This window comes from Nonomuraea sp. NPDC049725, assembly GCF_040674795.1.
Lineage (GTDB): Bacteria > Actinomycetota > Actinomycetes > Streptosporangiales > Streptosporangiaceae > Nonomuraea > Nonomuraea ceibae.
On the sequence record NZ_JBFANJ010000005.1, the window covers coordinates 282246 to 338817 of the forward strand.

55 protein-coding genes and 1 riboswitch (1 of these 56 running past the window's edge) are annotated in these 56572 nt (G+C 73.4%); of the genes, 16 read left to right on the plus strand and 39 right to left on the minus strand.

Going from position 1 to position 56572, the window contains the following annotated elements:
* The 16 genes from AB0J53_RS15525 to pyrR all read right to left on the minus strand — a co-directional run.
* Positions 1 to 716, minus strand: partial view of a hypothetical protein gene (locus AB0J53_RS15525; protein ID WP_364172338.1) — the 5' portion only. It extends 778 nt beyond the left edge of the window; only the first 716 of its 1494 coding nucleotides appear in the window; its start codon is at positions 714 to 716; the stop codon falls past the left edge of the window.
* 50 nt (positions 717 to 766) lie between these two features.
* Positions 767 to 3496, minus strand: a complete 2730-nt coding sequence (locus AB0J53_RS15530) for a primosomal protein N' (protein ID WP_364172340.1) — start codon at positions 3494 to 3496, stop codon at positions 767 to 769.
* Positions 3497 to 3745: 249 nt separating this feature from the next.
* On the minus strand, positions 3746 to 4933 hold the full coding sequence (gene metK / locus AB0J53_RS15535) for a methionine adenosyltransferase (RefSeq protein ID WP_219507240.1): 1188 nt from the start codon (positions 4931 to 4933) through the stop codon (positions 3746 to 3748).
* A gap of 158 nt (positions 4934 to 5091) precedes the next feature.
* Positions 5092 to 5460 carry a hypothetical protein gene (locus AB0J53_RS15540; RefSeq protein WP_219507239.1) on the minus strand — a complete coding sequence of 123 codons (369 nt, stop codon included), beginning with the start codon at positions 5458 to 5460 and terminating at the stop codon, positions 5092 to 5094.
* Positions 5461 to 5555: 95 nt separating this feature from the next.
* Entirely contained in the window at positions 5556 to 6740 is a 1185-nt protein-coding gene (gene coaBC, locus AB0J53_RS15545) for a bifunctional phosphopantothenoylcysteine decarboxylase/phosphopantothenate--cysteine ligase CoaBC (protein WP_364172343.1), read from the minus strand.
* Positions 6741 to 6747: 7 nt separating this feature from the next.
* A complete protein-coding gene (gene rpoZ / locus AB0J53_RS15550; protein ID WP_219507237.1) occupies positions 6748 to 7017 on the minus strand; it encodes a DNA-directed RNA polymerase subunit omega in 270 nt (89 codons plus the stop codon).
* Between the two features lie 6 nt (positions 7018 to 7023).
* A complete protein-coding gene (gene gmk, locus AB0J53_RS15555) occupies positions 7024 to 7596 on the minus strand; it encodes a guanylate kinase (protein WP_246645243.1) in 573 nt (190 codons plus the stop codon).
* A 139-nt stretch (positions 7597 to 7735) separates the two neighbouring features.
* Positions 7736 to 8059, minus strand: a complete 324-nt coding sequence (gene mihF / locus AB0J53_RS15560) for an integration host factor, actinobacterial type (RefSeq protein WP_020541698.1) — start codon at positions 8057 to 8059, stop codon at positions 7736 to 7738.
* Positions 8060 to 8460: 401 nt separating this feature from the next.
* The gene (gene pyrF / locus AB0J53_RS15565) at positions 8461 to 9159 is read right to left on the minus strand and encodes an orotidine-5'-phosphate decarboxylase (protein ID WP_219507235.1); all 699 of its coding nucleotides are present in this window, start codon (positions 9157 to 9159) and stop codon (positions 8461 to 8463) included.
* Positions 9156 to 10133: a dihydroorotate dehydrogenase gene (locus AB0J53_RS15570; protein ID WP_219507234.1), complete on the minus strand. Its 978-nt coding sequence runs from the start codon at positions 10131 to 10133 to the stop codon at positions 9156 to 9158. The genes pyrF and AB0J53_RS15570 overlap by 4 nt, the downstream gene beginning before the upstream one ends.
* Before the next feature lie 11 nt (positions 10134 to 10144).
* Entirely contained in the window at positions 10145 to 10996 is an 852-nt protein-coding gene (locus tag AB0J53_RS15575; protein ID WP_219507233.1) for a dihydroorotate dehydrogenase electron transfer subunit, read from the minus strand.
* Positions 10997 to 11033: 37 nt separating this feature from the next.
* Positions 11034 to 14321: a carbamoyl-phosphate synthase large subunit gene (carB, locus tag AB0J53_RS15580; protein ID WP_364172347.1), complete on the minus strand. Its 3288-nt coding sequence runs from the start codon at positions 14319 to 14321 to the stop codon at positions 11034 to 11036.
* Positions 14308 to 15414 (minus strand): glutamine-hydrolyzing carbamoyl-phosphate synthase small subunit, encoded by a 1107-nt coding sequence (gene carA / locus AB0J53_RS15585; protein ID WP_219507230.1) that lies wholly within the window; start codon positions 15412 to 15414, stop codon positions 14308 to 14310. Before carA ends, carB begins: the two co-directional genes overlap by 14 nt.
* The gene (locus tag AB0J53_RS15590) at positions 15411 to 16697 is read right to left on the minus strand and encodes a dihydroorotase (RefSeq protein WP_364172349.1); all 1287 of its coding nucleotides are present in this window, start codon (positions 16695 to 16697) and stop codon (positions 15411 to 15413) included. Before AB0J53_RS15590 ends, carA begins: the two co-directional genes overlap by 4 nt.
* Entirely contained in the window at positions 16694 to 17611 is a 918-nt protein-coding gene (locus AB0J53_RS15595; protein ID WP_219507227.1) for an aspartate carbamoyltransferase catalytic subunit, read from the minus strand. Before AB0J53_RS15595 ends, AB0J53_RS15590 begins: the two co-directional genes overlap by 4 nt.
* Positions 17608 to 18153, minus strand: coding sequence for a bifunctional pyr operon transcriptional regulator/uracil phosphoribosyltransferase PyrR (pyrR, locus tag AB0J53_RS15600; RefSeq protein ID WP_219507225.1), 546 nt, complete (start codon positions 18151 to 18153; stop codon positions 17608 to 17610). Before pyrR ends, AB0J53_RS15595 begins: the two co-directional genes overlap by 4 nt.
* Before the next feature lie 146 nt (positions 18154 to 18299).
* Here pyrR and AB0J53_RS15605 point away from each other — a divergent pair, with 146 nt between their 5' ends.
* The 4 genes from AB0J53_RS15605 to AB0J53_RS15620 all read left to right on the plus strand — a co-directional run bounded on the left by AB0J53_RS15605 (position 18300) and on the right by AB0J53_RS15620 (position 22687).
* A complete protein-coding gene (locus AB0J53_RS15605) occupies positions 18300 to 19544 on the plus strand; it encodes an arginine deiminase (protein WP_219507223.1) in 1245 nt (414 codons plus the stop codon).
* 9 nt (positions 19545 to 19553) lie between these two features.
* Positions 19554 to 20975 carry an amino acid permease gene (locus AB0J53_RS15610; protein WP_364172352.1) on the plus strand — a complete coding sequence of 474 codons (1422 nt, stop codon included), beginning with the start codon at positions 19554 to 19556 and terminating at the stop codon, positions 20973 to 20975.
* Positions 20975 to 21865, plus strand: coding sequence for a universal stress protein (locus AB0J53_RS15615; RefSeq protein WP_364172354.1), 891 nt, complete (start codon positions 20975 to 20977; stop codon positions 21863 to 21865). Before AB0J53_RS15610 ends, AB0J53_RS15615 begins: the two co-directional genes overlap by 1 nt.
* 327 nt (positions 21866 to 22192) lie before the next feature.
* Entirely contained in the window at positions 22193 to 22687 is a 495-nt protein-coding gene (locus tag AB0J53_RS15620; protein WP_026214021.1) for a transcriptional regulator, read from the plus strand.
* A 961-nt stretch (positions 22688 to 23648) separates the two neighbouring features.
* On the opposite strand, the gene AB0J53_RS15625 is transcribed toward AB0J53_RS15620, so the two are convergent.
* A complete protein-coding gene (locus tag AB0J53_RS15625) occupies positions 23649 to 24095 on the minus strand; it encodes an SAV_6107 family HEPN domain-containing protein (RefSeq protein ID WP_364172356.1) in 447 nt (148 codons plus the stop codon).
* Between the two features lie 399 nt (positions 24096 to 24494).
* Here AB0J53_RS15625 and AB0J53_RS15630 point away from each other — a divergent pair, with 399 nt between their 5' ends.
* Both AB0J53_RS15630 and AB0J53_RS15635 read left to right on the plus strand, forming a co-directional pair.
* Complete coding sequence (locus AB0J53_RS15630; RefSeq protein ID WP_364172358.1) at positions 24495 to 24875, plus strand: SdpI family protein; 381 nt, start codon at positions 24495 to 24497, stop codon at positions 24873 to 24875.
* Between the two features lie 69 nt (positions 24876 to 24944).
* Positions 24945 to 25817: a class I SAM-dependent methyltransferase gene (locus tag AB0J53_RS15635; protein WP_364172360.1), complete on the plus strand. Its 873-nt coding sequence runs from the start codon at positions 24945 to 24947 to the stop codon at positions 25815 to 25817.
* On the opposite strand, the gene AB0J53_RS15640 is transcribed toward AB0J53_RS15635, so the two are convergent.
* Entirely contained in the window at positions 25794 to 25985 is a 192-nt protein-coding gene (locus AB0J53_RS15640) for a ferredoxin (RefSeq protein WP_219507217.1), read from the minus strand. The two genes, AB0J53_RS15635 and AB0J53_RS15640, sit on opposite strands and share 24 nt — an antisense overlap.
* Positions 25986 to 25994: 9 nt before the next feature.
* Positions 25995 to 27188 (minus strand): cytochrome P450, encoded by a 1194-nt coding sequence (locus tag AB0J53_RS15645; RefSeq protein WP_364172362.1) that lies wholly within the window; start codon positions 27186 to 27188, stop codon positions 25995 to 25997.
* A 95-nt stretch (positions 27189 to 27283) separates the two neighbouring features.
* Here AB0J53_RS15645 and AB0J53_RS15650 point away from each other — a divergent pair, with 95 nt between their 5' ends.
* On the plus strand, positions 27284 to 27931 hold the full coding sequence (locus AB0J53_RS15650) for a TetR/AcrR family transcriptional regulator (RefSeq protein WP_219507214.1): 648 nt from the start codon (positions 27284 to 27286) through the stop codon (positions 27929 to 27931).
* 1 nt (position 27932) lies between these two features.
* On the opposite strand, the gene AB0J53_RS15655 is transcribed toward AB0J53_RS15650, so the two are convergent.
* Entirely contained in the window at positions 27933 to 29672 is a 1740-nt protein-coding gene (locus tag AB0J53_RS15655; protein ID WP_364172365.1) for a hypothetical protein, read from the minus strand.
* A 127-nt stretch (positions 29673 to 29799) separates the two neighbouring features.
* Positions 29800 to 30495, minus strand: a complete 696-nt coding sequence (locus AB0J53_RS15660; protein WP_364172367.1) for a L,D-transpeptidase family protein — start codon at positions 30493 to 30495, stop codon at positions 29800 to 29802.
* 231 nt (positions 30496 to 30726) lie between these two features.
* On the opposite strand from AB0J53_RS15660, the gene AB0J53_RS15665 reads away from it, so the two are divergent.
* Positions 30727 to 31203 (plus strand): YbaK/EbsC family protein, encoded by a 477-nt coding sequence (locus AB0J53_RS15665; protein WP_364172369.1) that lies wholly within the window; start codon positions 30727 to 30729, stop codon positions 31201 to 31203.
* A 51-nt stretch (positions 31204 to 31254) separates the two neighbouring features.
* On the plus strand, positions 31255 to 31830 hold the full coding sequence (locus AB0J53_RS15670) for a GNAT family N-acetyltransferase (RefSeq protein WP_364172371.1): 576 nt from the start codon (positions 31255 to 31257) through the stop codon (positions 31828 to 31830).
* Positions 31831 to 32053: 223 nt separating this feature from the next.
* On the opposite strand, the gene AB0J53_RS15675 is transcribed toward AB0J53_RS15670, so the two are convergent.
* Positions 32054 to 32659: a disulfide bond formation protein DsbA gene (locus AB0J53_RS15675; RefSeq protein ID WP_364172373.1), complete on the minus strand. Its 606-nt coding sequence runs from the start codon at positions 32657 to 32659 to the stop codon at positions 32054 to 32056.
* A 19-nt stretch (positions 32660 to 32678) separates the two neighbouring features.
* Positions 32679 to 33599, minus strand: a complete 921-nt coding sequence (metF, locus tag AB0J53_RS15680; protein WP_219507204.1) for a methylenetetrahydrofolate reductase [NAD(P)H] — start codon at positions 33597 to 33599, stop codon at positions 32679 to 32681.
* Between the two features lie 85 nt (positions 33600 to 33684).
* On the opposite strand from metF, the gene AB0J53_RS15685 reads away from it, so the two are divergent.
* On the plus strand, positions 33685 to 34752 hold the full coding sequence (locus AB0J53_RS15685) for a polyprenyl synthetase family protein (protein ID WP_364172375.1): 1068 nt from the start codon (positions 33685 to 33687) through the stop codon (positions 34750 to 34752).
* Here the strand turns inward: AB0J53_RS15685 and thiE are convergent.
* The 3 genes from thiE to AB0J53_RS15700 are packed head-to-tail and all read right to left on the minus strand — an operon-like array spanning position 34733 to position 36929.
* Positions 34733 to 35377, minus strand: a complete 645-nt coding sequence (thiE, locus tag AB0J53_RS15690; protein ID WP_364172377.1) for a thiamine phosphate synthase — start codon at positions 35375 to 35377, stop codon at positions 34733 to 34735. The two genes, AB0J53_RS15685 and thiE, sit on opposite strands and share 20 nt — an antisense overlap.
* Complete coding sequence (locus tag AB0J53_RS15695; protein ID WP_219507199.1) at positions 35355 to 35729, minus strand: Rv2175c family DNA-binding protein; 375 nt, start codon at positions 35727 to 35729, stop codon at positions 35355 to 35357. Before AB0J53_RS15695 ends, thiE begins: the two co-directional genes overlap by 23 nt.
* 30 nt (positions 35730 to 35759) lie before the next feature.
* Entirely contained in the window at positions 35760 to 36929 is a 1170-nt protein-coding gene (locus AB0J53_RS15700) for an FAD-dependent oxidoreductase (protein WP_364172380.1), read from the minus strand.
* 53 nt (positions 36930 to 36982) lie between these two features.
* Positions 36983 to 37099: riboswitch (TPP riboswitch) on the plus strand.
* Here AB0J53_RS15700 and AB0J53_RS15705 point away from each other — a divergent pair.
* The 4 genes from AB0J53_RS15705 (at position 37089) to pknB (ending at position 41447) form a co-directional block, all read left to right on the plus strand.
* Entirely contained in the window at positions 37089 to 38414 is a 1326-nt protein-coding gene (locus AB0J53_RS15705; protein WP_364172382.1) for an FAD-dependent oxidoreductase, read from the plus strand. (Overlaps the previous riboswitch by 11 nt.)
* Before the next feature lie 41 nt (positions 38415 to 38455).
* Positions 38456 to 38611: a sulfur carrier protein ThiS gene (gene thiS / locus AB0J53_RS15710; RefSeq protein ID WP_364172384.1), complete on the plus strand. Its 156-nt coding sequence runs from the start codon at positions 38456 to 38458 to the stop codon at positions 38609 to 38611.
* On the plus strand, positions 38604 to 39359 hold the full coding sequence (locus AB0J53_RS15715; RefSeq protein ID WP_219507194.1) for a thiazole synthase: 756 nt from the start codon (positions 38604 to 38606) through the stop codon (positions 39357 to 39359). The genes thiS and AB0J53_RS15715 overlap by 8 nt, the downstream gene beginning before the upstream one ends.
* Before the next feature lie 165 nt (positions 39360 to 39524).
* The gene (pknB, locus tag AB0J53_RS15720; RefSeq protein WP_364172387.1) at positions 39525 to 41447 is read left to right on the plus strand and encodes a Stk1 family PASTA domain-containing Ser/Thr kinase; all 1923 of its coding nucleotides are present in this window, start codon (positions 39525 to 39527) and stop codon (positions 41445 to 41447) included.
* An 18-nt stretch (positions 41448 to 41465) separates the two neighbouring features.
* On the opposite strand, the gene alc is transcribed toward pknB, so the two are convergent.
* From alc to uraD, 9 genes are all read right to left on the minus strand, one after another.
* Complete coding sequence (gene alc, locus AB0J53_RS15725) at positions 41466 to 42410, minus strand: allantoicase (protein WP_364172390.1); 945 nt, start codon at positions 42408 to 42410, stop codon at positions 41466 to 41468.
* Positions 42411 to 43703 (minus strand): allantoinase AllB, encoded by a 1293-nt coding sequence (gene allB / locus AB0J53_RS15730; RefSeq protein WP_364172928.1) that lies wholly within the window; start codon positions 43701 to 43703, stop codon positions 42411 to 42413. It abuts the gene before it with no gap.
* Positions 43704 to 44059: 356 nt separating this feature from the next.
* Positions 44060 to 45190 carry a glycerate kinase gene (locus AB0J53_RS15735; RefSeq protein ID WP_364172393.1) on the minus strand — a complete coding sequence of 377 codons (1131 nt, stop codon included), beginning with the start codon at positions 45188 to 45190 and terminating at the stop codon, positions 44060 to 44062.
* Between the two features lie 237 nt (positions 45191 to 45427).
* A complete protein-coding gene (locus AB0J53_RS15740) occupies positions 45428 to 46789 on the minus strand; it encodes an 8-oxoguanine deaminase (protein WP_364172396.1) in 1362 nt (453 codons plus the stop codon).
* A complete protein-coding gene (locus AB0J53_RS15745; protein WP_364172399.1) occupies positions 46786 to 47256 on the minus strand; it encodes a (2Fe-2S)-binding protein in 471 nt (156 codons plus the stop codon). Before AB0J53_RS15745 ends, AB0J53_RS15740 begins: the two co-directional genes overlap by 4 nt.
* Positions 47256 to 48116, minus strand: coding sequence for a xanthine dehydrogenase family protein subunit M (locus tag AB0J53_RS15750; RefSeq protein ID WP_364172402.1), 861 nt, complete (start codon positions 48114 to 48116; stop codon positions 47256 to 47258). Before AB0J53_RS15750 ends, AB0J53_RS15745 begins: the two co-directional genes overlap by 1 nt.
* A gap of 5 nt (positions 48117 to 48121) precedes the next feature.
* Entirely contained in the window at positions 48122 to 48970 is an 849-nt protein-coding gene (gene pucL, locus AB0J53_RS15755) for a factor-independent urate hydroxylase (protein ID WP_364172404.1), read from the minus strand.
* Positions 48971 to 49258, minus strand: coding sequence for a hydroxyisourate hydrolase (gene uraH / locus AB0J53_RS15760; protein WP_364172407.1), 288 nt, complete (start codon positions 49256 to 49258; stop codon positions 48971 to 48973).
* The gene (gene uraD, locus AB0J53_RS15765; RefSeq protein WP_219514229.1) at positions 49255 to 49743 is read right to left on the minus strand and encodes a 2-oxo-4-hydroxy-4-carboxy-5-ureidoimidazoline decarboxylase; all 489 of its coding nucleotides are present in this window, start codon (positions 49741 to 49743) and stop codon (positions 49255 to 49257) included. Before uraD ends, uraH begins: the two co-directional genes overlap by 4 nt.
* A 141-nt stretch (positions 49744 to 49884) precedes the next feature.
* Between uraD and AB0J53_RS15770 the strand changes: the two genes are divergently transcribed.
* Positions 49885 to 50724, plus strand: coding sequence for a deoxyribonuclease IV (locus tag AB0J53_RS15770; RefSeq protein ID WP_219514227.1), 840 nt, complete (start codon positions 49885 to 49887; stop codon positions 50722 to 50724).
* 584 nt (positions 50725 to 51308) lie between these two features.
* On the opposite strand, the gene AB0J53_RS15775 is transcribed toward AB0J53_RS15770, so the two are convergent.
* The 3 genes from AB0J53_RS15775 to AB0J53_RS15785 all read right to left on the minus strand — a co-directional run bounded on the left by AB0J53_RS15775 (position 51309) and on the right by AB0J53_RS15785 (position 53912).
* Positions 51309 to 52055 (minus strand): LytTR family DNA-binding domain-containing protein, encoded by a 747-nt coding sequence (locus tag AB0J53_RS15775; protein WP_357586540.1) that lies wholly within the window; start codon positions 52053 to 52055, stop codon positions 51309 to 51311.
* Between the two features lie 83 nt (positions 52056 to 52138).
* Positions 52139 to 53272: a histidine kinase gene (locus AB0J53_RS15780; RefSeq protein WP_364172411.1), complete on the minus strand. Its 1134-nt coding sequence runs from the start codon at positions 53270 to 53272 to the stop codon at positions 52139 to 52141.
* A 43-nt stretch (positions 53273 to 53315) separates the two neighbouring features.
* Positions 53316 to 53912 carry a molybdopterin-dependent oxidoreductase gene (locus AB0J53_RS15785; protein WP_308126112.1) on the minus strand — a complete coding sequence of 199 codons (597 nt, stop codon included), beginning with the start codon at positions 53910 to 53912 and terminating at the stop codon, positions 53316 to 53318.
* A 242-nt stretch (positions 53913 to 54154) separates the two neighbouring features.
* On the opposite strand from AB0J53_RS15785, the gene aroF reads away from it, so the two are divergent.
* A complete protein-coding gene (gene aroF / locus AB0J53_RS15790; RefSeq protein WP_219514213.1) occupies positions 54155 to 55186 on the plus strand; it encodes a 3-deoxy-7-phosphoheptulonate synthase in 1032 nt (343 codons plus the stop codon).
* Positions 55187 to 55191: 5 nt separating this feature from the next.
* On the opposite strand, the gene thiI is transcribed toward aroF, so the two are convergent.
* The gene (thiI, locus tag AB0J53_RS15795; RefSeq protein WP_219514211.1) at positions 55192 to 56388 is read right to left on the minus strand and encodes a tRNA uracil 4-sulfurtransferase ThiI; all 1197 of its coding nucleotides are present in this window, start codon (positions 56386 to 56388) and stop codon (positions 55192 to 55194) included.
* Positions 56389 to 56572: the final 184 nt, after the last annotated feature.

Genomic DNA, 56572 nt, shown 5'->3' on the forward strand with positions numbered 1-56572 from the left:
ATGTCGAGCAGGTCGTAGAGCTCCTCGTCGACCTGCGGGTGGCCGGTGACCTGGCCGCCGGTGTCACGCTCGACGAGGTGGGCGACGACCGCCGCCCAGCGCGGAAGCGGCTCCCCCTCGGCCACCTCGCTCAGGTAGGGCGCCTCGCCCCGGTCGAGCGCGGCCAGCAGCGGGACGTCGCGCAGCTCCGCCTCCAGCGCCTCGGGCGAGGGCAGCCGGACGGCCGGCCTGGGCGTGCAGCCGGGACAGTCGCAGGGCGCCTCCCCCAGGTCGGGCACCTCGCCCGACGGGATGGCGATCGACTGCTCCAGCGACTCGGGCCCGATCGAGCTGAACAGGCTCTTGGCCATGCCGAAGTTGGCGGTGTCGGCCAGCGCCCCCGGCATCCGGGTGGCGATGTCGCTCAGCCGCTCACGCATCAGCGCAGCCGTCTCACCGCTGACCGCACCCGACTCCTGCAGGTAGTCGACCAGCGTGCGGGCGGCGGCCACCGTCTCCGGCGCGCTCTCCGGAGGCGCGATCACCTTGCGCGGGTAGATGGACAGCAACAGCTCGTCGAACGTGGCGGGGACGAAGTCGCCCAGCTCGTTGACGTTCAGGTAGTCGCTGGCGTAATCGCAGAGCAGGCGGATCTCGTCCGCGTCCACCTCGACGCCCCGCCCGCGCCCCCAAGCACGCAGATCGTCGATGGCCAGGTTCACCCATTCGATCGACACAGAGGGCACGCTAACGGCTGGCTTACAGATGAGCGAATCGGGGAAACGGCCTAAATCAGGTCGAGCGGGTCGACACTTACCCTCACGACATCTGGTGTCTTTCTGGCCGCGCGCACCCCACTGGCCCCTTTGAGCGCCGCGGCCAGCGCCGCACCGCTCCCGCGCGGCACCCGGATCATGGCGCGTTCCTGGCCCGAGTCGTCGATCGGCACCGGCCCGAGCACCTGCGCGTCGGCGGGCAGGCGCGCCTCGGCCACCATCTGCCGCACCGCCGCCGCCGTGCCCGTGAGCGTCGCCATCCGCACCGCAGGAGGGAACCCGAGCTCCACCCGCTCGGCCAGCTCCCGCTCGGCGTGCGTGACCGCGTCCCAGCGCAGCAGCGCCTGCACCGCCGGCAGCCCTGCGTCGGCCAGCACCACCAGCTCACCGCGCGGGCGCAGCAGCGCGGCGGCGTTCATCCACCGGCGCACCGCCTCCTCCCCCGCCCGCAGGTCCGCCCGGCCCAGCAGCGCCCACCCGTCGAGCAGCACCACCGCCGCGTAGCCGCCCTCGGCCACCGGCTCGGCCCCCGGCGTCGCCACGACCAGCGCCCGGCTCCCCGGCACGCTCGCCAGCACCCCGTCACGCCCCGACGTGCGCACCGGCACCGACGGGAAGGCCCGGCCCAGCTCCTCCGCCGTCCGCCGCGCGCCCACGACCACCGCCCGCAGCCTCGGGCTCCCGCAGTGCTCGCACTTCCACGCCGCGTCCACCCGTCCGCACCAGCGGCAGTACGGGGCCGCGTGCCCGCCCCTGAGCGCCAGCGGCCCCCGGCACAGCCCGTCCCCCGCGCCCGCACGCCCCTCACCCTCGTACGCCGCGCCCGTACGCCCCTCGCCCACGTACGCCGCGTCCCCGGGCACGGCGAGCCGCATCGCCTCCCCCACGCCGGCCGCCCCTTCCGCGGCGTCGTGGACCGAGGAGCCGGCTGTCCCGGACCCACCGGGCCCGCCCAGAACCCCCTGGCCCTGCGACACGAACCCTCCGGGAGCGCCCGCGTACGCCGCCGCGCCCGCGTGAGCCGCCGGCCCCGTCGAGGCCGGGAAGCCCGTGCGGGTCGGCGGGTGCGAACAGCGGGCCGGGGCGCGGCAGTGCCGGCAGGCCAGCGCCGGCAGGTAGCCGCGCCTGGGCACCTGCACGAGGACGGGCCCGCTCTCCAGCCCCTGGCGCAGCGCCCGCCAGGCCACGCTGGGCAGCCGGGCCGCGCGCGCCGCCTGGTCCTTGGCCAGCTCGGCGTCCTCCCCCGCCGGGCGGACGTGCGGGGCGAGGCTCCTGATCGTCTGACGGTCGGCCACGATCGGCCGGGCCCAGCGGGAGGCGAGCAGCTGGGTGGCCTCGGCGGTGCGCGCGTAGGCGCCGATCAGCATGGCCGCGCCGGTCCGGTGCGCCCTCAGCCCCAGCACCTCCCGCGCGTGCGGGTACGGCGCGAGCCGCTCGGCGTGCAGGTCGTCGCCGTCGTCCCAGATCGCCACCAGCCCCAGCCGCTCCACGGGCGCGAACATCGCCGCCCGCGTCCCCACGACCGCCCGCACCTGCCCGCGCAGCACCGCCAGCCACCGCCGGTAGCGCTCGGCCGGGCCGAGGTCGGCGGTCAGCGCGACATGCCGCCCGGCGCCCAGCATCCGGCCCAGCTCGGCGTCGAGCAGTGCCACGTCCTTCCCGTCGGGCACGACCACGAGCGCGCCCCGGCCGCCGTCCAGCGTCGCCCGCACCGCCTCAGCGACGGGCCCCGCCCACCCCCGCGCCCCGGGCAGCGCCGACCACACCGCCCTGGGCGCCCTCCCGTGCCGCAACGCGTCGAGGAACGACGCCCCCATCGGGTACGCCCCCCACGCCCCACCGGGGCCCCGGACCGCGCCTTCCCTCAGGCCACCGTCCTGAACCCCACCGACGCCCCCCGCGCCGTCCCCCTGAGGCACGCCCTCACCAACCCGAGCCGCAACCGTCTCGCCCGGGGACCCGCCGTCCTGAAGGGAGGCACCGAGGTCGGGCCCGCCGACCTGGCGCGAGGCATTCGAGAGAGGCGGACCGCCCTGCTGAGCGGCCCCGGAGGTCGCCCCCCGCGGCTCCTCGGGCGTGGCGCTCTCGGACTCCGGGGCCGGGAACGCCGGGGCCTCGGGGGTCGGCGTCTCGGGGGTTGCCGCCTCGGGGCTTGGAGGCTCGGAGGTCGGGGTCTCCGTCGGCAGGGCCGCTGTCGCGGTCGGTGGCTGCCGTACGCGGTCCGCCGGGACGGAGGGGAGGTCAGGGGACGTAAAGCGCTCCGCCGGGCCGGAGGGGGCCTTGGGGGGCTCCGCAGAGGCCGCGGCGGCCCGGGTGGCCGTCTCCGTCCTGGCGTGGCGGGGCGGGACGGCCAGGCGCAGCACGTCGGCCAGGGTGCCCGCGTAGCGGTCGGCCACGGCCCTGGCGAGCCCGGCCACCTCGGGGGTGAGCACCCGCTCGGGCGAGACGACGCGTTCGAGGGGCGTCAGCCGCCCGGCGTGCTCGCTCTCGTCGGCCCGTTCCAGCAGGAACCCGTCGACGAGCTTGCCGGCGAACCGCACCCGCACCCGCACCCCCGGCTGGGCGCTCTCGTGCATCGAGGCGGGCACCAGGTAGTCGAACGGCCGGTCGAGGTGGGGCAGCGGGTTGTCCACGGCCACCCTGGCCACGGGCAGCTCCGGGGCGGGCACGACGGCGCCCTTCGCCGACGCCGCGGGCCGCACGGCGTCGAGCGGCAGGAGGGCGTCGTCGGAGGTCGTCACCCACTACGTCTACCAGACTCGGGCCCCGCCCCACGCCCGCCCGCGGACGCCCCCGCCACCGGCCGCGGGGAACGCCGCGGAAGGGCGTCCACCACCGCAGGACACCCCGACCACGAGGACCCGAGCAGCCGCGTACGGACGCCGCCCAGGTCCTGAGAGGCGCCCGGTCCTGAAAGCGCGACGACGCCGCCCCGGGACACGCGAAGATGCCGCACCCCCTCCTGGGGGCGCGGCATCGGCGGCGTCAGGTCAGAGGCCCGCGGCGGTGCGGAGCGCCTCGGCGCGGTCGGTGGACTCCCAGGAGAAGCCCTCGCGTCCGAAGTGCCCGTAGGCGGCGGTCTCGGAGTAGATAGGACGCAGCAGGTCGAGGTCGCGGATGATCGCGGCCGGGCGGAGGTCGAAGACCTCGAGCACGGCGGCCTGGATCTTCTCGACCGGCAGCTTCTCGGTGCCGAAGCACTCGACGAACAGGCCGACCGGCTGGGCCTTGCCGATGGCGTAGGCGACCTGGACCTCGCAGCGGTCGGCGAGGCCGGCCGCGACGACGTTCTTGGCGACCCAGCGCATGGCGTAGGCGGCCGAGCGGTCGACCTTGGACGGGTCCTTGCCCGAGAAGGCGCCGCCGCCGTGGCGGGCCATGCCGCCGTAGGTGTCGATGATGATCTTGCGGCCGGTGAGGCCGGCGTCGCCCATGGGGCCGCCGATCTCGAAGCGCCCGGTCGGGTTGACGAGCAGGCGGTAGCCCTCGGTCTCGATCTCGAGGCCGGCGAGCACGGGGTCGACCACGTGCTCCTTGATGTCGGGGGTCAGCATCTCCTTGAGGTCGATCTCGGCGGCGTGCTGCGTGGAGACGACCACGGTGTCGAGGCGGACCGGGCGGTCGCCGTCGTACTCGATGGTGACCTGGGTCTTGCCGTCGGGGCGCAGGTAGGGCACGGTGCCGGACTTGCGGACCTCGGACAGGCGCTGGGCGAGGCGGTGGGCGAGCGTGATGGGCAGCGGCATCAGCTCGGGGGTCTCGCGGCAGGCGTAGCCGAACATGAGGCCCTGGTCGCCGGCGCCCTGGCGGTCGAGCTCGTCGGCGTCGCCGCCGACGCGGTGCTCGTAGGCGTCGTCGACGCCCTGGGCGATGTCGGGCGACTGCGCGCCGATGGACACCGACACGCCGCACGAGGCGCCGTCGAAGCCCTTGTGGGAGGCGTCGTAGCCGATCTCCAGGATCTTCTCCCGGATGACGCCGGGGATGTCGACGTAGGTCTCGGTCGTGACCTCGCCTGCGACGTGAACCTGGCCGGTAGTGATCATCGTCTCGACGGCGACCCGGCTCCGCGGGTCGTCCTTGAGCATGGTGTCGAGAATCGCGTCACTGATCTGGTCGGCGATCTTGTCCGGGTGGCCCTCGGTGACCGACTCGGAGGTGAACAGGCGACGTGACAACTCAGTGGCTCCTCATGCAGCGGCTGCTGACGGCTGGGGACTCGGGGTGCTGGGCACACCTGAGCCTCGCCGAAGTCTAGCCCTACCTGGCGCCAGGTAGCGAAACCCGCCCCGCGATCCGGCACTCTGAAAGGAGGGCGGGGCCGATCGGGGCACGTTCAGAGATGGGGCAGAGGGTCGAGCGGCAGCGTCTCGGGCGCGAACACCTCGGCGTCGGCGGCGGCGACCACGGCCGCGTACTCGTCGTCGAACTCGAAGAGCATGTCGCCGAGCTCGATGACCGGTGACGGGCCGTGACGGATGGGCCCGAGCCGCGTGTTGCGCGGGAACGTGGCGTGCACCGAGACCGGGCGGTCGCTCCTGAGCATCCGGGTGGCGAGCACCGAGACGGCCAGGTCGGTGACGACGACGAGGAAGTTGGCGGCCCCCGGCGGCCCGACGGACAGCGCCGGGAAGACGTAGCGGATCGCGCCACGATGGCCGAGAACCGTCCTGCATCGGTCCCTGACAGCAGCACTTATTGGCATCCCGTCCCCCTTTGGCCCAGTATCCGTAGCTATAGGGAGATCCCGCAACAGGTGATCAGGTAATCCATCCGAGCGGTTAGCTGCCCGTACGGGATTCAGGACAGGCGGGCGGCGACGGCGTCCCAGACGGCGTCGGCCACGTCCTCCTTGGGCCCCCGGGGCACCTCGACGGGGTCGCCGCCGGCGACGAGCACGGTGGCGGCGTTGTCAGGGGTGCCGAAGGCCAGGTGCTCGCCGACCTGGTTGACGACCAGCAGGTCGCAGCCCTTGCGGGCGAGCTTGGCCTGCCCGTTGGCGAGCACGTCGTGGGTCTCGGCCGCGAAGCCGACGATCACCTTCGGGTACGCGCCGCGCTCGCGGCCCAGCTCGGCCAGGATGTCGGGGTTCTTCACCAGCCGGATCGGGTCGGGCTCGCCGTCGGTCTTCTTGATCTTCACGTCCTGCCGGTCGGCGGGCCGGAAGTCGGCGACGGCGGCGGCCATGACGACCACGTCGGCGGAGGCGGCGGCGGCCAGGACGGCCTCCCGCAGCTCGGCGGTGGTCTCCACCCGCACCACGGCGGCTCCGGCCGGGTCGGGCAGCGCGACGTTGGCGGCCACCACGGTCACCTCGGCGCCCCGGGCGGCGGCGGTGCGGGCCAGCGCGTAGCCCTGGAGGCCGGAGGAGCGGTTGCCGATGAAGCGGACCGGGTCGAGGGCCTCGCGGGTGCCGCCGGCGGAGACGACGACCTTGCGCCCGGCCAGGTCGCGCGGCGCGCCGCGCAGCACGCGCAGGCACACCTGGAAGATCTCGGCGGGGTCGGGCAGGCGGCCGGGCCCGGTGTCGGCCCCGGTGAGCCGGCCGACGGCCGGGTCGATCACGATCGCGCCCCGCTCGCGCAGGGTGGCGACGTTGGCGCGGGTGGCCGGGTGCTGCCACATCTCGGTGTGCATCGCGGGCGCGAACACCACCGGGCAGCGCGCGGTCAGCAGCGTGTTGGTGAGCAGGTCGCCGGCCAGCCCGTGGGCGGCCTTGGCGAGCAGGTCGGCCGTGGCGGGGGCGACCACGACGAGGTCGGCCGCCTGGCCGATGCGCACGTGGGGCACCTCGTGGACGCTCTCCCACACGTCGGTCGTCACCGGGTTGCCCGACAGGGCGGCCCAGGTGGGCTCGCCCACGAACCGCAGGGCGTCACGGGTGGGGACCACCCGGACCTCGTGCCCCGACTCGGTGAACAGGCGCAGCAGCTCGCACGCCTTGTACGCGGCAATGCCGCCGGCGACGCCCAGGACGACCTTCATCGAGCGGTCAGGCCGCGCCTTCGATGGGCTCGGCGTTGAGCAGGCCCTCGGAGACCTCGCGCAGCGCGATGGACAGCGGCTTCTCCTGGGCGTGCGTCTCGACGAGCGGGCCGACGTACTCCAGCAGGCCCTCGCCGAGCTGGGAGTAGTAGGCGTTGATCTGGCGGGCCCGCTTGGCGCCCATGATCACCAGAGAGTATTTGCTGTCGACGATGTCGAGCAGCGCGTCGATCGGAGGGTTGGTGATGCCCTCGGCGACCGGGGCGACTCCTGCCACGATTTGTCAGACCTCTCGCTTGGTGGTTGTGATGACCCCCTGAGGGTCGGTCATCAAGGCTATCAGCCGGTGGCACACGTCTTTGACATCCGTGTTCACCAGCGTGAGGTCGAACTCCTCCTCGGCCGCCATCTCGACCCGGCCGGCCGCCAGCCGCCTGGCGATGACGTCCTCGGGCTCGGTGCCCCGGCCGCGCAGCCGCTTCTCCAGCTCCTCCCAGGTGGGCGGGGCCAGGAAGACCAGCAGCGACTCCGGCATGCTGCGCCGCACCTGCCGGGCGCCCTCCAGGTCGATCTCCAGCAGCGTGGGCACGCCCGCCGCCAGCCTTTCGAGCACGGCCTGGCGCGGCGTGCCGTAGCGGTTGCCCGCGAACTCCGCCCACTCCAGCAGCTCACCGGCCGCGACGAGCCGGTCGAACTCCTCGCCGTCGACGAAGAAGTAGTGCACCCCGTGCACCTCGCCGGGCCGGGGGCTTCTGGTGGTCACCGAGACCGACAGCCACACCTCGGGGTGTGCCCGCCGGAGCTCGGCGACGACCGTGGACTTGCCGACGCCTGACGGCCCCGACAGGACCGTCAGCCGCCTTTCGCGCGAGGGGAGGAAGCCGCCGACTCTTGCGCCCGCTCCGACTGCCTCGTGGGCCCTTACACTGCCGGACCAGGACCTGTCGGTCACTTCCTACCCCCCGTTGAACCAGCGTTTTCGTGTGGAACCGAGATTAGCTCTCGTTGCCACCGAACTCGCGCTCGAGGGAGGCCCTCTGGTTCGCGCCGAGACCCCGCACGCGGCGGGACTCGGCGATGGCGAGCCGCTCCATGAGCTGCTTGGCGCGGACCTTGCCCACGCCGGGGAGCGATTCCAACAGTGCCGACACCTTCATCTTGCCGATGACGTCGTCGGTCTGCCCATCCTTGAGCACCTCAGCCAGAGAAACCGCGCCATGCTTGAGCCGGTTCTTGACCTCGGCACGCTCTTTACGGGCCTTGGCAGCCTTCTCCAGGGCTGCGGCGCGCTGCTCAGGGGTCAGGGGAGGAAGAGCCACGCCGGGTCACCTCGAATTTCTGTCGATGTACTCGGACGGGAAGGGAAACTAGCTGGTCATCGCCCCCTAAGCAACGTCAAGAGCGGTTTCTCTCGCCACAAAGTCGACTTCATCACTTTGGGTGATGGTAAAATCACTTTCTGCTGATCAAATCGCCCTCACTTCCCGCTTCTCGGCCGTGCGCGCGGTGCTGCCCGGGGGCGCTACGATGATCACAACAGGGCGGGCGCACTGTGTCCGAAAGCCGGGTTGACCTGTGTCCGAAACCCGTGGGGGACCTTTCGGGATCTTCCTCCGGCGTGCCCTCGCACGGGCGTCACGGCGACGCCTGGCGAGCCGTCCCGCGGAGGGTCCGGAGCCGGGCACTGACACGCGCCCGGCCCCCGGAGCGTCCGCGGCTGTCAGGAAGGGCCGGAGCGGCGCAGGGAGGCGGCGATGGCGGCGGCCGCCGCGCCCGGGTCCGGGGAGCCGGTGATCGGTCGGCCGATGACCAGTAGGTCGGCCCCGTCGGCGAGCGCCTGCTCGGGTGTCGCCACCCGGACCTGGTCCTGGGTGGCCGAGCCCGCGGGCCGGACGCCGGGGGTGATGAGCGTGACGCCCTCCCCCACCTCGGCGCGGACGGCGGCGACCTCGTGCGGGGAGCAGACCAGCGCGGTGGCGCCGGCCTCGACGGAGAGCGCGGCCAGGCGGCGGACGGCGTCGTCGGCGGGCCCGGCCAGCCCGATGCGGGCCAGGTCGTCCTCCGACAGGGAGGTCAGCACGGTGACGGCGGCGATCTGCGTGTGGGGGGCGGCCTCGACGGCGGCCCTGATCATGGCGGGCCCGCCGGCGGCGTGCACGGTGAGGATGGCGGGCCGCAGCCGGGAGACGGCCCTGGCGGCGCCCGAGACGGTGTTGGGGATGTCGTGGAGCTTGAGGTCGAGGAAGACCCGCACCCCGCTGGCCCCGCGCACGGAGGCGATCACGTCGGGCCCGTAGCGCATGTAGAGCTCCAGGCCCACCTTGACGGTGCTGACGTGCGGGGTCACCAGCCCGGCCCACCTGGCGGCGGTCTCCAGGTCGGGGGCGTCGAGGGCGACGGCTATGGGAGCGGGAGTCAAGGCGTGCTCTCCTCGGAGTCGACGAGCAGGTGCCGGGGCGCGCTGCCCGGCGGACGGTGGGCCAGGCCGACGGCGTCGGCCAGCCGCTGGAAGCCGCGCGCCCGGAGCAGGTCCTCGAGCTCGCGCTCGATGCGCAGGCACGCGTACGGGTCGTGGAACAGGGCGGTGCCGACGCCCACGGCGCAGGCGCCCGCCAGGATGAGCTGGAAGGCGTCCTGGCCCGTCATGACGCCCCCGACGCCCACGATGGGGACGCCGGGCAGGGCGGCGTGCACCTGCCACACGCAGCGCACGGCCAGGGGCAGGACGGCGGGGCCGGACAGGCCGCCGGTGACGGCGGCCAGCGAGGGCCGCAGCGTCTCGGTGTCGATGGCCATGCCCAGCGGGTTGTTGATCATGGAAAGGGCGTCGGCCCCGGCGTCGACGCTGGCGCGGGCGACGGCGACGATGTCGGCCACGTCGGGGGCCAGCTTGGCCACCACGGGCACGTCGTAGCGCATGATGGACCGGACCGAGGCGATCACCTCGGCGGCGGCGCTGCCCTCGCGGGCGAAGACGCGGCCCCGGTCCTCCATGTTGGGGCACGACAGGTTGACCTCCAGGGCGGTGACGCCGGGCGCGTCGGCCAGCCTGCGGGCCAGCTCCGAATACTCCGCCACGGTGCCGCCGCCGATGGAGACGATGGTCTTGATGCCGCGCTGGGCCAGCCAGGGCAGCTCGCGTTCGAGGAAGGCGTCGATGCCGGGCCCCTGGAGGCCGACGGCGTTGAGCATGCCGGAGGGCGTCTCGGCCATCCGGGGCGTGGGGCGGCCGGCGCGCGGCGCCATCGTGATCGAGCGCGTGGTGAGCGCGCCCAGCCGGTGCAGGTCGAAGAACTGGGCCAGCTCGCGCCCGGAGGCGGCGCAGCCGGCGGCCGTGGTGACGGGGTTCGCCAGCTCCACATGCGCCAGGAACGTACGCATATCAACCGACATATCGTTACCCCTCAGCCGGCATGGCGAGCACCGCCCCCCGGGGCGCCGAGAGCGTCGAACGGGATCGTTCCCACGTCCTCGAAGCGCACCCGTTCCCCCCGGAACACCGGCCCCTCCGCACACGCCCGGACCATCCGGGTGACGCCGTCGTCGCCGATGACCGGCAGCACGCACGTCATGCAGACGCCGATGCCGCACGCCATCGCCTCCTCCACCGCCACCTGCACCGGGATGTCGAACTCCATCGCCACCGCGGTCACCGCCCGCAGCGACTCCATCGGCCCGCACGCGTAGACGGCGTCGGCGTGCGTGTCGGCGATCACCGACGGCAGCGCGTCGGTGACCCGGCCGCGCACGCCGAGCGAGCCGTCCTCGGTCGTCAGCGTGGTCGTCTCGGCCATCCGCCGGGCCCGCATCGCGCCGAACACCCGGTCCGCGCTGGCCGCGCCGAGCACGAAGTCGACCCGGCAGCCGCGCTCCAGCAGCGCGTCGGCCAGCGGGAACAGCACGGCCGAGCCGTACTCGGCGCCGACCAGCACGCAGTGCACCGGATCGCGCGGCAGCGGGAACGGCCTGCCCAGCGGGCCGACCAGGTCCAGCGTGTCGCGGGCGCGCCGCTCGGCCAGCCACGCCGTGCCGGGACCGCGCACGGTGAAGACCAGCTCCACCGTGCCACCGTAATCAGACTTGACGTCGTGGATGGACAGGGCGCGCCGCGTCACCATGGACGTGCCGGCGCCCCCGGCCGCGACGGAGACGAAGTGGCCGGGGCGGTAGCGCTCGGCGATGCCGGGCGCCACCACGGTCAGCGCATGGTAGGCGTCGACCCGGCGCGTCGTCAGCACCGTGCCCGTCACCTGCACCGGAGTGCCGGCCAGTCTGCTTCACCTCCTGGGGGAGCTAGCCCCGTAGTGCCTGCGCGTGCTCCTGGAGGGACCGTACGCCGACGTCGCCCCGCACGATCGCCTGGATGCCCGCCGCGGCGGCGGCGAGCCCGGAGACGGTGGTGATGCACGGCACGCCGCGCAGCACCGCCGCGGTGCGGATCTCGTAGCCGTCGAGACGCGGCCCGGACTGGCCGGGGCTGCCGAACGGCGTGTTGACGATCAGGTCGATCTCGCCGTCCAGGATGCACTGCACGATCGTGGGCTCACCTCCGGGACCGGTCCCCTCGCTGTGCTTTCGCACGATCTTGGCATGGACGCCGTTGCGGCGCAGCACCTCGGCCGTGCCCTCGGTGGCGAGGATCTCGAACCCGAGGTCGGCGAGCGCCTTCACCGGGAAGATCATCGCACGCTTGTCGCGGTTGGCGACGGATACGAACGCGCGTCCCTTCGTCGGAAGCTCACCGTACGCCGCGGCCTGCGACTTGGCGAAAGCCGTGCCGAAGAACGCGTCGATGCCCATGACCTCGCCCGTCGAGCGCATCTCCGGCCCGAGCACGATGTCGACGCCGCGGAAGCGGTTGAACGGCAGCACCGCCTCCTTGACCGCGATCGAGGCGTCCAGCGGCAGCGTGCCGCCGTCGCCGCCGGTCGGCAGCATGCCCTCGGCGCGCAGCTCGGCGAGCGTGGCGCCGAGCATGACCCGGGCCGCCGCCTTGGCCAGCGGCACCGCGGTCGCCTTGGACACGAACGGCACCGTACGGCTGGCGCGCGGGTTGGCCTCCAGGACGTACAGGACGCCGGCCGACATCGCGTACTGGACGTTGAGCAGGCCGCGCACGCCCACCCCGGCGGCGATGGCCTCGGTGGCGGCGCGGATGCGCTTGATGTCGTGGCTGCCGAGCGTGATGGGCGGCAGCGCGCACGCCGAGTCGCCGGAGTGGATGCCGGCCTCCTCGATGTGCTCCATGACGCCGCCCAGGTAGAGCTCGGTGCCGTCGTAGAGGGCGTCGACGTCGATCTCGATGGCCTCGTCGAGGAACTTGTCGACCAGCACCGGGTGGCCGCCCTCCTGGGCCGCCATGTAGGTGGTGAGCGTCTCGTCGTCGTAGACGATGGCCATGCCGGCGCCGCCGAGCACGTACGAGGGCCGCACGAGCACCGGGTAGCCGATCTCCTCGGCGACGGCCAGCGCCTCGGCGACCGTGGTGGCGGTGCCGTGCTTGGGCGCCGGCAGCCCGGCCTCGGCCAGCACCCGGCCGAACGCGCCGCGCTCCTCGGCCAGGTGGATCGACTCCGGCGAGGTGCCGACGACGGGCACGCCCGCGTCCTTGAGCGCCTGCGCGAGGCCGAGCGGCGTCTGGCCGCCGAGCTGCACGATGACGCCGGCGACGGGGCCGGTCTGCTGCTCGGCGTGCACGACCTCCAGGACGTCCTCCAGCGTGAGCGGCTCGAAGTAGAGCCGGTCGGAGGTGTCGTAGTCGGTCGAGACGGTCTCCGGGTTGCAGTTGACCATGACGGTCTCGAACCCGGCCCTGGCCAGCTCGAACGAGGCGTGCACGCACGCGTAGTCGAACTCGATGCCCTGCCCGATGCGGTTGGGCCCGGAGCCGAGGATGATCACCTTCTCGCGCTCGCCGTAGGGGACCTCGCTCTCCTCGTCGTAGGCCGAGTAGAGGTAGGGCGTGCGGGCGGCGAACTCGGCGGCGCAGGTGTCGACGGTGTTGTAGACGGGCCGCAGGCCGAGCGCGTGACGCAGGTCGCGGACCCGGGCCTCGTCGATGCCGCGGATCTCGCCGATCTGCGCGTCGCTGAAGCCGTGGCGCTTGGCCCGCTGGAGCGTCTCGGCGGTCAGGTCGTCGGCCGCGGCGAGCTCGCGGGCCTCCTCGTCCAGCAGGAAGAGCTGGTCGAGGAACCACGGGTCGACGCTGGTCGCCTCGAACAGCTCCTCGGGCGTGGCGCCCGCCCTGATCGCCTGCTGCATGGTGCGCAGCCGGCCGTCGTGCGGGACGCGGCACTCCTCCAGCAGCTCGTCCTTGGGACGCACCTCGCCGGCCCAGGTGAAGGACGAGTCCTTCTTCTCCAGCGACCGCAGCGCCTTCTGCAGCGCCTCGGGGAAGGAGCGGCCGATGGCCATCGCCTCGCCCACGGACTTCATGTGCGTGGTGAGCGTGCGGTCGGCGCCGGCGAACTTCTCGAAGGCGAAGCGCGGCACCTTGACCACGATGTAGTCGAGGGTCGGCTCGAAGGAGGCCGGGGTCTCCTTGGTGATGTCGTTGGGGATCTCGTCGAGCGTGTAGCCGATGGCCAGCTTGGCGGCGATCTTGGCGATCGGGAAGCCGGTGGCCTTCGAGGCGAGCGCCGACGAGCGCGACACGCGCGGGTTCATCTCGATGACGATCATGCGGCCGGAGCGCGGGTCGACCGCGAACTGGATGTTGCAGCCGCCGGTGTCGACGCCGACCTCGCGGATGACCGCGATGGCCACGTCGCGCATGTTCTGGTATTCGCGGTCGGTCAGGGTGAGCGCGGGCGCGACGGTGACGCTGTCGCCGGTGTGGACGCCCATCGGGTCGATGTTCTCGATCGAGCAGACGATGACGACGTTGTCGGCCTTGTCGCGCATCACCTCCAGCTCGTACTCCTTCCAGCCGAGGATGGACTCCTCCAGGAGTACCTCGGTGGTCGGCGAGGCGTCGAGCCCGGCCCCGGCGATGCGCCGCAGGCCCTCCTCGTCGTAGGCGAAGCCGGAGCCGACGCCGCCCATCGTGAACGACGGCCGCACCACCAGCGGGTAGCCGAGCTCGCCGGCGGCGGCCAGCACCTCGTCCATCGTGTGGCAGATGAGCGAGCGGGCCGACTCGGCGTTGAGGCCGTGCTCGCGGGCGACCTTGGCGACGATCTCCTTGAACTTCTCGCGGTTCTCGCCGGCCTGGATGGCGTCGAAGTCGGCGCCGATCAGCTCGACGTCGTAGCGCTCCAGCACGCCCGCCTCGTGCAGCGCGACCGCGGTGTTGAGCGCGGTCTGGCCGCCGAGCGTGGGCAGCAGCGCGTCGGGCCGCTCCTTGGCGATGATCTTCTCGACGAACTCGGGGGTGATGGGCTCGACGTAGGTGGCATCGGCGAACTCCGGGTCCGTCATGATCGTCGCCGGGTTGCTGTTGACCAGGATGACCCGGAAGCCCTCGGCCCGCAGCACGCGGCACGCCTGGGTGCCGGAGTAGTCGAACTCGCACGCCTGCCCGATGACGATCGGACCGGAGCCGATCACCAGGACGGAGCTGATGTCCTCACGCTTGGGCACGACGCATGACCTCACAGAACTCGTCGAACAGGTAGGCCGCGTCGTGCGGCCCGGCGGCGGCCTCGGGGTGGTACTGCACGCTGAAGGCGCGCCCGTCGAGCAGGCGCAGCCCCTCCACGCAGCGGTCGTTGAGGTTGACGTGGCTGACCTCGGCCGGCCCGTACGGGGTGTCGAACGGGCCGTCGAGCGGCGCCTCGACGGCGAAGCCGTGGTTGTGGGCGGAGATCTCCACCTTGCCGGTGCGCACGTCCTGGACGGGCTGGTTGACGCCCCGGTGGCCGTAGCGCAGCTTGTAGGTGGAAAGGCCCAGGGCGCGGCCGAAGATCTGGTTGCCGAAGCAGATGCCGAAGAACGGCACCCGGGCCTCCAGGACCTGCCGCAGCGCGGTGACGTCGACGGTGGCGGGGTCGCCCGGCCCGTTGGACAGGAACACCCCGTCGGGCTCGACGGCCATGATCTGCTCGAACGTGGCTCCGGCGGGCAGCACGTGCACCTCGCAGCCGCGCTCGGCCATCCGCTGCGGCGTCATGCCCTTGATGCCCAGGTCGACGGCGGCGACGGTGAACCGCTTCGCGCCGACGGCCGGCACCACGTACGGCTCGGCCGTGGTGACCTCGCCGGACAGGTCGGCGCCCTGCATGCGGGGCGACTGCCGGACGCGCTCGACGAGCTCCTCGACCGGCTCCGACGGGGCGGAGAAGATGCCGGCCCGCATGGCGCCGCGCTCGCGCAGGTGGCGGGTGAGCGCCCGGGTGCCGGGGATGGCGATGCCGACGACGCCCTGGTCCTTGAGGTAGTCGCCGAGCGAGCGGGTGGCCCGCCAGTTGGAGACCACCCGGGACGGCTCGCGCACCACGTAGCCGGCGACCCAGGCGCGGCCCGACTCGGGGTCCTCGTCGTTGACGCCGGTGTTGCCGATGTGCGGGGCCGTCATCGCGACGATCTGACGGTGGTAGGAGGGGTCGGTCAGGGTCTCCTGGTAGCCGGTCATGCCGGTGTTGAAGACCATCTCGCCGAAGGTCTCGCCTTCGGCGCCGTAGGGAGTTCCGTGGAAGACTCGGCCGTCTTCCAGGACGAGAACCGCGTTGGTCACGCCAGCTTCCCTTCGAGAACGGTGGGCTTGCCCCTCAGGAACGTCGCCACGACCCGGCCGGGCAGGGTCATGCCCGCGTACGGGGTGTTGCGGCTCTTGGACGCGAACGCTGAGGGGTCCACCTCGGTGCGGACGGACGGGTCGTACAGGGTGATGTTGGCCGGTGAGCCGGGCTCGATCGGGCGGCCCTGGCCCGCCAGGCGGCCGATGCGCGCGGGCGCGGCCGACATGCGGTCGGCGACGCCCGCCCAGTCGAGCAGGCCGGTGTCGATCATGGCCTCCTGCACCACGCTGAGCGCCGTCTCCAGGCCGACCATGCCCATGGCGGCGGCCGACCACTCGGTCTCCTTGTCCTCCACCGGGTGGGGGGCGTGGTCGGTGGCCACGACGTCGATGGTGCCGTCGGCCAGCGCCGCGCGCAGCGCCTCGACGTCGGCGCGGGTGCGCAGCGGCGGGTTGACCTTGTAGATGGGGTTGTAGGCGCCGGCCGGCGACTCCTCGACGAGGTCGTCGGTCAGCAGCAGGTGGTGCGGGGTCACCTCGGCGGTGATGTTCCAGCCCTTGGACTTGGCCCAGCGCAGGATCTCGACCGAGCCGGCGGTGGAGACGTGGCAGACGTGCAGGCGGGAGCCGACGTGCGCGGCCAGCAGGCAGTCACGCGCGATGATCGCCTCCTCGGCGACCGCCGGCCAGCCGGTCAGGCCGAGCCTGCCCGAGATGACGCCCTCGTTCATCTGGGCGCCCTCGGTGAGCCGGGGCTCCTGGGCGTGCTGGGCCACGACGCCGTCGAACGCCTTGACGTACTCCAGCGCGCGGCGCATGAGCACGGCGTCGCTGACGCACTTGCCGTCGTCGGAGAAGACGCGGACGCGGGCGGCGGAGTCGGCCATCGCGCCGAGCTCGGCGAGCTGGCGGCCGTCGAGGCCGACCGTGACGGCGCCGACCGGGTGCACGTCGCACAGGCCGTACTCGCGGCCGAGCCGCCAGACCTGCTCCACGACGCCGGCGGTGTCGGCGACGGGCGAGGTGTTGGCCATCGCGTGCACGGCGGTGTAGCCGCCGCGGGCCGCCGACTGGGTGCCGGTGAGCACGGTCTCGGCGTCCTCGCGGCCCGGCTCGCGCAGGTGGGTGTGCAGGTCGACGAGGCCGGGCAGCGCGACGGCGCCCTGTCCGTCGATCACCTCGCCGCCGGTCAGGCCGGTGCCGACCTCGGCCACGACGCCGTCGGCGACGCGGATGTCGACCGGCTCGCCGCCGAGAATCCGGACGTTGTGAATGATCACGCGATCTCCCCCCCGAGGAGCAGGTACAGCACGGCCATGCGGATGGTCACCCCGTTGGCGACCTGCTCGACGATCGTCGAGCGGGGCGAGTCGGCCACCTCGGCGGCGATCTCCATGCCCCGGTTCATCGGACCCGGGTGCATGACGATGGCCTCCTCCGGCAGCTTGGCGAACCGGTCACGGTCGAGGCCGTAGCGCCGGGAGTATTCGCGCTCGCTGGGGAAGTAGGCGGCGTTCATCCGCTCCTTCTGCACGCGCAGCATCATCACCGCGTCGGACTTGGGCAGCACGCCGTCGAGGTCGTAGGAGACCGCGCACGGCCAGGTGTCGACCGAGACCGGCAGCAGCGTCGGCGGGGCCACCAGCGTGACCTCGGCGCCGAGCGTGTGCAGCAGCAGCACGTTGGAGCGGGCGACCCGGCTGTGCAGCACGTCGCCGACGATCGTGATGCGGCGCCCGTCGAGCGAGCCGAGGCGGCGGCGCATCGAGAAGGCGTCGAGCAGCGCCTGGGTGGGGTGCTCGTGGGTGCCGTCGCCGGCGTTGACCACGCTGCCGTGCACCCAGTTGGCCAGCCGGTGCGGCGCGCCGGACGAGCCGTGCCGGATGACGACGGCGTCGGCGCCCATCGCCTCCAGCGTCAGCGCGGTGTCCTTGAGCGACTCGCCCTTGGAGACGCTCGACCCCTTCGCCGAGAAGTTGATCACGTCCGCGGACAGCCGCTTGGCCGCCGCCTCGAACGAGATCCTGGTGCGGGTGGAGTCCTCGAAGAACAGGTTGACCACCGTGCGCCCGCGCAGCGTGGGCAGCTTCTTGATGGAACGTTCCGAGACTCTCGCCAGCTCCTCGGCGGTGTCGAGGATGAGCAGCGCGTCGTCGCGGGTGAGGTCGCCGGCGGAGATGAGATGACGGTTCATCTGGCGTCCTCCTTCATGAGCAGGACCGCGTCGCGCCCGTCGATCTCCTGCAGGAAGACCTTGACCTTCTCGCTCTTGGCCGTGGGCAGGTTCTTGCCGACGTAGTCGGCGCGGATCGGCAGCTCGCGGTGGCCGCGGTCGACGAGCGTGGCGAGCTGGACGGCGGTCGGCCGGCCCAGGTCGTTGAGCGCGTCGAGGGCGGCACGGACGGTGCGGCCGGAGTAGAGGACGTCGTCGACGAGGACGACGGTCCGGCCGTCGATGCCGTCGGCGGGCACCTCGGTGCGGCCGAGCGGGCGGACGGGGCCGCGGCGCAGGTCGTCGCGGTACATGGTGATGTCGATCGAGCCGACGGGGATCTTCAGCCCCTCGAACTGCTCGATGCGGTCACCGAGCCGGCGGGCCAGCGTGGCGCCGCGGGTCGGGATGCCGAGGAGGACGACTTCGTCGGCGCCCTTGGTTCGTTCGAGGATCTCGTGCGCGATGCGCGTGAGCGCCCGATGGATGTCCGGGCCTTCGAGCACGGCCCTGGATTCGGACATGAGGGATTCACCACCTTTCCCGCCTCACAGGACGGGTCTTAAAGGATGCTGGTCGGCACACACAGTACCAGGCGGCTACCAGCGGCAACGGCGGGGTAGGCGTCAGGTGATGGGTCACACAGGGGGTTTCCGGGGATAGAGGGAAAATGACATTTCACGTCGATTCGGAGGTGGGCCGGCTCCACCAGGTCCTGTTGCACCGGCCGGAGCTGTCGCTGAAGAGGCTGACGCCGTCCAACAAGGACGCCTTCCTCTTCGACGACGTGCTGTGGGTGCAGCGGGCGGTCGAGGAGCACCGCGAGTTCGAGCAGGTGCTGCGCGGCCGGGGCGTCGTCGTGCACCTGCTGTCGGACCTGCTCGGCGAGACGGTGGAGATCCCCGAGGCGCGCAAGCACATCCTGGACGCGGTCGTGGACGAGCGGTGGCTGGGCCCCGTGGCGGTCGACGACATCCGCAACGCGCTCGACGCCATGGACGCCGGCACGCTGTCCACGTACCTGACCGGCGGCATCACCCGCGGCGAGCTGGCCGCGCTGGGCTGCGAGCCGCGGTCGGTGGCCTTCCACACGCTCGGCCGCGACGACTTCATCCTGCCGCCGCTGCCCAACCACCTGTTCACCCGCGACACCTCCTGCTGGGTGTACGACGGCGTGTCCATCAACGCCATGAAGAAAAAGGCGCGGATGCGCGAGACGGTGAACATGGAGGCGATCTACCAGTTCCACCCGATGTTCGCCGGCGGCTTCGACCGGCCGGGGCCGGGCGGCTACCACGTGTGGATGCCGGGGCACGCGGTGGCGCCGGCCACGCTGGAGGGCGGCGACGTGCTCGTCATCGGGCGCGGCGCGGTGCTCGTCGGGATGAGCGAGCGCACCCAGCCGCAGGCCGTGGAGATGCTGGCCCGCAACCTCTTCAGGGCCGGCTCGGCGCGCCGCATCGTGGCGCTCAACATGCCGAAGGCCCGCGCGTTCATGCACCTCGACACCGTCATGACGATGCTGGACGAGGGCGTGTTCACCAAGTACGCCGGGCTCGGCATGCTGCCCGCCTACACGATCGAGCCCGGCCGCAACGACAAGGAGCTGCTGGTCACCGACCATCCGCCGCAGGACATGCACGCCGCCATCGCGCACGCGCTGGACCTGCCGGAGATCACCGTGCTGACACCGACGCAGGACGTCTCCGCCGCCGAGCGCGAGCAGTGGGACGACGGCTGCAACGGCCTGGCCGTCGAGCCGGGCGTCGTCATCGCCTACGAGCGCAACACCACGACCAACAACTACCTGCGCGACAACGGCATCGAGGTCATCACCATCCGGGGCAGCGAGCTCGGCCGGGGCCGGGGCGGGCCGCGCTGCATGAGCTGCCCGCTCGAACGCGACGGCATCTGAGGGCCCGCCGTGTCACTGATCCGCGGCCTGCTGCGCACCAAGCCGGCCGAGCGCATCGTCGCCGAGGGCGGCCGGGGCGAGGGCGGCGAGCTGCGCCGCACCATGTCGCTGTGGCAGCTCACGCTCTTCAGCGTGGGCGCCACCCTGGGCACCGGCATCTTCGTCATCCTCGGCCAGGCCGTGCCCAAGGCCGGACCGGCGGTGGTGCTGGCGTTCGTGCTGGCGGCGATCACCGCCCTGTTCTCCGCGCTGTCGTACGCCGAGCTCGCCGGGACCATCCCGGTGTCCGGCTCGTCCTACTCCTACGCGTACGCGACCATGGGCGAGCTCGTGGCCTGGGTGTGCGGCTGGTGCCTCATGCTGGAGTACGCCGTCTCCGTCGCCGCCGTCGCCGTCGGCTGGGGCGAGTACCTCAACGCGTTCCTGTACGGCCTGACCGGCTGGACTCTGCCCGACGCCGTCACCCGCTCGCCCGGCCAGGACGGCGGCGTGGTCAACGTCACCGCGATCCTCATCGTGCTGCTGGCCACCTGGGTGCTGCTGCGCGGCTCCTCCGAGAGCGCCACGGCCAACAGCGTGTTCGTGCTCATCAAGATCGCCGTACTGGTGTTCTTCTGCGTGGTGGCGTTCACCGGCTTCCAGGCGGGCAACTTCGCCCCGTTCGCGCCGATGGGCGTCGCCGGGGTGACGGCCGCCGCGTCGCAGGTGTTCTTCTCCTACATCGGCTTCGACGCCGCCTCCACCGCGGGCGAGGAGGCCAAGAACCCCAAACGCGACCTGCCGCTGGCCATCGTGCTGTCACTGGCCGTCGTCACCCTGCTGTACGTGCTCGTCGCGCTGGCCGCCATCGGCGCCATGCCGTGGACGGACTTCGACCCCGAGAGCACCGAGGCCAGCCTGGCGCTCATCGCCGACCTGGCCACCGGCTCCACGTGGGCGGGGCTCGTCGTCTCGTTCGGCGCGGTGATCGCGATCGCCAGCGTCGTCCTGACCGTCATGTACGGCCAGACGCGCATCCTGTTCGCCATGTCCCGCGACGGGCTCGTGCCGCGGATCTTCCAGCGGGTCAACCCGCGCCGCCAGGTGCCGGTCGCCAACACGCTCATCGTCACGCTGTTCATCGCGGTGCTGGCCGGGCTCGTCCCGCTCGGCCAGCTCGCCGAGGCCACCAGCATCGGCACGCTGTTCGCCTTCGCCATCGTCAACGCCGGTGTGCTCGTGCTCCGCTACCGGCGCCCCGACCTGCCGCGCAGCTTCCGCGCCCCGCTGTTCCCCCTCACGCCGGTGCTCGGCGTCATCCTGTGCGTCCTGGTGATGGCCGGCCTGGCCGGGGTCACCTGGGCGGCGTTCGGCCTGTGGATGCTGGCCGGGCTCGTCTGTTACTTCCTGTACGGCTACCGCCACTCGCGGTTGAACGCCGAGGTGCGCTGATGCGGTTCGAGAACGTGCTGACCGGATTCATCCCGGAGGCCCGCGGCCGCGACGGGCTGACGCTGGCCGTGCTGCTGGCCCGGCAGACCGGCGCGCGGCTGACGGTCGCCGCCGTCAAGCCGCCCGCCTGGGGTCCGCCGGGACCGGCGCGGGCCGACGCCGGGGCGTGGGCCGCCTACCTCGACGAGCAGGCCGCCGCCACCCTCGACCAGGCGCGCGAGCTGACCGGCGAGCTGGCCGGCAAGGAGATCGGCGAGGAGGCCGCCTACCTCGCCTACACGCACAAGGGCAGCGGGCGCGGGCTGGTGGAGCTGGCGCGCAAGCGCTCGGCGGACGTGGTCGTCATCGGGTCGGCGCCCGGCGGCGGCAAGGACCGCATCGCCCTCGGCAGCACCGCCGACCAGCTCCTGCACGCCTCGCCGGTGCCGGTGCTGCTGGCCCCGCGCGGCTACGCCGACCAGCCGCCCGCCGCGCTGGAGCGCCTCACCGTCGCCTACCGGCGCGGCCCCGGCGCGGACGCCGCCGTCAAGCGCGCCGCCGCCATCGCCGCCGGGCTGGACCTGCCGCTGCGCCTCGTCACGCTGGTGCTCAGGAGCGGCCGCCCGGCCAGGGCCGAGGAGGAGATGCTGGCCCGGCTGCGCGACCAGGCCGCCGCCGACCTGAAGTCGGCCGCCCGGGGCCACCGGCGGCGCACCCAGGTGGAGGTGGAGATCCTGGAGGGCCGTAACGTCGCCCAGGCCATGCGCGCGGGCACGTGGCTGCCCGGCGAGCTGGTCATCTGCGCCTCCAGCGACTCGGGGCCGCTCAGGCGGGTGTTCCTCGGCGACACCAGCATCAAGATCGTACGGGCGGCGACCAGGCCGGTCATGATCCTGACCCGTCAGCCCTGATCCGCTTTCGCCCCGGGTGCCGAAACCGGCCGTGTTACTCGGCAAACTATGACGAAGTAGTGTTACCACCGGGACATGAGGGGCTTAAGTGGCGTTCCATACCGGATCGGATTCGGCATCTTTTTTCCAATCAGCTTGACCTTAGGCGTCCACCCCTTTACCGTCACTGAGCGTAACCAACACCGCGCGGCGTTCCCGGGGGCAGCCCGGGGGCCACGGCCACCCATGGCGCCGGACCCGGCACCGTACCCCCGGTGGCTCAGGCATTCGCCGCAAGGGAGCACAATCTACTGAGAGCTATAGATACGAGAGCCGGGGGGCCACACAATGCCGTCTGAGTACGCAAAGTCGCTGGGTGCACGACTCCGCGCCATCCGCACCCAGCAGGGCCTGTCCCTGCACGGAGTCGAAGAGAAGTCGCGCGGCAGGTGGAAAGCCGTGGTCGTGGGCTCGTACGAGCGCGGCGACCGCGCCGTCACCGTGCAGAAGCTTGCCGAGCTTGCCGACTTCTACGGGGTGCCCGTCTCGGAGCTGCTGCCGGGCGGCGCCGCGCCGAGCCCGCTCGGGCCGACGCCCAAGCTTGTCATCGACCTGGAGCGGCTTGCCACCCTGCCCAAGGAGAAGGCCGGCGCCCTGGCCCGCTACGCCGCCACCATCCAGAGCCAGCGTGGCGACTACAACGGCAAGGTCCTGTCGATCCGCCAGGAGGACCTGCGCTCCCTTGCGGTCATCTACGACAAGTCGCCGAGTGAGCTGACGGAGGAGCTCATCAGCTGGGGCGTCCTCGACGCCGAGGCCCGGCGCGCCGTCGAGTCCTTCTGACCCGCGACCGACTCCCCCAGGGGCGCCCGAGACCCACGGAGCGCCCCTTTTTCATGCTCATTTACTGGCATGTTGACCGTTTTAGGACAAACCCAACAAAGCACGTCAATCTGGTCACCATTCCCGCCCTCTCCCGCCGCCTGCCGCTTCCCAACCCACCCCGCCCCTTTCTTCGGGGCCCGGGAACGCCCCTGCGGGCGCGTGGGAGCGTTCCCTAAGGGCCGGAGAACGCTCTACAAGCGACGAACCCACCCAAGGTGCCCCAAGGGGCCACAAGCGCCCTCCTGGGGCGCGGAAACCGCCTTCCCGGGCGCTGGGGCCGCCTTCTTGAGGGACTGGGCCCGCTCCTGCCGATTGGGACCGCCCCTGGAAGGCCGGGCGGGCGCAACGCGCCCGAAGGGGACGGACCGCGCGTAGGGCCCAGCGGGGGCCGCACCCGGGAAGACCAGGCCGGGGCCGCGCGGGTCCTGCCCCGGGCCACGCCACGGAAGGCCTGCCTGGCCACGCCCGGAAGACCCGGCCGTGGCAGCGCCCGGGAAGACCTGCCGTGACCGCGCCCGGAAGACGGGACCGGGGGCGCGCTCTGAGGACCCGACCGGGGCCGCGCCCGGGAAGACTGGACCGGGGCCGTGCTCGAAAGCCGGGCCGGGGTGGCGGCGGCCTTCCTGGGAGCTGGGGGCGCCTGCCTGCGCGGGCCCAACCGGCTCCCAGCCGCGCGGTTCGACCGTCCGCGGTCTCGGGAGGCGCGTGAGGGCGGCGCGTCGGAATCGGGGGTGGGCCGTCGGGGGCGTGCGCGTACGCCGAGCGGGGGCTGCCGCGCCGGGGCAGCCCGGAGCGCCGCCACGGCGGGCGGACCGGCCGCAGGCGTCACGCCACGGGCGTGAGGCCGGGCGGCGGCACCCTCACGTGGCGGACGTGCGGGTCCACCTCGGGTGACACCCGCGCCCGAAGCGGGAGGGTGTCAGCCCGCGAGGGGGACGGCGGCGGGGAGCTGGGGCTGGGCGGGGACGCCCAGGAGGTCCTCCACCGTCGAGACGAACGTGTCGGCCTCGGCCAGCAGCTCGTCGGCGTCGGCGGCGCTGACGCCGCGGACCATGCCCGCCTCGGCGGCGGCGCGCTTGGCGGCGCTCACCGAGAAGTAGGCGGCCCACTCGGCGAGCTGGGGCTCGGCCTCGGGCAGCAGCTCCCAGGCGCTGCGCAGGCGACGGCGGCGGCCTTCCATGGGCCGGGGGCGGGCGGCGAGGATCGCCGCTGCCGCGCGCAGGGCCGCGAGGTGGGCCGACACGTAGCGCGAGGCCGGGGTGCGGGCGGCGGCTGCCTCCGCCAGGCAGGAACGGGAGTCGGTCAGGTGTGCCCGAACCGCAGGCGACAGCCGGGGCCCGGGCGTGTCTCTGTGCCGTGGTGCCATCTTGCGCGCCTCCTTCGAGTCGTGGGGCGACTCCCCGGCGTCCAGCCGGTGAGGTCAACAATCGCAGACCGCACCGACATTTCCGCCGGGCCGGCCGGACGAGGAGCTTCCCCTCTCCCCGTCCGGCCAGGACGCGCCCACTCGTCTCCGCCGACGACGAGGACGCGCCCTTCGCCCGTGGAGCCTGGCCGCGGGTGCCGCTTGGGGGAAGCGGCACCCACGACCAGGTCCGACGACGTGAGCCGCGAGCCTCACGCCACTAGGTCGAACATAATTTCGATCACGCTCGGTGTCAACCTGTTCCACGAACACAGGTTCGATCAGCGTGTCCCAAGAGCCGCCGAACCGTCGCCTGGGGGAGGCCTGACGCCCGTCCCGGCCCTGGCTAGCATGACCGGCATGGGCCCCGTTCTGATGACCGCGATCCTGACCCTTCCGGCTCTCGCCTTGCTGCTGGTCCCGTTCCACGACGAGTCCGGCGCGGCCGACTCCCGTAACGGCCTGGCCGGGCTGCGCACGCGGGAGACGCTGGCCTCGCGTGAGGCGTGGGACGCGGCGCACGCCTGGGCGCGGGGGCCGATGCGCGGGCTGGCGCTGGTCATGGCGGGGGTGCTGGCCGCCGCCGTGGCCGCCGAGGCGGCGCTGGACCTGCCGGAGCCGGCCGGGATGGCGTTCGCCCTGGCGCAGGCGCTGCTGCTGGTGGGCGGGCTGGCGCTGATCGGCCGGCGCGCGCACCTCGTGGCCGCCCGGGTGAACCGGGAGCTCGCGACCGGCTCCTGACGTCCGGGAGCGCGTACGCCCGGGAACGTGCCATCCGCCCCGACTTCACACCCCCCGAGGAGAGGCTCCATGACCGTCGCGTACGACACGAGCTCGCTGGCCAGGTTCACCGGGGCGGTGCGGGGGCGGGTGCCGCTGCTGATCGGCGCGGTGGCGATCGGCGCGCCCGCCGCGTTCGCCTTCGACGCGGGCCTGCAGCTCGGCGAGGACGTGATGCACCTGGGCGGCCCGCTGAGCCTGCGCTCGGTGCGCAACCGGCTGTCGCGGCTGCTGTACGACCGGCGGTTCGGCGTCAGCACGGCTGATTTCGCCGATCTGTCGGATTTCGGGCTCGACCATCCGGAACGGGTCTACTACTCCCCCGCCCACTGGGGCACGCTGCGGCGCGCGCTGCCCCGGGGCCACGTGGGCGGCGGCGACGTGTTCGTTGACCTGGGCGCGGGCAAGGGCCGGATGGCGCTGGAGGCGGCCAGCCGCTACCCGTTCAGGCGGGTGATCGGCGTGGAGCTGTCGGCGGAGCTGACCGAGGTGGCGCGGGCCAACCTGGCCGGCACCCGGCTGCGCCTGCGCGCGGGCGGCGTCGAGTTCGTCAACTCCGACGTGCTGGACTACGTCATCCCGGACGACGCCACGGTGGTGTTCCTGAACAACCCGTTCAGGGGCGAGATCTTCGCGGCCACGATGGACGGCCTGATCGCCTCGGCCGACCGGCGGCCCCGCCCGATCACGGTGATCTACTTCAACCCGGTCGAGGAGGCGTACCTGCTCGGGACCGGGCGTTTCCGCCACGTGCGCACGGTGACGCGCCGCGGCGGGCGGCCCGGCGACGTGTACGGGACGACCCGCGTGTACGAGGTCGTCCCGGCCGTCAGTGACGCCGGTGGCCGCCGGCCCGTGGAGGACGGGCGGCCACCGGCGTCAGGCGATCGCGATCGCCCCTGACGGGCAGAGGGTCACGGCCCGGCGGACCGCGTCCTCCTGGTCGGCGGGCGGCTCGGGCTTCAGCAGCATGACCGTGCCGTCGTCTTCGCTCTGGTCGAACACCTGGGGCGCGGTGAGCGCGCACATGCCCGCCCCGATGCAGACCGTGGTGTCGGCTTTGATCTCCATGTTCTAGACCTACCAGGTGACGGGCAGCCGGTGCACACCGTAGATGCTCATGTCCATGCGCATGGGCACCTCGTGCGGCTCCACGGCCAGGCGCAGACCGGGGAAGCGGCGCAGCAGGGCCGCGTAGCCGATGCGCATCTCGATGCGGGCGAGCTGCTGGCCGAGGCACTGGTGGATGCCGTGGCCGAAGGCCAGGTGGCCGCCCGCGGGCCTGGTGACGTCGAGGGTGTCGGCGCCGGGGAAGCGGCCGGGGTCGCGATTGACGACCGGCAGGTGGAGGGTGACGGCGTCGCCCTTGGCGATGAGCCGCCCGCCGATCTCGACGTCCTCCAGCGCCGCCCGGATCGGGCCCAGGTGGATGATGCTGAGGTAGCGCAGCAGTTCCTCGACGCCGTTGTCGACCACCGACGGGTCGTCGCGCATGGCGGCGAGCTGGTCCGGGTTGGTGAGCAGGGCGTAGGTGCCGAGGCCGAGCATGTTGGCGGTGGTCTCGTGCCCGGCGATCAGCAGCAGGATCGCGACGCCGGTGAGCTCGGCGTCGTCCAGCTCGCCGCCCACGGCCAGGCCGCTGAGCAGGTCGTCCTCGGGGTGCGCGCGCTTGCGCCCGATGAGGCCGCTCAGGTACGCGGAGATCCGGCCGAGCGCGGCGAGCGCGTCGTCGGCCTTGGTCTCCAGGTTGACCAGGATGCGGGAGTCGTCCTGGAACTGCTCGCGGTCCTCGTACGGCACGCCCAGCAGCTCGCAGATGACCAGGGACGGGATCGGCAGCGCGAACGCCTCGACCAGGTCGGCGGGGCGTGGGCCGGCCTCCATGGCGTCCAGGCAGGACTCGGCGATCTCCTGGACGCGCGGTTCGAGCAGTTTCATCCGGCGGACCGTGAACTGGCCGGTGAGGAGCTTGCGGTAGCGGGTGTGCTCGGGCTGGTCCATGCGCAGGAAGAAGCCGGGCGGGACGCTGAACCGGCCGACGTCCTCCGGATTGAAGCCGGGCCGGGCGATCGGCGGGTGCATGAGCTCGGGCCGGTTGCTGAAGCGCGGGTCGGCCAGCACGGCGCGGGCCTCGTCGTAGCCGGTGATCAGCCAGCCCTCGTGGCCGTCGGCGTACGTCATCCGGTGGACCGCGCCCTGCTGCCGGATGCGCGTGAAGGTGTCCGGCGGGTCGAAGGGGCGTTCGCGCCGGGTGGTCATGGTCAGATCGGTCATCTGATGGGCTCCTCTCGCCTCGATCTCCAGAAAAGCTCATCGGATGCAAATTTGCAACAGGTGAAAAACGAACTCGCATGCAGTACAGTTCGCACATGTCAGGACTGCGGGAGCGCAAGAAGCAGCGCACACGCCGGGCGCTGGCCGACGCCGCGATCCGGATGTTCACCGAGAAGGGCTACGAGGAGACGACCATCGCGGAGATCGCGGCCGCGGCCGACGTGTCGACGCGCACGTTCTTCGGCTACTTCGCCAGCAAGGAGGACGTGGTCTTCTACGACTCGGCCGCGCGGCTGGAGGAGCTGCTGGCCCGCGTCGCCGACCGGCGGCCGGGCGAGCCGGTGGCCGAGCTGCTGACGCGGGTGCTCCAGCACGGCATGGACTCCGCGGTCGGCGGTGCGAGCCACGTCCTGGACGAGGCCAAGGGGCGCATGGACCTCATCATGAGCGTGCCGGCGCTCCAGGCGCGGGGCCTGCGCCTGCTGTTCGACAGCCAGTTGCGGCTCGCCGAGGCGGTGCACGAGGCGTACGCCGGCGAGCTCGACCTGGTGGAGGCGGCGGCCGTCGTCGGCTCGCTGGTGGGCGCGGTCAAGCTCGCCACGATGGCGAGCCTGAACAGGGGCGACGTCGGCGATCAGGTGTGGGAGGTGATGGCCATGGCCGCCGGCGTCGCCGTGCGCGGCCTGGCCCACTGGGACCCGGCCGATCCGGGCGGCGCCCGTCCCGGGAGGATGTCCGCCTGAGTCACCTCCTGGGTGACGCGGGGCACGCCGGGTCGCGCCAGGCCGTCCACCCGTGTCCCTTTCCGCCCTCGCCGGTGGCGACCCACCCGGCGGGCGGCGGCCCGGCGTCCTCGGGCACGAGCGCGCTGCAGGCGCCCGGCGGCGGCCCCTGCTTGCGGCCGTCGTACAGGTCCAGGGCCGTCCACCACACGCGGTGGGTGAGCGGCACCCAGATCCCCCAGTGGACCCGCGTGTCGACCGCGAACCCGCCGCCGGGCGGCGGCGCGTGCAGCCAGCCGGTGGCGGGGGCGGGCGGCGCCTTCGGGGCGAGGTCGGCGGCGAAGGCCACGTGCACCGCCGCCAGCACCGCCGTGGCCACCACGATCCGGGTACGGCGGCGGGCGAACAGGCAGGCGGCCGCCAGGCAGGCCAGCAGGATCAGCGCCGCCCGGGACGTCGCGACCAGGTCGAGCGCGTCGCGTACGCCACTGAGGAAGGCCGTCTCGGGGAAGTCGAAGGCGATGTACGCGTAGCGGCGCAGCCGGTCCCCCGCGTACCAGGCGGCGACGCCCCCGGTGGCGGCCAGCAGCGCGGCCGAGGCGGCCACGTGCCGCAGCGCCGCCGCCCGCCGGGCGCGCACCAGCACGAGCAGCCCGGCCAGCATCCAGGCGACCGCCACGCACGACAGGTAGCGGCCGTAGGCGTAGTTGCCGACCCGGTGCTCGTCGGGCAGCGCGGCCGAGGAGGCGTAGGCGATGCCGAGCGTCACGGCCAGCAGCGCGGCGGCCGTCACCCGGCGCGCGAGCGGCCCGCGCCGCACGGCGACGACGGCGGCCCCGGCCAGGCCGACGCCCGCGAGCCCCCAGGTGCCGGCGATCAGGTACCAGAGCTGCCCGGCCGCCCCGGACAGCGCCCACGCCTGCCCGTCCGGCGTGGTGAGCCGGGAGACCAGCAGCGCGGTGAGGTCGCGGGGCCCGCGCGGGTAGAGGGCCGCGGACACCGCCGCGTTGAGCGCCCACCCGGCCGCCGCCACCGCCGCGGCCACCAGCGCCCCGGGGAGCACGGCGCTCCCGTACCCGCGGCGGGCGAGCACCAGCCCGGCCATGAGCACGACGAGGACGGCCAGGACGACCGTGCCGCGCAGGTGCACCGCCGTGGCGTACGCGGCGAGCGCGCCCGCGAGCACCCCTGCCCGTGCTCCCGGCCATGCCCCCGCCCGGCCGGGACCGCGCCTGACCAGGTCGTGCACGGCGAGCAGCCAGGCGAGCACGATGCTGGGCAGGATCGCGTCGGCCAGCGCCAGCCCCGAGAACAGCAGCCCCGGCGGCGCGAGCGCGGCGGCGAACCCCAGCGCCGACGCGCCCCGCCGGCCGATCCCGAACCGCCGCAGCAGCAGGTACGCCAGCGGGAACGCCGTGGCGGCGGCCATCGACCCGGCCACGACCACCAGCCGGTAGACGGTGGCGGGGTCGGAGGTCAGCCAGTGGATCGGCGCCAGCAGCAGCGGGTAGCCGCCCCGGTAGAACGTGGTGCCGCTGAAGTCGGCGGCGGGCCCGCCCGCCAGCCAGCGCGCCCCGGCGAGATAGCCGGTCTCGTCCGGGTTCGCCACCGGCCCGGCGTGATAGCGCGACAGCCACAGCCTCACCAGCACCTGGGCCACGAAGCCCGCCACCAGCAGGCTCGGGAGCGCGAACCGGCGGCGGGCGCGCGGCGGCCGTTCCGGCGCGGCCGGCGGGACGACGGACGGGACAGCGGACAGCACGGATCTCCCCCAGTGCCGTCACCGGGTCCCTCCCGGCGCCGGCCCGGAGAGTCCACCAAGCGCCGCATAACCCCCACGTCACCCGATGTGGTGACGCGGACGTTATGCGGGGGTCAGCGGGCCGGGGTCAGCGCCGGAACTTGCCGCGCACGTGCACGGGGACACCGGTGCCGAGCAGCCCGGGCAGTTCCTCGGCCACGTTCATCGGCAGCCGGACGCAGCCGTGCGAGGCGGGCTGGAGCGGCACCGACAGCGCGCCGTGGAAGGCGATCCCGCCGTTGAAGAAGATCGGGTTGTACAGCTCGCCGAGGTAGGACTTGTGCCAGCCGTCGCGGCGCCAGGTGGTCTTGTACGTGCCCGTCGGGGTGGTGGCCGAGCCGCAGAAGCGCTGCTCCTTGCCCTGCCAGACGGTGGTCTCGCAGTAGGGGATGCCGCTGCCGGAGGAGATGTGGCTGATCAGCCTGGCCTCGCCGCGCACGTACAGGACCAGGATCTGGGTGGTCAGGTTGACCTCTGCGCGGGTCGGCTTGCCGTTGGGGGCCAGGACCTTCGGGGCCTTGGGCGCCTCCAGGGCGGACCAGGTGGCCTTGCCGACGGTGCTGGTCGGCTTGATGCCGTTGACCTTCTGGAACGCCCACACGGCGGCCAGCGTGGTGCCGCCGTAGCGGCCGTCGGCCTTGCCGGGGCGGTAGCCCAGGTCCCGCAGGCGCTGCTGCAGCCAGACGACGGCCTTGCCCTTGTCGCCCAGCTTGAGCTTCTTGTCCGGCGCCGTGACAGGGGCCGTGACAGTGGCCGAGGCGGCGGCGCCCGCGGCCAGGGGCACAGCGGCAGGCACAGCGGCGGCAGGAGCAACAGAGGGAGCGGCTGCTGACGTGTGCGCCACCGTCGTCGTGCCGCATCCGGCGAGTGCGACGGCCCCCGCCGTCAGGAGAGCGGCCATCCCAGGTCGACCCCGCACCGGTATCACCTCTCAAATCATTAACAAACGAATCAACGGACCCTATACCACCACCGGACACGGTCAAGTGATGCTCAACCTGTTTAGAGTGTGCGCATGTCTGAGAAGTTGCCCGCCAACGCGATACGTGTGGAAGCCGCACTCCGGAGCCTGGGAGCGGCCGGCGAGATCGTCGTCCTGCCGGAGAAGGCGCCCACCGCCGCCACCGCGGCGGCCCAGCTCGGCTGCGAGGTCGGCGCGATCGCCAACAGCCTGATCTTCGACGCCGACGGCGAGCCGCTGCTGGTGCTGACCAGCGGCGCGCACCGGGTCGACGTGGAGCTCGTCGCGCGCACCGCCGGCGCGCGGAAGGTGCGCCGGGCCACGCCGGAGTTCGTCAGGGAGGCGACCGGGCAGCCGATCGGCGGCGTGGCGCCCGTGGGTCACCCGGCTCCGGTGCGCACACTGGTGGACACCTGGCTGGGCAAGCACGAGGTGGTGTGGGCCGCGGGCGGCCATCCGCACACGGTGTTCCCGACGACGTTCGACGAGCTCGTGCGCATCACCGGCGGCACCCCGGCCGACGTCGAGTAGGCGCGTGACGGCGTGCCGGGCGCGTGGCCCGGACGGGAGTAGGGTGCGACGATGATCGAGTTTCGCGGTGCGGGGCCCGCCGAGTTCGCCGAGCGGCTGGACACGGTGATCGGCATCTACACCGCCGCCATGCGCCCGCCCGCCGAGCAGATCGCCGGCCGCACCACAATCATGCGAAATCATGGGACATATCCCTATTTCCAGTGCTATTTCGCAGAATTGCACGATTCACTCCGTACGGCCAGTCCGCTGGTCGTCGGGTTCGCGTACGGGTTCCGCGGCGCGCCGGGCCAGTGGTGGCACGAGGTCGTGCTGCGGGCCCTGCGCGAGCGCGCGGGCGACGAGGCCGCCGAGGCATGGATGGGCCACGCCTTCGAGCTGGCCGAGATCCACGTGCACCCCGACTACCAGGGCAAGGGCATCGGCCGCGCGATGATCACCACGCTGTGCGCCGGCCGCCCCGAGCGCACCGCGGTCCTGTCGACGCACGACCGGCCGACGGCCGCCCGCCACCTCTACGCCAGCATGGGCTTCACCGACCTGCTGACCGGCTTCGTCTTCCCCGGCGGCCACGAGGCGTACGCGATCGCGGCCCGCCCGCTCCCCCTCCCGCCGCCCTCCGCCTGACGCCTCGCGCCGGCCTCTGCCTGACGCCTCCCGCTGCCCTCCGCCTGACGCCTCCCGCTGCCCTTCGCCTGACGCCTCCCGCTGCCCTTCGCCTGACGCGAGGTTTTATCAGGCTTGGCACGGGGCACCAAATATTACAGAGAGCACACGCTCTTTTACTCTCCGATCGCAGGTCCCCTGCCGTCACCCGCCCGGTCCCCCTGCGGGCGGGTGACGGCGCCGCTCAGCGCAGCACGGGGTTGGCCCTCGGCCGCCCCTTGAGCTCGTGGAAGTGCGGGGTGCCGGCCACCAGCAGCACGCCGTCCCACAGCCGCCCGGCCGCCTCGCCCTCGGGCACGCGGGAGATCACCGGGCCGAAGAAGGCGACGCGCTCCCCCGGCGACGCGGTCACGGCGACGACCGGCGTGCCCGACTCGCCGCCGATCGCGGCCATCGCCCGCGCGTGCGAGGCCCGTACGAGGTCGTCGGACTCGGGGGTGAGCGCCGCGTCGGCGAGGTCCTCCGGCAGGCCGGCGGCCCGCAGGGCCGTCGTCAGGTCGCCGAGCCAGTCCTGGTCGTCGTCGCCGCCGGTGGTCCACAGCGCGGTGTAGAGGCGGCCGAGCGCGTCGGAGCCGTAGCGGTCGGCCACGGAGGCGCACAGCCGGGCGGGCACCCACAGGTAGCCTTCCGGGTCGCCCTCGGGATCGTCGTCGCGGCCCTCGTTGAGCACCGACAGGCTCATCACGTGCCAGCGTGCCTCGACCGGCCGCACCCGGGTCACCTCCACGAGCCAGCGGGAGGTGAGCCACGTGTAGGGGCAGGACGGGTCGAGCCAGAAGTCTGCGATCACCCGTCCAGTCAACAGGAGATCAGCCCGGGACGGGTGCCGGCTCGATCCGCTGGAACACCTCGCGCGAGGCGCTGGAGCGGTTGAAGGTGATGAAGTGGATGCCGGGGGCGCCCTCGTCGAGCAGCCGCTGGCACAGCTCGGCGCCGTGCTCGATGCCGAGGGCGCGCACGGCGGCCGGGTCGTCGGCGACGGCCTCGAAGCGGGCCGCCACGTCGGGCGGGAACGGCGCGCCGGACAGCTGCTCGGAGCGGGCGATCGTGCTCATCTGCGTCACCGGCATCACGCACGGGATGATCGGCGTGTCGCAGCCCCGGGCCGCCACCCTGTCGCGCAGCCGCAGGTAGTCGTCGGCCTGGAAGAACATCTGCGTGATCGCGTAATCGGCCCCGGCACGGCACTTGCGCACGAAGAACTCGGTGTCGGACTCGATGGACGGCGAGCGCGGGTGCTTGTAGGGGAACGCGGCCACGCCCACGCAGAAGTCGCCGGCCTGGCGGATCAGCCGCACCAGCTCCTCGGCGTAGAGGACGCCCTCGGGGTGCTGGACCCACTCGCCGCCCGGGTCGCCGGGCGGGTCGCCGCGCACGGCCAGGATGTTGCGCACCCCGGCGTCGGCGAAGCGGCCGACCAGGTGGCGCAGCTCGCGCACGGAGTGGTTGACGGCGGTGAAGTGGGCGACGGGCGTCAACGTGGTGCCGCGCGCGACCCGCTCCACGATGTCGACGGTGCGGTCACGGGTGGTGCCGCCCGCGCCGTAGGTCACCGAGACGAACGTCGGCCGCAGCGACTCCAGCTCCCTGATCGCCTTCCACAGCTGGCGCTCGCCCTCGTCGGTCTTCGGCGGGAAGAACTCGAAGGAGAACGACCGGCCGCCGGAGGCGAGCAGCTCCCGGACGGTGGGGACGCGATCGGGCAGGACGGAGGGTCGACCAAGGGCCATGCGACAAGATTACCCGGTGGCCGCGCGGCGCCCGACTCTCTACCTGCTCGGTATGGCCGATATGTCCGGCCACTAGTCTCAAGGCATGAGCACAGACGCCGCGAAGATGGACAACCTGCGCGCCCAGGTGGACCGTCGCATCAGGGAGTTCGTCGAACGGCAGTTGCCCGTCACCGGCGACCCCGACCTGGAACCGCTGCGCACCGCCGCCGACGAGCTGCTGGCGGGCGGCAAGAGACTGCGCCCGGCCTTCTGCTACTGGGGCTGGCGAGCTGCCGGAGGCGGCGACGTGCCGGAGATCTTCACCGCCGCCGCCTCGCTGGAGCTGCTTCAGGCCAGCGCCCTGGTGCACGACGACGTGATGGACAAGAGCGACCTGCGCCGCGGCATGCCCGCCGCCCACCGGCGCTTCCAGACGCTGCACGAGAAGTCGGGCTGGCACGGCTCGGCCACGCAGTTCGGCGAGGGCGCCGCGATCCTGCTCGGCAACCTGCTGCTGATCTGGTCGGGCGAGATGTGGCGCACCAGCGGCCTGCCCGCGCGGGCGCTGGCGGCGGCCCAGCCGGTGCACGACCACATGCGCACCGAGCTTATGTGCGGCCAGTATCTCGACCTGCTGGAGCAGGCGCACGGCGAGAACACCTTCGACTCGGCGCTGCGCGTGGCCCTGTACAAGAGCGGCAAGTACTCCGTCGAGCACCCGCTCCGCCTCGGCCTGGCGCTCGCCTCCGGCGGCCTGGAGCCGTGGATCGACGAGCTGTGCACCACGTACGGCACCCGGGTCGGCATCGCCTTCCAGCTGCGCGACGACATCCTTGGCGTGTTCGGGGACCCCGCGCAGACCGGCAAGCCGGCCGGCGACGACCTGCGCGAGGGCAAGCGGACGATGCTGGTGGCGCGCACCCTGGCCGCCGCCACCCCCGAGCAGGCCGGCGTGGTGCGCCGCCTGCTCGGCGACCCCGCGCTCGACGAGCCTGGCGTGGCCGCGCTGCGCGAGATCATCGAGGGCACGGGCGCGCTGCGGGCGTGCGAGGACATGATCGGCGACTATCTCGGCGAGGCGCTCGCCTCGCTCGACCAGGCGCCGATCACGCCCGAAGCCCGCACCGCGCTGGCCGGGCTCGCCGTGGCGGCTACGTCACGGCGGACGTGAGCCGCTTGGCGAACTCGGCGGCGGCTGCCCCGGGGTCGTCGGCCTCGGTGATGGCGCGCACCACCACGACGCGGCGAACCCCGTAGGACATGACCTCGTCCAGGTTGGCCAGGTCGATGCCGCCGATGCCGAACCAGGGCCGGTCACTGCCGAGCGCCGCCGCGTGCCGGAGCAGCGACGGGCCCGGCGCGTGCCGGCCCGGCTTGGTCGGCGTGGGCCAGATCGGCCCACAGCAGAAATAGTCGACGCCCTCCTCCACCGCCGCGGCGGAAGCCTCGGCAGCGGAGTGGGTGGACCGACCGATGACGATGTCGTCGCCGAGCATTTCTCGCGCGACCGTCACCGGAAGGTCGTCCTGCCCCAGATGGAGCACGTCAGGCCGGGCGGCGAAGGCGATGTCGGCCCGGTCGTTGACCGCCAGCAGCCGGCCGTGCCGGTCGCAGGCGTCGCGGAAGACCTCCAGGAGCGCGAGCTCCTCGCGCGCCTCCAGGCCCTTCTCCCGCAACTGGACGATGTCCACGCCGCCGGCCAGCGCCGCGTCGAGGAAATCGGCCAGGTCGCCCCTGTCACGCCGCCCGTCGGTGCACAGGTAGAGGCGGGCGTCAGAAAGCGAGGGCTTGGGCACGGCGCTTGACCTCGGTGTGACGACCGGCCTTGATCGCCTGGACGGGCGACCCCGGCAGCGAGTCGTCAGGGGTGAACAGCCAGCGCAGCGCCTCCACATCGTCGTACCCGGCGTCGCGGAGCACGGTCAGCGTGCCCGGAAGGCCTTTCACCACGTCCTTTCCGTCGAGGAACACCGCGGGCACCTGTGGCCCGCCGCTGCCGCGGCGCACGCCGAGCAGCTTGTGATCCTTGAGGAGTTGCTTGGCCCGTCCCATCGAGAGGTCGAGGCGCTGGGCCACTTCGGGGAGAGTGAGCCACTCGTCAACGAGCTGGTCGGTCTCCCGGTCGATCTGTGCAACAGAAAGCGTCACGAAACCACAACTACCACATGCCGCGCTTGCTCAAACAACACAATCCCGTAGGGGTACATCTGGATCTACCAGGCGTTCCGCGTACAGACGACGGCCCTCCTGGATGATCCGGCGGCCCTGCACGAGGTCGCGGGGCCGGTCGACGGCCAGCACCGCCGCCAGCCCGCCCTCGGCCGTCAGCCAGCAGGCCGACCACTTGCCCTCCGGCCCGCCCCGGTAGAGCAGGCGCTCGCCCGCCGGGTGGTGGCCGGCGTACTGCACCATGTGGCCGAACTGCTCCGACCAGAAGTACGGGACCGGATCGTACACGGCCTCCTCGCCCAGCAGCGTCGCGGCGGCCACCTCCGGGGCGCTCAGCGCGGTGTCCCAGTGCTCCACGCGCAGCCGGGTGCCGTAGCGGCTCGACCACCAGGCGGCGCAGTCGCCCACCGCCACCACGCCGGGCAGCGACGTGCGCAGCCGCTCGTCCGTGACCACGCCGTTGTGCAGGTCGACGTCCGAGCCCGCCAGCCACTCCACGGCCGGGCGGACGCCGATGCCCGCCACGACCACGTGCGCCTCCACGAACCCGCCGCCGACCAGCTCCACGCCGCCCTCGTCGACCGACGCGACCATCGTGTCCAGCCGCAGGTCGATGCCGTCGTACCAGCTCTCCGTCCGGGCGCCGATCTCCTCGCCGACCGCCTGCGCCAGCGGGGTCCGGCCCGCCTCCAGCACGGTGACGGCGCAGCCGGCCCGGCGGGCGGCCGTGGCCACCTCCGCGCCGATCCAGCCCGCGCCCGCGACCACCACCCGCGCGCCCGGCACCAGGCGGGCCCGCAGCTCCAGCGAGTCGTCCAGCGTCCGCAGCACGTGCTGCGGGCCGTCACCCGGCAGCGGGATCGGCTCCGCGCCCGTCGCGATGACCAGGCCGTCGTAGCCCAGCTCGCCCTCGGTCGTCTCCACCACGCCCGCACGCAGCGACTTGGCCGAGACGCCCGGCCTGAAGTCCACCTCCAGCGCGTCCAGGTCGGAGTCGACGAAGCTGGAGTCGGCCGAGCCGAGCAGCACCGCCTTCGACAACGGCGGCCGATCGTAGGGCCGGTGCCGTTCCTGGCCGATCAACGTGATCCGGCCGCCGAACCCCCGTGCCCGCAGCGCCTCGACGCTGCGCACGCCCGCAAGACCCGCTCCCACCACCACGACGCGATTCACGTTCATGACCATAACGGGGGCGGTGCCGCGGCGTCGCACCGAGGCCGTAGGCTGGGGGACGTAAGACGCGCGGGAGTCCGGCCGTAACCGGGCTGAGAGGAAGGCTTCACCGGGCCTTCGACCGCAAGACACCTGATCCGGATCATGCCGGCGAAGGGAGCGGACATGGACGTGATCGTGGGCGGCGGAGTCGTCGGACTGTCGATCGCCTGGCGCCTAGCCCGCTCGGGCCGCGCCGTCACCGTGGTCGACCCGGCCCCCGCCTCGGGCGCCTCCCACGCCGCGGCCGGGATGCTGGCGCCGGTCAGCGAGGTGACCTACACCGAGGAGCCGCTGCTCCGGCTCGGCATCGCCGCCCTGCGCCGCTGGCCCGCCTTCGCCGCCGACCTCACCGCCGACGCCGCCCTCCCCCCTGGACGGACCGGCGCCCACACGAGCGGCCCCACCGCCACCGGCGCACCCCTGCCCTCCGGAGGCGCCTCCCTGGACGGACCTCCCGCGGGATCCGGCGGCGCGGCACGGGCCGGGGGTGCGAGCGGTCCCGTCGTCTCCGGGCCCGGCGCGGCGTCCTCCCACGAGGGCGCCGCAGGGGTCGACCCGCTCGATGGGCTCTCGATGCTCGGCGGGGTGTCGGCCGAGCAGCGGGACGTGCTGGATCTGCGGTCCGACGGGACACTGGACGTGGCGTTCGGCGGGGACGACCTGGCCGCGCTCGGGGAGCTGGCCGCGTTCATGGAGAAGCTCGGCCTGCCGGTGGAGCGGCTGACCGGGCGCGAGTGCCGGCGGCTGGAGCCGATGCTGGCGCCGTCCGTGCGCGGCGGTCTGCTGGCGCCCGGCGACGCGTGGGTGGACCCGCGCCGCGTCACCGCCGCCCTGCTCGTGGCCCTGGAGCGGCGGGGCGTCCCGCTGGTACGGGAGCGCGTGGCGGGGCTGTCGCGCGAGGGCGGCCGGGTGACCGGCGTACGCCTGGAGTCCGGGGAGGAGATCTTCGGCGAGCGGGTGGTCCTGGCCGCCGGGGCGTGGAGCGCCGGGCTGGCCGACGTTCCGGTACGGCCGGTCAAGGGGCAGATCATGCGCCTGCGCTCCCCCGAGCCGCTGCTGGGCCGGTGCGTGCGCGGGATGGTGCACGGCACGCCGGTCTACCTGGTGCCCCGGGGCGACGGGGAGCTCGTGGTGGGGGCCACGCAGGAGGAGCTCGGGTTCGACACCCGGGTGACCGCCGGCGGACTGTACGAGCTGCTGCGCGACGCCAGGGAGCTGGTCCCGGGGGTGACGGAGCTGGAGGTCGCCGACGTGGTGGCGGGGCTGCGGCCGGGCACGCCGGACAACCTGCCGATCATCGGCCCCGGCTCGGCCCCGGGGCTGGTGCTGGCCACGGGGCATTTCCGGGGCGGGGTGCTGATGGCCCCGCTCACGGCCGCGATCCTGCAGGGCGAGGAGGGCGACCTCGCGTCCCTGTGCTCACCCGCTAGATTTCGGGATATTTCATGAAATTGATGATCAATGGAAGTACGCACGACGTGGCTGACGGCATGACCGTCGCACAGGCCGTACAGACCCTGACCACCGCCACCACCGGCGTCGCGGTGGCCGTGAACGACGAGGTCGTCGCGCGCGGCGCGTGGGAGACGACGGCGCTGCGCGACAGCGACCGCGTGGAGGTGCTGACGGCGGTGCAAGGTGGATGACCTGATCATCGCCGGGGAGAAGTTCTCCTCCCGGCTCATCATGGGCACCGGCGGCGCGCCGTCGCTGGAGGTGCTGGACCAGGCGCTGGCCGCGTCGGGCACCGAGCTGACGACGGTGGCCATGCGGCGGCTCGACCCGGCCGCCCGCGGCTCGGTGCTGGACGTGCTGCGCGAGCGCGGCATCAAGGTGCTGCCCAACACGGCGGGCTGTTTCACCGCGGGCGACGCGGTGCTGACGGCCCGGCTCGCCCGGGAGGCGCTGGGCACCTCGTGGGTCAAGCTGGAGGTCATCGCCGACGAGCGAACCCTGCTGCCCGACCCGATCGAGACGTTCGACGCGGCCGAGCGGCTCGTGGCCGACGGGTTCACCGTGCTGCCCTACATCGGCGACGACCCGGCGCTCGCCCGCCGGCTGGAGCAGGCCGGATGCGCTGCGGTGATGCCGCTGGGCGCGCCGATCGGCTCCGGGCTGGGCATCCGCAACCCGCACAACATCGAGCTGATCGTCGAGGCGGCCGGGGTTCCGGTCATCCTGGACGCGGGCATCGGCACGGCCAGTGACGCGGCGCTGGCGATGGAGCTGGGCTGCGACGCCGTGCTCCTGGCCACCGCCGTGACGCGGGCCCAGCGGCCCGACCTGATGGCGGCGGCGATGCGCGAGGCGGTCCGCGCGGGCCGCATGGCGCGGCAGGCGGGGCGCATCCCGCGCCGCCGCTACGCCGAGGCGTCCTCCCCGCTGACCCCCTGACGGGACCTTCTTCCCGTCTGCCGGGGACGCACCGGCTCTCCGGGGCCGGTGCCGGGGTGGCCTGTGCGACGGCGGGGCACGTGAGAGGCCGGGCGGGGCACGGGTCGGCATCGGTTTCGGATGGTCAGGCCCTCCCGGGTGCGAAACGCCCGTAAACTCAGCGGGGTGGACACGACGACTGCCGACCCGTTGGTCGGCCGGCTGCTCGATGGACGCTACCGCGTCGAGTCCCGGATCGCCCGGGGCGGCATGGCGACCGTCTACCTCGCGCTCGACATCCGGCTGGACCGGACCGTCGCGCTGAAGGTCATGCACCGCTCGCTCGCCGACGACCCGGCGTTCGTGCGCAGGTTCATCGGCGAGGCGAAGTCGGTGGCCAGCCTCTCCCACCCCAACGTGGTGCACGTCTTCGACCAGGGCACCGACACCGACGTGGTCTATCTGTCGATGGAGTACGTGCCGGGCAAGACGCTGCGTGACATCCTGCGCGAGCGCGACCGGCTGCCGGCCCGCGAGGCGCTGGAGATCATGATCCCGGTGCTGGCGGCGCTCGGCGCGGCCCACCAGGCCGGGATGGTCCACCGTGACGTCAAGCCCGAGAACGTGCTGCTGACCGCCGACGGCCGGGTCAAGGTCGTGGACTTCGGCCTGGCCAGGGCGATCGAGGCGACCAACCAGACGCGCACCGGCGTGATGATCGGCACGATCGGCTACATGTCGCCCGAGCAGGTGACGACCGGCGGCGCCGACGTGCGCAGCGACGTCTACGCGGCGGGCATCATGCTGTTCGAGCTGGTCACCGGCAGGCAGCCGTACGACGGCGAGACGCCCATGTCGGTGGCCTACCGGCACGTCCACGACACGGTCCCGGCGCCGTCGTCCCTGATCCACGACGTGCCGCCGCAGATCGACGCGCTGGTGGCGCACGCCACGGCCCGCGAGCCGCACGACCGCCCGGCCGACGCGACCGCGATGCTGGTGGCGGCCGTCGAGGCGCACCGCACGCTGCCCCGGCTGAGCGAGCCCGGCCGCGCGTCCGGCGCCCACTCCAGGCCGCACCCGATGCCGTCCACGATGCCGCCCGCCGCCGCTCCCGCGCACACGCTGATCCAGCCGCGCGCCGAGGTGCCGGCCGCGCCGCCGCCCCCGCCGCGCGGGCGGGGCAAGGGCGGCGGGTTCCGGCCCAACTGGTTCCTGGTGGGGCTGGCCGCGGTGATGGTCGTCGCCGTGGCGCTGACCGGCCTCTACTTCTCGCAGAAGACGCTGGCCGTGGTGCCCGACCTCGTCGGCAAGAACCTCGCGGTCGCCGAGCAGAACGCCCGCAACCTGGGCTTCAAGGTGCGCCGCGTGGAGGGCCGCCACGACGAGGAGGTGGCCGAGGGGCTCGTCCTGGAGATGGACCCGGCCGCCAAGACCGAGGTCGAGGCCGGGCAGACGATCACGCTGGTGCCGTCGCTCGGCCCCAAGCGGGTGCTGGTGCCGAAGGTGCAGGGCCTGACCGAGCAGGACGCCCGCAACGCCATCGGCAGCGCCGGCCTGACCGTGGGCAAGGTCCGCCGCCTGCAGAACCTGGAGGTCGCGCGCAACTCCGTCATCCGCACCTCCCCGCAGGTGGGCGAGAAGGTCAAGGAAGGCGCCAAGATCGACCTGTACGTGAGCGCCGGGCTGGTGATGCCCGACGTCGACGGCATGCCGAAGGACCAGGCCGCCGCGTTCCTCAGCCAGCAGGGCTTCCAGGTGCAGGTCACCGAGGTCGACGACGACGCCGAGCCGTGCACGGTGATCGCGCAGGCGCCCAAGGCCAAGGCGGAGGTCGACCAGGGCATCCCGGCGATGATCACGGTGTCGCGCTGCCAGACGGACTTCTGGCACTGGTTCAACGGTGACCAGGAGGCCCGCGACGACCAGCAGTTCGTCATCGTGCCGCAGGTGATGGGCAAGAACGTCAACGACGCCCGCAACGAGCTGCGGGCACTGGGCTTCCGGGTGCGGGTGCGCACGGTGGGCGGCGGCGGCGTGGTGCGTTTCCAGCGCCCGGCCCCCAACAGCGAGCGCCCGCCCAACTCCGAAGTGCTGCTCTGGCACTAGGCGCCCGGCGCTGAGAGGTCAGGCCAGGGTGCCGAGCAGGCGTACTCTGGCCAGCCCGCCGTCGGGGTGGATGTCGACGCGTACGCGCTCGACGGGCTCGGTGTGGCTCAGCCGGAAGCGGTGCGGCGTGTCGGGCAGCAGCGGGGTCGTCGGCAGCAGCTCGACCTCGCGGTCGCCGTCGAGGCCGGTGAGTGTGACGGCGGCGGGCGCGTTGTGCAGCAGGTGGGTGGTGTCGATCTCGGCGACCCTGATGAGGCCGCGCCCGGCCAGCCGGATGACCAGCCAGTCGTTGCCGCCGTCACGGCGGCGCGCGGTCTCCCAGCCTTCGGCCTGGTGGCGGGGCAGGCCGGGGGCGATGACGTGGTGCGGCTCGGAGTAGAACGCGTCGGAGCAGGCGGTGACCAGCCCGCCGTTGGCCATGGCCGCCAGGTCCAGGCCGAGCCCCTCGTACACCGACAGGTCGGCCCGGGGCTCGCCGTGCACCCGCAGCCGGGCGACGCCGCCGTCGGGGAAGATGTTCAGCCGCACGTGCGTCCAGCGGCGCTCGCCGGTGACCTCGAACGGGTGGGCGGCGTCGCCGCCGAGCGGGCTGCGCGGCACGATCTCCGTCCACGCCGCCCCGGCCAGCTCGGCGGGCGCAGGATGCCCGGCGACCTCGGCGGCCTCGACGGACGCGGACGAGGGATGGTTGCCGGTGAACCAGGCGGTGTCGACGACCACGCCGCGGATCACGCCGGGCAGGCCGAGCCGCACCAGCGCCCAGTCGTGGCCGGGCTCGCGGCGGCGGCGGGTCTCCCAGCCGTCGTAGACCTGCCCCTTGCCGCCGAACGTGGCGGGCCGGAACTCCGGGCGGCCGGGCCTGATCAGCGCCTCCTTCTCGGCGAACGCCTCGTCGCTGGCGGCGACGACCGCTCCGCCGTGGCCGCGCAGCGCGAGGTCGGGCAGGTGGGTGAAGCTCGGCATCTACGTTCCCCTCAGCAAGGTCCCGTGCGGCACGCCGTCGGCGGGCCTGCCGCGCAGCCAGGTGGTCAGGACGGCGCCCCTGAGCGCGTGGCCGTGGTAGGGCGTGATCGGGTGGCGGTGGTGCAGCCGCGCGGCGTCCACGGGCTCGACGGCGTCGGGGTCGAAGGCCACCAGGTCGGCGTCGTTGCCCGGGACGATGCCGCCCTTGCCGGGCAGGCCCGCCAGCGCGGCCGGGCCCGCCGCCATCCACCGGGCCACGTCGGCGAGCCCGTGGCCGCGCCGCGCCGCCTCCGTCCACACGACGCGCAGCCCGAGCTGCAGCGAGGCGACGCCGCCCCACGCGGCGGCGAAGTCGGGCACCTTGAGGTCGGCGGTGGCGGGCGAGTGGTCGGAGACGACGCAGCTCAGCACGCCCCGGGCGAGCCCGTCCCACAGCAGGTCGCGGTTGCCGGCCGAGCGGATGGGCGGGCAGCACTTGTACGCGGTGCCGCCCTCGGGCACCCGTTCGGCGTCGAGCGCCAGGTAGTGGGGGCAGGTCTCGGCGCTGACCGGCAGCCCGGCGGCCCGCGCCGCCTCCAGCACCGGCAGGCACTCGGCGCTGGAGACGTGCAGGACGTGCGCCCGCGCGCCCGTCTCGGCCGCCAGCCGGACCACCAGCTCGACCGCACTGCGCTCGGCCGCTCCCGGCCGCGACGCCAGGAACTCCCGGTACGAGGGGCCCGCGCAGTCCGCCAGCAGCGCCGGGTCCTCGGCGTGCACGATCAGCAGCCCGCCGAACCCGGCGATCTCCGCCATGACCTCCCGCAGCTCGCCCGGCCCGAGCGGCGGGAACTCCGGCACGCCCGACGGCGACAGGAAGCACTTGAACCCGAATACGCCCGCCTCGTGCAGCCGCCGCAGCTCCTTGAGGTTGCCGGGCACGGCGCCGCCCCAGAAGCCGACGTCCACGTGGCACCGGCCCTCGGCGGCGCGCCGCTTCACGGCGAGCGCGGCGGCGTCCACGGTCGGCGGGAGCGAGTTGAGCGGCATGTCGACGATCGTCGTGACGCCTCCGGCCGCGGCGGCCCTGGTCGCGCTGGCGAACCCCTCCCAGTGGGTGCGGCCCGGCTCGTTCACGTGCACGTGCGTGTCGACCAGGCCGGGCAGCAGCGCCAGGTCGCGCAGGTCGACGTCCTCGGCGGCGGCCAGCTCCGCGTCGTACGGGCACAGCGCCTCGATCCGGCCGCCGCGCACCGCCACGGCCACCGGCCGCACCCCGTCGGGCGTCACCCCCCTCCTCGACCGCACCACCAGCTCGTACGCACCCCCGCCCGAGCTGACGGAGGCGACGACAGCCGACCCCGGAACGGAGTCCGCCGAGCCCGAGGCGGACGGCACCTGGGCGGGCGGCACCTGGGCGGCCGGGACCGAGGCCACCGGGACCGGGGCGGGCGGGACCTGGGTGGGCGCCACCGAGTCCGCCGAGCCCGGGGCGGCCCCAACCGAAGCCACCGAGACCGAGGCCGCCCCGGCTGAGGCCACCGGGGCCGAAGCAGCCCGAACCGAGGCAGCCGAGACCGAAGCCGCCGTGACCGAGGCGGCCCCAACCGAGGCCGCCGGGTTCGGGGCAGCCTGGGGCGGGGGAACTGGGGGCGGGGCGGGTGGGGGCATCAGGGTAGGTGGGCGGCGGCCACGCGGGCCGCGAGCTGCTGGAGGAGGGGGGCCGCGGCGGCCATGCAGCGGGCCGGGTCGGGCTCCAGGTCGGTGAGGGCGTAGGCGGCGGCGAAGCCGGCGGCCCGCAGGTCGTCGTCGGAGAGCGTGCGCCGGCCGCAGACGGCGACGACGGGCACGCCCGCGCGGGCGGCGGCCCGGGCGACCCCGGCGGGGGCCTTGCCGCGCAGGGTCTGCTCGTCCAGGGAGCCCTCGCCGGTGATCACCAGGCGGGCGCCCTCGACCTGCTCGTTGAAGCCGAGCAGGTCGAGCAGGTAGTCGATGCCCGGCTGGATGTCGGCGCGCAGGAAGGCGAGCGCGGCGAACCCGACGCCGCCGGCGGCCCCGGCGCCCGGCGCTCCGGCGACGCCCATCGGGCGGGGGACGTCGTCGTGCTCGACGGCGCCGACGAGGCCGTGGATGCGGGTGGCGACGGCGGCCAACCGGGACAGCGCGCTCTCCAGCAGGGCGACCTGGTCGGGCGTGGCGCCCTTCTGCGGCCCGTAGACGGCGGCGGCGCCGTGCGGGCCGAGCAGCGGGTTGTCGACGTCGCTCGCCACGACCACCTCGACGCCCGAGAGGTCGAGGAAGCCGGACATGTCGATCCGGTCGAGGTCGCGCAGGGCCGCGCCGCCCGGCGGCAGCTCGCGCCCCTCGGCGTCGAGCAGGCGCGCGCCGAGCGCCTGGACCATGCCGGCACCGCCGTCGGTGCAGGCGCTGCCGCCCAGGCCGAGGACGACGCGGGTGGCGCCCTGCTTGACGGCGTCGGCGATCAGCTCGCCGGTGCCGTGGCTGGTGGCGGTGAGCGGCTCGGGGCCGCCGGGGAGGCGGCGCAGGCCGGACGCCTCGGCGAGCTCGATGACGGCGGTGTCGCCGCGCCTGGCGTAGGAGGCGTCGACGGGCTCGCCGGTGGGGCCGGTGACGCGGGCGGTCACCCGGGTGAAGCCGCCTGCCACGGCGGCCTCGACGGTGCCGTCGCCGCCGTCGGCGACGGGCAGCTGCACCGCCGGGACGCCGAGCCCGGACGACACGGCGGCGGCGACCTCCGCCGCCGTCAGCGAACCCTTGAACTTGTCCGGGGCGACAAGCACGTGCTCAACCACTGCGAACTCCCACACGAGACGGACACGGGCGACCCCCCTGCCGGGGGCGGGCGGGCCGGCGGTCCCCATCATCACACCCCGCCCGCGGCCCCGTGCGCGTGCCCCGGCCCCCTGTGGAAAACCGGGGCGGGAGCCGGCGGGCAGAGGGCGGGAACCGGCGGGCATCGGCCGGGCACCCACGGGCACCGGGCGGGCGCCCACGGGCATCGGCCGGGCATCGGCCCGTCATCGGCGCTCCGCCGCGAGACGCAGGAGGCGGCGGTGGGCGGCGACGCCCGCGCGGCCGGCCGCGTCGTGCGGGACGGTGCGCAGCTCGCCGCCGGCGACGACGGTGCGCCCGCCGACCAGGAGCCTGGCCAGCGGCGGCTGGGGGCCGAGGACGAGCGCGCACACCGGGTCGTCGACGGCGGCCGTGAAGGGGCCGTCGACCCGCCACAGCGCCACGTCGGCGAGCTTGCCGGGCTCCAGCGTGCCGAGGTCGGCCTCGCGGCCGAGGTTGCGCGCGCCGCCGAGCGTGGCGAGCTCCAGCGCCTGCCGGGCGGTGAGGGCGTCGGGCCCTGAGTGAGCGCGCTGGAAGAGCAGCGCCTGCCGCATCTCCCCCGCCATCGTGGTCAGCTCGGAAGAGGCGCTGCCGTCGACGCCGAGCCCGACGTTGGCGCCGCCCCGCAGCAGGTCGGCGACCCGGGCGACGCCCGCGCCGAGGCGGCCGTTGGACGAGGGGCAGTGGGCGACGCCGGTGCCGGTGGCGGCGAGCCTGCCGATGTCGCCGTCGCTGAGGTGCACCGCGTGCGCCACCCACACGTCGGGCCCGAGCCAGCCGAGCCGCTCCATGTACGCGACGGGCCGCACGCCGAACTGGGCCAGGCAGTGCTCCTCCTCGTCCAGCGTCTCGGCCAGGTGGGTGTGCAGCCGCACGCCCTTGTCCCTGGCCAGCCGGGCGGCCTCGGTCATCAGCTCGCCGCTGACGGAGAACGGGGAGCAGGGCGCCACGGCGATCCGCAGCATGGAGGAGGGCGACGGGTCGTGGTGGGCGTCGACGGCGTCGGCGGTGGCGGCGAGGATGCGGTCGATCGGCTCGACCACGTCGTCGGGCGGCAGCCCGCCCGACGAGCGGCCCCGGTCCATGGAGCCGCGCGCCGGGTGGAAGCGCAGGCCGACGTCGCGGGCGGCGGCGATCTCGGCGGCGAGCAGGTCGCCGCGGCCGTGCGGGAAGAGGTAGTGGTGGTCGCTGGAGGTGGTGCAGCCGGACAGCGCCAGGTGGGCGAGCCCGGCGAGCGCGGCCCCGTGCACGACCTCGGCGTCCATGGCGGCCCACACGGGATAGAGCGTGACGAGCCAGTCGAACAGGGTGGCGTCCTGGGCGAGGCCCTGGGTGGCCCACTGGTAGAGGTGGTGGTGGGTGTTGACCAGGCCGGGCGAGGCCAGGCAGCCGGTGGCGTCGACGCGTTCGGCGTGCGGGAGGGTAGGCAGCCGGTCCATGGGGCCGAGCGCGGTGATCCGGTCGCCGTCGATCCGCAGGTAGCCGTGCGGGATCTCGGGTCCGGCGACGGGGGCGAGGTAGGCGTTCTCGATCAGCAGGGTGGTCACGCGGACGCCTGGCGCTCGGCCGCGAGCCGTACGGCGTCGAGAATCTTCTCGTAGCCGGTGCAGCGGCACAGGTTGCCGGCCAGGGCCTCGCGGATCTCGGCGTCGGAGGGCCGTTCGACGCGGGCGAGCAGGTCGTGCGCCTGGACGATCAGCCCGGGGGTGCAGAAGCCGCACTGCACGGCGCCGCACTCGACGAACGCCTCCTGGACGGGGTCGAGCCGGTCGCCGTCGGCGAGCCCTTCGACGGTGCGGACGCGGCGGCCCTCGGCCTGCCCGGCGGCGACCAGGCAGGCGCAGACGGGGACGCCGTCGAGGTAGACGGTGCAGGAGCCGCATTCGCCCTGCTCGCAGGCGTTCTTGGAGCCGGGCAGGCCCATGCGCTCGCGGAGCACGTACAGCAGGCTCTCGCCTTCCCAGACGTCCTCGACGGTTTCCTCGCGGCCGTTGACGGTGCAGGTCAGACGCATCAGGCGGCCCTCCTTCCCAGGTGGTCGCGCCACGCCCAGGCGAGCGTGCGGCGGGCCATCACGGCGACGGCGTGGCGGCGGTAGGCGGCGCTGCCGCGTACGTCGTCGATCGGCGAGGCCGCGGCGGCGCACAGCTCGCCGAAGCGGTCCAGCAGCGCGGGGGCGAGCGGCGCGGCCCAGTCGAGCTCCTTGACCAGGAACTCCTCGGCCTCCAGGGCGCGGCGCGGGGTGGGCGCGGCGGAGCCGAGCCCGGTGCCGACGCGGCGCTCGCCGGGGTGCAGCGCGATCGCGAACGAGCAGACGGCGATCACCATGGCGTTGCGGGTGCCGACCTTGGAGAAGTACTGGGGGCCGGTCGCCGGGGCCAGGTGCACGGCCCTGATCAGCTCGTCGGGGCGCAGCGCGTGGCGTTTGACGCCGGTGTAGAACGCGTCGGCGGGGATCATGCGGACGCCGCCGTCACGCGACTCGGCCTCGACCAGCGCGCCGGCGGCCAGCAGCGGCGGGTGGCTGTCGCCGGCGGGCGAGGCGGCGCCCAGGTTGCCGCCGACGGAGCCGCGGTTGCGGATCTGCGGCGAGCCGACCGTCCGGGCCGCCTGGGCCAGCCCGGGCAGCTCGCCGCCGAGCCGGTCGATGATCACGCTGTACGGGACGGCGGCGCCGATGCGCAGGCGCCCGTCCTGGTTCGTCCAGGTGGCGAGCTCGGCGATCCGGGTGAGGTCGAGCAGCGCGGCGGGCCGGCGCACGCCGAAGTTGATCTCCACCATGACGTCGGTGCCGCCCTGGATCGGCACGGCGTCCGGCCGGTCGGCCTTGGCGGCCAGCGCTTCGGCCCACGTGGTGGGGCGCAAGAAGTCCATCGGTGCTACTCCCAGGCGAATCCGGCGTCGGGGGCGTCCTCGCGCAGCACCGTGCCCTCGATCAGGCCGTAGGGTCGGTCGGCGGCGTGGAACACCTCGTTGTCGTTGCCGAGCCCGAACGGGGTCAGGTCCACGGCGACGTGGTGCTTGTTGGGCATGACGAGCCTGATCTCGCACACCTGCGGGCAGGAGGTGAGCACCCGCTCCCCCATCGCGTACAGGGTCTGCTGGAGCGAGAGGCTGTGCGTCCCGGCGAAGGCCTCCAGCAGGTGGCGGCGTACGGTCGCGTGGTCGGCGCGACCGCCGTGCTGGCGCCAGCGGGCGTCGACGGCGGTGGCCAGGACGCGGTCGACGGCCGGGCGCAGCGTGGTGTACTCGTCGACGGCGAAGCCGCGGAACTCCGAGCCGGTCGAGTTGAGCACGACCAGGCCGCTCAGCCCCGACACCACGCTGGTGCGGCCGTCGCGGTCGTGGTGGACGAGGCAGGTGCGGCTCTCGCCGCCGGCGCGCACGAACGAGTGGTCGCCGAGCCGGTCCCAGGCGTACTCCTCGATCTCGACCCTGGCGTGGTGGATGGAGGGCCGGGCGTTCACGTAGTGGCGGGCGAGCAGCAGCGCGAAGTCCTCGATCTCGCCGACGCCGTGGCGGGCGGCGAAGGCGTAGACGGTGTTCTTCTGCGTGTCGGTCGGCAGCACGGCGGCGTTGTCGCCGGTCAGGTGGACGGCCGTCATGTCGCCGGACAGGGCGGTGCTGACGTTGAGGTCCTTGAGGTGGTGCACGCCGCCGTCCTTGGTGACGCGCACGAGCCGGGTCTCCGCCTTGCCGTACCGGTTGGGTCCCAGGACGATCGCCATCTAGCTCCCTCGGTAGGTGGAGTAGGCGTACGGGCTCAGCAGCAGCGGCACGTGGTGGTGCTCCGCGGGGTCGGTCACGGTGAAGGCGACGACGACCTCCGGGTAGAAGGGGCCGCCGGTGTCGAACACCACGCGGTTCGTGCCGTTGCCGGGCTCCCAGCCGGTGATCCGGCCGTCGGCGTCGGTGCGGCCCTCGGCGAGGGTGCGGCCGTCGTGCTCCAGCCGTACGCGCATCCCGGCGGCGGGGCGGCCGGTGGCCGCGTCGAGCACGTGCGTCGAGAAGCTCATCGACCGGCCTCCAGGAGCTTGCCGGCCCGCAGGCGGGTGATCGCGGCCAGTTCGGCGCGCACGGTCCGGCGTTCGGTCTCGTCGTCGTCGCGCAGCCGCGCGCGGAGCCTGGCCAGCATCTGGGCGCCGGTCAGGCCGGTGGCGCAGATCAGGTAGACGTGGCCGAAGCGGCGCTCGTAGGCGCGGTTGGCCTCGGCGAGGTCGGCGCGCAGGGCGTCCTCGACGCCGGACTGCTCCTGCCGCGACCAGGCGCCGCCGGTCCGCTCGCCGATCCTCGGGTGGGCGGCCAGCGCCTCCAGCACGTCGTCCCAGGCGAGCTCGCGGGCGGCCAGGGCGGCGGCGTCGGCCAGGGCGTCCGGCGACGGGTAGGGGCGGCCGGCGGCGACCCGGCCGGCGAACGCGCGGGAGGCGCAGCAGGCCAGCAGGTCGCGCTCCGCCTCCTCGGGAGGCAGGGCGTTGAAGCGGGCCAGCGCGTCGTCGGGCATGACTCGAGTACACACATGGCGGTGGTGCCCGGTCCATCCCCGGGAACTCCCAACCGGGGCGGCGGTTGGCCAAGACTTTTGTGTCATGCTCCAAGGCCGCATCCGGACGGGTCCTGGCCTGGCCATACACTGAGTGCCATCATGACCCCTACCTCTCTGATCGGCGGGCACGTCTCCGTCACGGGCGGCCTGGCCAAGGGCGGGCTCGCCTACATGGCCGACATCGGCGCCGAAATGATCCAGGTGTTCGTCACCAACCCGCGCGGGTGGGCGCTGGCCGTGGGCCGTCCCGACCAGGACGCGCTGCTGGCCGAGTCCGGCGTCGACACCTTCGTCCACGTGCCGTATCTGGCGAACTTCGGCTCACCCAGCGCGGAGACGCTGGCCAACTCGGTGGCGATCGTCCGTCACACGCTGCGCCGGGGCGTCGACATCGGCGCCAAGGGGGTCGTGGTGCACACCGGCTCGGCGGTGACGCAGCCGCGCGACGACGCGATGCGGCAGCTGCGCGAGCATCTGCTGCCGCTGCTCGACGAGATCCCCGACGGCGGTCCCGACCTGCTGCTGGAGCCGATGGCCGGGCAGGGGGCGATGCTGTGCGCGACCGTGCAGGACCTGGAGCCCTATCTGGCGGCGCTCGACTGGCATCCTCGGGCGGGGGTGTGCTTCGACACCTGTCACGCCTTCGCGGCGGGTCACGACCTGGCGGCCGAGGGCGGGGTGCGGGAGACGTTCGACCTCCTGCACAAGCTCGCGCCGGGGCGGCTGAAGCTCATCCACGCCAACGACTCCAAGGACGCGTGCGGGTCGAAGAAGGACCGCCACGAGAACATCGGGGCCGGGCTGATCGGCGCCGCGGCGTTCGGCGAGATGATGCGCCACCCGGCGGTGGCCGGGGTGCCGGTCTGCATCGAGACGCCCGGCAAGGCCGACAAGCACCGCGAGGACATCGAGACGCTCAAGCGGCTGCGTGACGGCTGACGGGGCGCGCACGGCCGCCCCCCGCTCACGCCCTTGACCAGTCGTGACAGGGGTGCCCGCCGGCACCGTCCGGCCGCCCCCGTGTGGCCGGATCGGGGCCACGGCGGGCACCCCCTCACGTGGTCGGCCGGCGGGCCCTACCCCCCGGTAAAGGGCCCGGCAGCCGCGGTGACCCAGGTGGTCACCAGGGAGTCCGGCGCATCCGCTGGGAGCCTTGCGGCTCGCCTCCCGATGCTCCGGAGTGGCTTCCGATGCCGAAACACTACGGTCGCGATCTTGCCGGGGAAACCCCGTTGGCCCATAGCTCGGTAAGCGGTGCGTAGTCATCGATGTACGGAGCGTGTCCGATCGACGAGCGGTCACCCTGGCGCGACGAGCGGTCGGCCGGCAGGCCCTCCGGACTGTCCACCGGATCGCCGTCACGGCCCGGCCCGACCGGTGTGACCTGGGAAATCTCCTCGGCATGACAAGGGGCGCGAGCACGGGGCAGGATGCCCGCGCGCCCGCGTTCACGCCTGCCCGCCCGCGCACGCCGCGCATGGCGATCACGCCCCCCTCGCGGGGGGCGCAGGCGGGCGGGACCGTCAGGTGACGGCGCCGCGATGCTGGCGGACGAGCTGCTCGCGCACCTGGCGGGTGTGGCGGCGGCTGACCTGGAGCGTCTCGGAGCCGACGGTGAGCATCACGCGCCCGCCCTCGAAGCGCAGCTCGCTGACGTGCCGGGCCGACACCAGCGTGCTGCGGTGCACGCGGATGAAGCCGGCCTCGGCCCAGCGGCGCTCGAGCGCCGCCAGCGACATGCGCACCAGGTAGCTGCCGTCGACCGTGTGCAGGCGCACGTAGTCGCCCTTGGCCTCGGCGAAGCGCACCGCCTGCTGCGGCACGAACCGGGTGCGCCCGCCCAGCTCGACGGGGATGACGTCGTCCTGCCCCGGCTCGGCGGGCGGGGCCGGCGCGGAGGCGACCTCCAGCCGGCGCACCGCCTCCGACAGCCGCTCGGCCCGCACCGGCTTGAGCAGGTAGTCGACGGCCTCCAGCTCGAACGCCTGGACGGCGCACTCGTCATGGGCGGTGACGAAGACGAGCTTGGGCGGGCTGGGGAACCCGCCGACCAGCCGGGCCAGGTCGAGCCCGTCGAGGCCGGGCATGCGGATGTCGAGGAACACCGCGTCGAGCCGCTCGCCGCCGCCGATCATCGCCACCATGTCCTGCAGCGCCGCGACGCCGTCGCAGGCGGTGCGCACGTGCTCGATCCGGCTGTCCTGACGCAGCAGGTAGGCCAGCTCCTCCAGCGCGGGGACCTCGTCGTCAACGGCCAGAACACGTAGCATGCCCTCTAAGCTGCCGTAAGAAAGCCTTGCTCACAACCCCCTCGGCCACGTTCCGTAAAGAATCGATTACAGTTCGGGCCCGATCAGGGCGCGCCGAGTTGCGCCTTGGGCACGCGCAGCCGCACCTTCGTGCCCGTGCCGGGCGCGGTCTCGACCACGAGGCCGTAGTCGTCGCCGTAGATCTGGCGCATCCGCAGGTCCACGTTGGCCAGGCCGATCCCGGCGCCCTCGCGGCCCGGGTCGTCGTCGAGGACCTTCCTGGCCCGGTCCGGGTCCATGCCCACGCCGTCGTCCTCGACCGTGATGTGCGCCTCCGGGCCCGCGTCGCGGGCCACGACGCGCACCTCGCCGGTGCCGCCGCGCCCCCGCATGCCGTGCTTGATGGCGTTCTCCACCAGCGGCTGCAGGCACAGGAACGGCACGGGGACGGGCAGCACCTCGGGCATCACCTGGAGGCTGAAGCGCAGCTTGTCGCCGAACCTGGCACGTTCCAGAAGCAGGTAGCGGTCGACGCAGGTGAGCTCGTCGGCCAGCGTGGTGAAGTCGTCGGCCCGGCGCAGCGCGTAGCGGGCGAAGTCGGCGAAGTCCAGCAGCAGCTCGCGGGCCCGCCCCGGATCGGTGCGGACGAACGACGCGATCGTGGTGAGCGCGTTGTAGACGAAGTGCGGGGAGATCTGCGCCCGCAGCGCCCGCATCTCGGCCTCCAGTGCGCGCCGCCGCGAGGAGTCGAGCTCGGCCAGCTCCAGCTGGCCCGACACCCACCGGCCCACCTCGGTGACCGTGCGGACCAGGGCGGCGCTCAGCTCCTCGTCGTACGCGGCCAGCGCCCCGATGATCTTGCCGTCGGCGGTCAGCGGCACCACGACCGCCCCGTACGGCTCCCCGGGGAAGACTTGCGCGCGGCCGGCGGCCAGCGTGGTGCGCGCGTAGCTGAGCACCTCGTCGGTGCACGGGCCGTCCCAGGCGAGCGCGGCGTCGGTCGAGGTGATCGCGACGGAGTGGGTGCCGAGCAGGGCGCGCAGATGGCGCACGGCCTTGCGGGCGGAGTCGCGGTGCAGCCCGGTCCGCAGCGCGGGGGCGGCCAGCGCGGCCGTGTGCAGCGTGGTGAAGGTCGCCTCGGCCCCGGAGCGGCCCTCTTCACTGGCACGGCGTCGGGCCAGCGTGTAGCCCAGGACGAAGGCGAGGAGGGGCAGCACCACGCACGCGGTGGTCAGCATGCGCAAACCGTAACCAACATCGTCGCGCGTGGGGGCGGAAACCCTACGGCGGGCCCTCGCCGGGTTCTTCCTGGTAGGAGTAGCGCTGCTCGCGCCACGGGTCGGCGACGTTGTGGTAGCCGCGCTCCTCCCAGAAGCCGCGCCGGTCCTCCAGGAGGTATTCGACGGCGCGCACCCATTTGACGCTCTTCCACGCGTACAGGTGGGGCACGACCATGCGCACCGGGGCGCCGTGCTCGGCGGTGAGCGGGGCGTCGTCGAGGTCGGTGGCGAACAGCGTGCCGGGGGCGGTGAAGTCGGACCACCTGAGGTTGGCGCTGTAGCCGTACTCGGCCCAGATCATGACGTGGCGCACGCCGGGGTCGGGCGGCGCGGCGGCCATGAGGTCGGCCGGGGTGACCCCGCGCCAGCGCTGGCCGGGCACGGAGAACTTGGTGACGCAGTGGAAGTCGGCCACGACGTCGGTGCGCGGCAGCCGGTCGAAGTCGTCCCAGCCGAAGCGGTGCTCCTCCCCCGACGCGGTGGCGCCGGACACGCGCAGGTCCCACGTGGCGGGCTTGAACGGGGGGACCCTGCCGTAGTGGATCACGGGTAGGCCGCGGGGCACGTACTGGCCCGGTGGCAGGCGCGGCTCCTCCACGATCACTCTCCTCACGGGACTCGCGGTCCCGACCATCCTGCCACCGGCCGCGCGCCGGTTCGTCAGCGGGTCGAGTGCGCTACCATTGGCGCACTATGCGCACCGCGTTCGTGTTTTTTTATGGCGACGGACCCACAGGTCGGACCGTTCGCCACCTGACGCTGCGCTAGCAGACAGGCGAGCAGAAAGGCCCCGGGTCCACCAGGACCCGGGGCCTTTCGCGTTTTCCGGAGGAGTACAGCATGGTGATCGTGATGGGCCAGGAAGCCACGGGCGACGACGTCGCCTCGATCGTCGCCGTCGTGCGGGCGGCCGGGGTGGAGGCGTTCGTGAGCAAGGGCGTGACGCGGACGATCGTCGGCCTGGTGGGCGACGTGACGCAGCTCGACGCGGGCAGCCTGCGCGGGATGGCGGGGGTGCGCGACGTGATGCGCGTCTCGACCCCGTACAAGCTGGTGAGCAGGGAGAACCACCCCGAGCGGTCGACGGTGCGGGTGGGCGGGGTGCCGATCGGGCCGGGCACGGTGACGCTGATCGCCGGGCCGTGCGCGGTGGAGACGCCGGAGCAGACGCTGCAGGCGGCGCGGATGGCGCAGGCGGCGGGCGCGACGCTGCTGCGCGGCGGCGCGTTCAAGCCGCGCACGTCCCCGTACGCGTTCCAGGGGCTGGGCGAGAAGGGGCTGCGCATCCTGGCGGACGTGCGCGAGGAGACCGGCCTGCCGATCGTGACCGAGGTCGTCGACGCGCGCGACGTGGAGCTGGTCGCCTCCTACGCCGACATGCTGCAGGTCGGCACCCGCAACGCGCAGAACTTCGCGCTGCTGCAGGCGGTGGGCGCGGCGGGGCGGCCGGTGATGCTCAAACGCGGCATGAACGCCACGATCGAGGAGTGGCTGATGGCGGCCGAGTACGTCGCGCAGCGGGGCAACCTGGACGTGGTGCTGTGCGAGCGGGGCATCAGGACGTTCGAGACCGCCACCCGCAACACGCTCGACGTCTCGGCGGTGCCGGTGGCGCAGCGGCTGTCGCACCTGCCGGTGATCGTGGACCCGTCGCACTCGGGCGGCCGGCGTGACCTGGTGATGCCGCTGACCAGGGCGGCGCTGGCGGTGGGAGCCGACGGCGTGATCATCGACGTGCACCCGCACCCCGAGCAGGCGCTGTGCGACGGGCCGCAGGCGCTCGTCGACGCCGACCTGGGCGAGCTGGCCCAGGTCATGCGGGACCTGCCGCCGCTGCTGGGCAAGACGGCGGCGGCCCCGGCGACGGTCTGACCCGGTTAGAGGGTGTATTCCTGGATCGAGTCGGCGAGCTGGACGGCGAGCTCCTCGGCGTCCAGCCGCTTCTCGATCTGCTTGAGGTCCTCGATCTTGGCCCGGGTCTCGGCCCGCTTGGGGGCGAGCAGGCTGCAGCAGTCCTCGTCGGGCAGCTCGGAGATCTCCAGCGTGCCAATGCGGCGGGCCTCGGCCATGATCTCGGTCTTGTCCCAGCCGACGAGCGGGCGCAGGATCGGCAGCTCGACGGCGTGGTCCTGGGCGGTGATGTTGGCCAGCGTCTGGGAGGAGACCTGGCCGAGCGCGTCGCCGGTGACGAGGGCGGCGGCGCGGATGCGGTGGGCGACCTCCTCGGCGGTCTTGAGCATGAGCCGCCGCTGGGCGATCACCGCGAGCCGGTCCTGGCCGGAGTTGCGGATCGACTGCTGGGCCTTGCCGAACGGCACCACCCACAGCCGTGACTTGCCCTGGAACCGGTCGAGCTTCCTGACCAGCGCGTAGGCCTTGTAGATCGACTCGGAGGTGGTGAACGGGATGCCGGAGAAGTGCAGGAAGTCGACGTGCAGGCCGCGCCGCATCATGCGGTAGGCGGCCACCGGCGAGTCGATGCCGCCCGACATGAGCACCAGCGCCCGGCCGCTGCTGCCGACGGGCAGGCCGCCCTGGCCGGGCAGGCCGCCGGTGAAGACGAACACCTCGTCGCGGTCGACCTCGATGAACAGGGTCAGCTCGGGGTTGCGCAGGTCGACGGGCAGGCCGTAGGCGTCGTTGATGGCGCCGCCGACGAGCCGGTCGAGCTCGTTGGAGCGCAGCGGGAAGCGCTTGTCGCGGCGGCGGGAGCGGACCGCGAAGGCGGGCTTGCGGGCGATCTCCTCGCGCTCGCCGACGAGCTCGAGACCGGCCTTGAGCACCGCGTCGGGGTCCTTGGCGACGCGCCAGGCCGGGTGGATCCACACCAGGCCGGGCACGTCGGCGACCCGCTCGGCGACGGTCATGGCCTGCTCGGCCGACGAGCCGTCGGGCAGGAAGATCGCGATGACGCCGTGGCGGCGGCGCACGTCGAGCTTGAGCCCGAGCTCCTGGAGCGCGTCGCGGATGTTGCTGATCAGGCGGCGTTCGAACAGCTCGCGGTTCTTGCCCTTGAGGACGATCTCGCCCAGCTTGAGCAGAACGCATGGCTCGCCCAGGGCGGACATCGTCATGGTGGAACCTCCGGGGAAGACAGGGAATGCGCGCGCTCGTACCAACGCGGCGACCCACCGAGTTTAGTCCGTGACCGGCCACCGAGGGATCCATGAGCACTTCTCATATTTCCGACTTGTCAAGTTGACAGATAGTCGAGATATCCATGCGAAAGGGACAGCGCTCCTGGCACAATCCGGAGAC

Bases quoted from the DNA above. Each gene is read 5' to 3' on its own strand.
- AB0J53_RS15635 (WP_364172360.1), top strand. From the start codon at position 24,945: ATGACCGTCGCGTACGACACGAGCTCGCTGGCCAGGTTCACCGGGGCG.
- thiS (WP_364172384.1), top strand. From the start codon at position 38,456: ATGACCGTCGCACAGGCCGTACAGACCCTGACCACCGCCACCACCGGC.
- AB0J53_RS15780 (WP_364172411.1), bottom strand. From the start codon at position 53,272: ATGCTGACCACCGCGTGCGTGGTGCTGCCCCTCCTCGCCTTCGTCCTG.
- AB0J53_RS15745 (WP_364172399.1), bottom strand. From the start codon at position 47,256: ATGCGTCTGACCTGCACCGTCAACGGCCGCGAGGAAACCGTCGAGGAC.
- AB0J53_RS15700 (WP_364172380.1), bottom strand. From the start codon at position 36,929: ATGAACGTGAATCGCGTCGTGGTGGTGGGAGCGGGTCTTGCGGGCGTG.
- uraH (WP_364172407.1), bottom strand. From the start codon at position 49,258: ATGAGCTTCTCGACGCACGTGCTCGACGCGGCCACCGGCCGCCCCGCC.
- uraD (WP_219514229.1), bottom strand. From the start codon at position 49,743: ATGCCCGACGACGCGCTGGCCCGCTTCAACGCCCTGCCTCCCGAGGAG.
- AB0J53_RS15640 (WP_219507217.1), bottom strand. From the start codon at position 25,985: ATGGAGATCAAAGCCGACACCACGGTCTGCATCGGGGCGGGCATGTGC.
- aroF (WP_219514213.1), top strand. From the start codon at position 54,155: ATGGTGATCGTGATGGGCCAGGAAGCCACGGGCGACGACGTCGCCTCG.
- alc (WP_364172390.1), bottom strand. From the start codon at position 42,410: ATGCCGAGCTTCACCCACCTGCCCGACCTCGCGCTGCGCGGCCACGGC.
- AB0J53_RS15540 (WP_219507239.1), bottom strand. From the start codon at position 5,460: ATGCCAATAAGTGCTGCTGTCAGGGACCGATGCAGGACGGTTCTCGGC.
- AB0J53_RS15770 (WP_219514227.1), top strand. From the start codon at position 49,885: ATGACCCCTACCTCTCTGATCGGCGGGCACGTCTCCGTCACGGGCGGC.
- AB0J53_RS15605 (WP_219507223.1), top strand. From the start codon at position 18,300: ATGACATTTCACGTCGATTCGGAGGTGGGCCGGCTCCACCAGGTCCTG.
- AB0J53_RS15775 (WP_357586540.1), bottom strand. From the start codon at position 52,055: ATGCTACGTGTTCTGGCCGTTGACGACGAGGTCCCCGCGCTGGAGGAG.
- AB0J53_RS15650 (WP_219507214.1), top strand. From the start codon at position 27,284: ATGTCAGGACTGCGGGAGCGCAAGAAGCAGCGCACACGCCGGGCGCTG.
- AB0J53_RS15665 (WP_364172369.1), top strand. From the start codon at position 30,727: ATGTCTGAGAAGTTGCCCGCCAACGCGATACGTGTGGAAGCCGCACTC.
- AB0J53_RS15750 (WP_364172402.1), bottom strand. From the start codon at position 48,116: ATGGACTTCTTGCGCCCCACCACGTGGGCCGAAGCGCTGGCCGCCAAG.
- pucL (WP_364172404.1), bottom strand. From the start codon at position 48,970: ATGGCGATCGTCCTGGGACCCAACCGGTACGGCAAGGCGGAGACCCGG.
- AB0J53_RS15630 (WP_364172358.1), top strand. From the start codon at position 24,495: ATGGGCCCCGTTCTGATGACCGCGATCCTGACCCTTCCGGCTCTCGCC.
- thiI (WP_219514211.1), bottom strand. From the start codon at position 56,388: ATGACGATGTCCGCCCTGGGCGAGCCATGCGTTCTGCTCAAGCTGGGC.
- metF (WP_219507204.1), bottom strand. From the start codon at position 33,599: ATGGCCCTTGGTCGACCCTCCGTCCTGCCCGATCGCGTCCCCACCGTC.
- AB0J53_RS15570 (WP_219507234.1), bottom strand. From the start codon at position 10,133: ATGTCGGTTGATATGCGTACGTTCCTGGCGCATGTGGAGCTGGCGAAC.
- AB0J53_RS15685 (WP_364172375.1), top strand. From the start codon at position 33,685: ATGAGCACAGACGCCGCGAAGATGGACAACCTGCGCGCCCAGGTGGAC.
- AB0J53_RS15645 (WP_364172362.1), bottom strand. From the start codon at position 27,188: ATGACCGATCTGACCATGACCACCCGGCGCGAACGCCCCTTCGACCCG.
- AB0J53_RS15670 (WP_364172371.1), top strand. From the start codon at position 31,255: ATGATCGAGTTTCGCGGTGCGGGGCCCGCCGAGTTCGCCGAGCGGCTG.
- AB0J53_RS15595 (WP_219507227.1), bottom strand. From the start codon at position 17,611: ATGAACCGTCATCTCATCTCCGCCGGCGACCTCACCCGCGACGACGCG.
- AB0J53_RS15625 (WP_364172356.1), bottom strand. From the start codon at position 24,095: ATGGCACCACGGCACAGAGACACGCCCGGGCCCCGGCTGTCGCCTGCG.
- pyrR (WP_219507225.1), bottom strand. From the start codon at position 18,153: ATGTCCGAATCCAGGGCCGTGCTCGAAGGCCCGGACATCCATCGGGCG.
- AB0J53_RS15705 (WP_364172382.1), top strand. From the start codon at position 37,089: ATGGACGTGATCGTGGGCGGCGGAGTCGTCGGACTGTCGATCGCCTGG.
- coaBC (WP_364172343.1), bottom strand. From the start codon at position 6,740: ATGAAGGTCGTCCTGGGCGTCGCCGGCGGCATTGCCGCGTACAAGGCG.
- AB0J53_RS15620 (WP_026214021.1), top strand. From the start codon at position 22,193: ATGCCGTCTGAGTACGCAAAGTCGCTGGGTGCACGACTCCGCGCCATC.
- AB0J53_RS15615 (WP_364172354.1), top strand. From the start codon at position 20,975: ATGCGGTTCGAGAACGTGCTGACCGGATTCATCCCGGAGGCCCGCGGC.